This window comes from Ensifer sp. EB106-03-01-XG145 (genome assembly GCF_058792075.1).
The window spans coordinates 1512419-1568415 of record NZ_JBYTEC010000001.1 but is presented as its reverse complement, the minus strand read 5'-3'; the positions used below and the strand labels follow the sequence as shown (position 1 = coordinate 1568415).

General features: G+C 61.9%; 54 protein-coding genes (2 of these 54 running past the window's edge). 12 read left to right on the top strand and 42 right to left on the bottom strand.

All coding sequences use genetic code 11. The features are described 5' to 3' along the window. The 3 genes in view from AC3WWH_RS07685 to AC3WWH_RS07675 are tightly spaced (at most 46 nt apart) and all read right to left on the bottom strand, a layout consistent with a single transcriptional unit that may run on beyond the window. Window positions 1–179: the 5' end (the start) of an OmpA family protein gene (locus tag AC3WWH_RS07685; protein ID WP_082616294.1), read on the bottom strand. 724 nt of this gene lie to the left of the window's left edge; 179 of the gene's 903 nt are visible here — the first part of the coding sequence; it begins with the start codon at window positions 177–179; its stop codon lies beyond the left edge, outside the window. A 10-nt stretch (window positions 180–189) separates the two neighbouring features. Next, complete coding sequence (locus AC3WWH_RS07680; RefSeq protein ID WP_058320593.1) at window positions 190–3420, bottom strand: c-type cytochrome; 3231 nt, start codon at window positions 3418–3420, stop codon at window positions 190–192. A 46-nt stretch (window positions 3421–3466) separates the two neighbouring features. Next, a complete protein-coding gene (locus AC3WWH_RS07675) occupies window positions 3467–4726 on the bottom strand; it encodes a ferredoxin reductase family protein (protein ID WP_058320592.1) in 1260 nt (419 codons plus the stop codon). A 272-nt stretch (window positions 4727–4998) separates the two neighbouring features. Here AC3WWH_RS07675 and AC3WWH_RS07670 point away from each other — a divergent pair, with 272 nt between their 5' ends. Further along, on the top strand, window positions 4999–5616 hold the full coding sequence (locus tag AC3WWH_RS07670; RefSeq protein ID WP_058320637.1) for a GntR family transcriptional regulator: 618 nt from the start codon (window positions 4999–5001) through the stop codon (window positions 5614–5616). A 77-nt stretch (window positions 5617–5693) separates the two neighbouring features. Here AC3WWH_RS07670 and scpC read toward each other — a convergent pair whose 3' ends face one another. The 6 genes from scpC to cysG form a co-directional block, all read right to left on the bottom strand. Beyond that, window positions 5694–7214, bottom strand: a complete 1521-nt coding sequence (scpC, locus tag AC3WWH_RS07665) for a succinyl-CoA:acetate CoA-transferase ScpC (protein WP_058320591.1) — start codon at window positions 7212–7214, stop codon at window positions 5694–5696. Window positions 7215–7471: 257 nt separating this feature from the next. Beyond that, window positions 7472–8284 carry a ferredoxin--NADP reductase gene (locus AC3WWH_RS07660; RefSeq protein WP_057255702.1) on the bottom strand — a complete coding sequence of 271 codons (813 nt, stop codon included), beginning with the start codon at window positions 8282–8284 and terminating at the stop codon, window positions 7472–7474. A 144-nt stretch (window positions 8285–8428) separates the two neighbouring features. Further along, a complete protein-coding gene (locus AC3WWH_RS07655) occupies window positions 8429–8929 on the bottom strand; it encodes a DUF934 domain-containing protein (protein ID WP_058320590.1) in 501 nt (166 codons plus the stop codon). Between the two features lie 16 nt (window positions 8930–8945). Further along, window positions 8946–10616 (bottom strand): nitrite/sulfite reductase, encoded by a 1671-nt coding sequence (locus AC3WWH_RS07650; protein WP_058320589.1) that lies wholly within the window; start codon window positions 10614–10616, stop codon window positions 8946–8948. 14 nt (window positions 10617–10630) lie between these two features. Then, entirely contained in the window at window positions 10631–10945 is a 315-nt protein-coding gene (locus tag AC3WWH_RS07645) for a DUF2849 domain-containing protein (RefSeq protein WP_057255696.1), read from the bottom strand. A gap of 10 nt (window positions 10946–10955) precedes the next feature. Further along, the gene (cysG, locus tag AC3WWH_RS07640) at window positions 10956–12416 is read right to left on the bottom strand and encodes a siroheme synthase CysG (RefSeq protein WP_058320588.1); all 1461 of its coding nucleotides are present in this window, start codon (window positions 12414–12416) and stop codon (window positions 10956–10958) included. A gap of 231 nt (window positions 12417–12647) precedes the next feature. On the opposite strand from cysG, the gene AC3WWH_RS07635 reads away from it, so the two are divergent. After that, window positions 12648–13235 carry a deaminase gene (locus AC3WWH_RS07635; protein WP_058320587.1) on the top strand — a complete coding sequence of 196 codons (588 nt, stop codon included), beginning with the start codon at window positions 12648–12650 and terminating at the stop codon, window positions 13233–13235. Between the two features lie 5 nt (window positions 13236–13240). Next, on the top strand, window positions 13241–14074 hold the full coding sequence (mazG, locus tag AC3WWH_RS07630; RefSeq protein WP_057255690.1) for a nucleoside triphosphate pyrophosphohydrolase: 834 nt from the start codon (window positions 13241–13243) through the stop codon (window positions 14072–14074). An 80-nt stretch (window positions 14075–14154) separates the two neighbouring features. On the opposite strand, the gene hflX is transcribed toward mazG, so the two are convergent. The 9 genes from hflX to dusB all read right to left on the bottom strand — a co-directional run bounded on the left by hflX (window position 14155) and on the right by dusB (window position 25698). Beyond that, window positions 14155–15480 (bottom strand): GTPase HflX, encoded by a 1326-nt coding sequence (hflX, locus tag AC3WWH_RS07625; RefSeq protein WP_057255688.1) that lies wholly within the window; start codon window positions 15478–15480, stop codon window positions 14155–14157. Between the two features lie 78 nt (window positions 15481–15558). Beyond that, window positions 15559–15801, bottom strand: coding sequence for an RNA chaperone Hfq (gene hfq, locus AC3WWH_RS07620; protein ID WP_003535434.1), 243 nt, complete (start codon window positions 15799–15801; stop codon window positions 15559–15561). Between the two features lie 109 nt (window positions 15802–15910). Continuing rightward, window positions 15911–16774: a D-amino-acid transaminase gene (locus AC3WWH_RS07615; protein ID WP_057255686.1), complete on the bottom strand. Its 864-nt coding sequence runs from the start codon at window positions 16772–16774 to the stop codon at window positions 15911–15913. A gap of 11 nt (window positions 16775–16785) precedes the next feature. Further along, window positions 16786–18162 carry a Trk system potassium transporter TrkA gene (gene trkA, locus AC3WWH_RS07610; RefSeq protein WP_057255685.1) on the bottom strand — a complete coding sequence of 459 codons (1377 nt, stop codon included), beginning with the start codon at window positions 18160–18162 and terminating at the stop codon, window positions 16786–16788. A 47-nt stretch (window positions 18163–18209) separates the two neighbouring features. Beyond that, complete coding sequence (gene ntrX / locus AC3WWH_RS07605) at window positions 18210–19574, bottom strand: two-component system response regulator NtrX (protein WP_057255682.1); 1365 nt, start codon at window positions 19572–19574, stop codon at window positions 18210–18212. Further along, window positions 19564–21834 (bottom strand): sensor histidine kinase NtrY-like, encoded by a 2271-nt coding sequence (locus tag AC3WWH_RS07600; protein WP_058320586.1) that lies wholly within the window; start codon window positions 21832–21834, stop codon window positions 19564–19566. Before AC3WWH_RS07600 ends, ntrX begins: the two co-directional genes overlap by 11 nt. 221 nt (window positions 21835–22055) lie before the next feature. Further along, a complete protein-coding gene (gene ntrC, locus AC3WWH_RS07595; protein ID WP_057255678.1) occupies window positions 22056–23510 on the bottom strand; it encodes a nitrogen regulation protein NR(I) in 1455 nt (484 codons plus the stop codon). Continuing rightward, entirely contained in the window at window positions 23507–24658 is a 1152-nt protein-coding gene (locus AC3WWH_RS07590; RefSeq protein ID WP_058320585.1) for a two-component system sensor histidine kinase NtrB, read from the bottom strand. Before AC3WWH_RS07590 ends, ntrC begins: the two co-directional genes overlap by 4 nt. Next, a complete protein-coding gene (gene dusB, locus AC3WWH_RS07585; RefSeq protein WP_058320584.1) occupies window positions 24655–25698 on the bottom strand; it encodes a tRNA dihydrouridine synthase DusB in 1044 nt (347 codons plus the stop codon). Before dusB ends, AC3WWH_RS07590 begins: the two co-directional genes overlap by 4 nt. A 201-nt stretch (window positions 25699–25899) precedes the next feature. Between dusB and AC3WWH_RS07580 the strand changes: the two genes are divergently transcribed. Together AC3WWH_RS07580 and AC3WWH_RS07575 are read left to right on the top strand one after the other, a co-directional pair. Then, window positions 25900–27105 carry a bifunctional 2-C-methyl-D-erythritol 4-phosphate cytidylyltransferase/2-C-methyl-D-erythritol 2,4-cyclodiphosphate synthase gene (locus tag AC3WWH_RS07580; protein WP_373419811.1) on the top strand — a complete coding sequence of 402 codons (1206 nt, stop codon included), beginning with the start codon at window positions 25900–25902 and terminating at the stop codon, window positions 27103–27105. After that, window positions 27105–27602, top strand: coding sequence for a CinA family protein (locus AC3WWH_RS07575; protein ID WP_058320582.1), 498 nt, complete (start codon window positions 27105–27107; stop codon window positions 27600–27602). Before AC3WWH_RS07580 ends, AC3WWH_RS07575 begins: the two co-directional genes overlap by 1 nt. Here AC3WWH_RS07575 and AC3WWH_RS07570 read toward each other — a convergent pair. The 16 genes from AC3WWH_RS07570 to AC3WWH_RS07495 form a co-directional block, all read right to left on the bottom strand. Next, a complete protein-coding gene (locus AC3WWH_RS07570; protein ID WP_058320581.1) occupies window positions 27590–28039 on the bottom strand; it encodes a type II toxin-antitoxin system RatA family toxin in 450 nt (149 codons plus the stop codon). The two genes, AC3WWH_RS07575 and AC3WWH_RS07570, sit on opposite strands and share 13 nt — an antisense overlap. Before the next feature lie 9 nt (window positions 28040–28048). Further along, the gene (locus AC3WWH_RS07565) at window positions 28049–28615 is read right to left on the bottom strand and encodes a P-loop NTPase family protein (RefSeq protein WP_058320580.1); all 567 of its coding nucleotides are present in this window, start codon (window positions 28613–28615) and stop codon (window positions 28049–28051) included. 153 nt (window positions 28616–28768) lie between these two features. Beyond that, a complete protein-coding gene (gene lipA / locus AC3WWH_RS07560) occupies window positions 28769–29737 on the bottom strand; it encodes a lipoyl synthase (RefSeq protein WP_057256065.1) in 969 nt (322 codons plus the stop codon). 122 nt (window positions 29738–29859) lie between these two features. Then, window positions 29860–30111 carry a GlsB/YeaQ/YmgE family stress response membrane protein gene (locus tag AC3WWH_RS07555; RefSeq protein ID WP_058320579.1) on the bottom strand — a complete coding sequence of 84 codons (252 nt, stop codon included), beginning with the start codon at window positions 30109–30111 and terminating at the stop codon, window positions 29860–29862. Window positions 30112–30285: 174 nt separating this feature from the next. After that, window positions 30286–31731: a dihydrolipoyl dehydrogenase gene (gene lpdA, locus AC3WWH_RS07550; protein ID WP_058320578.1), complete on the bottom strand. Its 1446-nt coding sequence runs from the start codon at window positions 31729–31731 to the stop codon at window positions 30286–30288. An 18-nt stretch (window positions 31732–31749) separates the two neighbouring features. Next, window positions 31750–32331 (bottom strand): GNAT family N-acetyltransferase, encoded by a 582-nt coding sequence (locus AC3WWH_RS07545; protein ID WP_057255662.1) that lies wholly within the window; start codon window positions 32329–32331, stop codon window positions 31750–31752. 2 nt (window positions 32332–32333) lie between these two features. Then, entirely contained in the window at window positions 32334–32975 is a 642-nt protein-coding gene (locus AC3WWH_RS07540; RefSeq protein ID WP_058320577.1) for an SGNH/GDSL hydrolase family protein, read from the bottom strand. A gap of 66 nt (window positions 32976–33041) precedes the next feature. Next, window positions 33042–34382 (bottom strand): pyruvate dehydrogenase complex dihydrolipoamide acetyltransferase, encoded by a 1341-nt coding sequence (locus AC3WWH_RS07535; protein ID WP_058320576.1) that lies wholly within the window; start codon window positions 34380–34382, stop codon window positions 33042–33044. 15 nt (window positions 34383–34397) lie between these two features. Next, complete coding sequence (locus AC3WWH_RS07530) at window positions 34398–35768, bottom strand: pyruvate dehydrogenase complex E1 component subunit beta (protein WP_058320575.1); 1371 nt, start codon at window positions 35766–35768, stop codon at window positions 34398–34400. Between the two features lie 17 nt (window positions 35769–35785). Next, the gene (pdhA, locus tag AC3WWH_RS07525; protein WP_057255657.1) at window positions 35786–36832 is read right to left on the bottom strand and encodes a pyruvate dehydrogenase (acetyl-transferring) E1 component subunit alpha; all 1047 of its coding nucleotides are present in this window, start codon (window positions 36830–36832) and stop codon (window positions 35786–35788) included. 136 nt (window positions 36833–36968) lie between these two features. Then, window positions 36969–37289 carry an FtsB family cell division protein gene (locus AC3WWH_RS07520; protein ID WP_057255656.1) on the bottom strand — a complete coding sequence of 107 codons (321 nt, stop codon included), beginning with the start codon at window positions 37287–37289 and terminating at the stop codon, window positions 36969–36971. A 173-nt stretch (window positions 37290–37462) separates the two neighbouring features. Beyond that, on the bottom strand, window positions 37463–38737 hold the full coding sequence (eno, locus tag AC3WWH_RS07515) for a phosphopyruvate hydratase (RefSeq protein ID WP_057255655.1): 1275 nt from the start codon (window positions 38735–38737) through the stop codon (window positions 37463–37465). A 139-nt stretch (window positions 38738–38876) separates the two neighbouring features. After that, window positions 38877–39719, bottom strand: a complete 843-nt coding sequence (kdsA, locus tag AC3WWH_RS07510) for a 3-deoxy-8-phosphooctulonate synthase (protein ID WP_197417232.1) — start codon at window positions 39717–39719, stop codon at window positions 38877–38879. Beyond that, window positions 39719–40609, bottom strand: coding sequence for a VOC family protein (locus AC3WWH_RS07505; RefSeq protein ID WP_058320573.1), 891 nt, complete (start codon window positions 40607–40609; stop codon window positions 39719–39721). Before AC3WWH_RS07505 ends, kdsA begins: the two co-directional genes overlap by 1 nt. A gap of 547 nt (window positions 40610–41156) precedes the next feature. Further along, entirely contained in the window at window positions 41157–41357 is a 201-nt protein-coding gene (locus AC3WWH_RS07500; protein WP_197417231.1) for a hypothetical protein, read from the bottom strand. Beyond that, window positions 41351–41962 carry a class I SAM-dependent methyltransferase gene (locus tag AC3WWH_RS07495; protein ID WP_197417230.1) on the bottom strand — a complete coding sequence of 204 codons (612 nt, stop codon included), beginning with the start codon at window positions 41960–41962 and terminating at the stop codon, window positions 41351–41353. The genes AC3WWH_RS07500 and AC3WWH_RS07495 overlap by 7 nt, the downstream gene beginning before the upstream one ends. 540 nt (window positions 41963–42502) lie before the next feature. Here AC3WWH_RS07495 and AC3WWH_RS07490 point away from each other — a divergent pair. The 5 genes from AC3WWH_RS07490 (at window position 42503) to AC3WWH_RS07470 (ending at window position 46556) form a co-directional block, all read left to right on the top strand. Continuing rightward, window positions 42503–43150: a lysophospholipid acyltransferase family protein gene (locus AC3WWH_RS07490; RefSeq protein ID WP_373419809.1), complete on the top strand. Its 648-nt coding sequence runs from the start codon at window positions 42503–42505 to the stop codon at window positions 43148–43150. Continuing rightward, window positions 43147–44097, top strand: coding sequence for a phosphatidate cytidylyltransferase (locus AC3WWH_RS07485; RefSeq protein WP_058320572.1), 951 nt, complete (start codon window positions 43147–43149; stop codon window positions 44095–44097). Before AC3WWH_RS07490 ends, AC3WWH_RS07485 begins: the two co-directional genes overlap by 4 nt. Next, window positions 44094–44492 carry a hypothetical protein gene (locus tag AC3WWH_RS07480; RefSeq protein WP_057255650.1) on the top strand — a complete coding sequence of 133 codons (399 nt, stop codon included), beginning with the start codon at window positions 44094–44096 and terminating at the stop codon, window positions 44490–44492. The genes AC3WWH_RS07485 and AC3WWH_RS07480 overlap by 4 nt, the downstream gene beginning before the upstream one ends. Then, on the top strand, window positions 44482–45132 hold the full coding sequence (locus AC3WWH_RS07475; RefSeq protein ID WP_058320571.1) for a CDP-alcohol phosphatidyltransferase family protein: 651 nt from the start codon (window positions 44482–44484) through the stop codon (window positions 45130–45132). Before AC3WWH_RS07480 ends, AC3WWH_RS07475 begins: the two co-directional genes overlap by 11 nt. A gap of 236 nt (window positions 45133–45368) precedes the next feature. Beyond that, the gene (locus tag AC3WWH_RS07470; RefSeq protein ID WP_058320570.1) at window positions 45369–46556 is read left to right on the top strand and encodes a DUF418 domain-containing protein; all 1188 of its coding nucleotides are present in this window, start codon (window positions 45369–45371) and stop codon (window positions 46554–46556) included. Window positions 46557–46654: 98 nt separating this feature from the next. Here AC3WWH_RS07470 and pyrG read toward each other — a convergent pair whose 3' ends face one another. From pyrG to AC3WWH_RS07440, 6 genes are all read right to left on the bottom strand, one after another. Further along, window positions 46655–48292, bottom strand: a complete 1638-nt coding sequence (pyrG, locus tag AC3WWH_RS07465; protein WP_082616291.1) for a CTP synthase — start codon at window positions 48290–48292, stop codon at window positions 46655–46657. 138 nt (window positions 48293–48430) lie between these two features. Next, window positions 48431–48925, bottom strand: coding sequence for a preprotein translocase subunit SecG (gene secG, locus AC3WWH_RS07460; protein WP_057255646.1), 495 nt, complete (start codon window positions 48923–48925; stop codon window positions 48431–48433). Between the two features lie 130 nt (window positions 48926–49055). Continuing rightward, the gene (gene tpiA / locus AC3WWH_RS07455; protein ID WP_057255645.1) at window positions 49056–49826 is read right to left on the bottom strand and encodes a triose-phosphate isomerase; all 771 of its coding nucleotides are present in this window, start codon (window positions 49824–49826) and stop codon (window positions 49056–49058) included. Window positions 49827–49947: 121 nt separating this feature from the next. After that, window positions 49948–51282 carry a bifunctional class I SAM-dependent methyltransferase/GNAT family N-acetyltransferase gene (locus AC3WWH_RS07450; protein WP_063891420.1) on the bottom strand — a complete coding sequence of 445 codons (1335 nt, stop codon included), beginning with the start codon at window positions 51280–51282 and terminating at the stop codon, window positions 49948–49950. Window positions 51283–51341: 59 nt separating this feature from the next. Beyond that, complete coding sequence (locus tag AC3WWH_RS07445; RefSeq protein WP_058320569.1) at window positions 51342–51827, bottom strand: GNAT family N-acetyltransferase; 486 nt, start codon at window positions 51825–51827, stop codon at window positions 51342–51344. A gap of 192 nt (window positions 51828–52019) precedes the next feature. After that, window positions 52020–52475, bottom strand: coding sequence for a hypothetical protein (locus AC3WWH_RS07440; RefSeq protein ID WP_058320568.1), 456 nt, complete (start codon window positions 52473–52475; stop codon window positions 52020–52022). Between the two features lie 234 nt (window positions 52476–52709). Between AC3WWH_RS07440 and AC3WWH_RS07435 the strand changes: the two genes are divergently transcribed. Next, a complete protein-coding gene (locus AC3WWH_RS07435) occupies window positions 52710–53330 on the top strand; it encodes a cytochrome b (protein ID WP_058320567.1) in 621 nt (206 codons plus the stop codon). Continuing rightward, window positions 53327–53926 carry a YceI family protein gene (locus tag AC3WWH_RS07430; protein WP_058320566.1) on the top strand — a complete coding sequence of 200 codons (600 nt, stop codon included), beginning with the start codon at window positions 53327–53329 and terminating at the stop codon, window positions 53924–53926. The genes AC3WWH_RS07435 and AC3WWH_RS07430 overlap by 4 nt, the downstream gene beginning before the upstream one ends. A gap of 35 nt (window positions 53927–53961) precedes the next feature. Here the strand turns inward: AC3WWH_RS07430 and AC3WWH_RS07425 are convergent, their stop codons facing one another. Together AC3WWH_RS07425 and AC3WWH_RS07420 are read right to left on the bottom strand one after the other, a co-directional pair. Next, complete coding sequence (locus AC3WWH_RS07425) at window positions 53962–55413, bottom strand: aspartate aminotransferase family protein (RefSeq protein WP_058320565.1); 1452 nt, start codon at window positions 55411–55413, stop codon at window positions 53962–53964. Window positions 55414–55424: 11 nt separating this feature from the next. Beyond that, window positions 55425–55997: the 3' portion of an NAD-dependent epimerase/dehydratase family protein gene (locus tag AC3WWH_RS07420; RefSeq protein ID WP_058320564.1), read on the bottom strand. It continues 438 nt past the right edge of the window; 573 of the gene's 1011 nt are visible here — the last part of the coding sequence; the start codon falls outside the window, past its right edge; the stop codon is at window positions 55425–55427.

Sequence of the window (55997 nt, the reverse complement as noted above, 5' to 3'; positions counted from 1 at the left end):
ATCTCCGTTGACGAACATCCCGCCACACTCTCCGGAGCAGCGGCAGCACGCGCGGCCGCCTCGTCGCCGCGGTTCAGCGCTTCGGACGCCTGGCGAAGACCATCGCAGGCCATCGCGGGCAAGGCGACTGGCAGCACCATTGCCGACGCGAGAATAAGAGACCGGATCACCTTTGCCATTGTTCGCTCGTCAGTTCTTGATCTCGAAGGTCACCATCTGAACGCTGCTGGCCCCAGCATCGCCCTGGGCCTGTTTGGCCAGGTTGATTGCCAGCCCCCTTGTCGGTGGCAACCTCGACTTCGCCACGTAGTCGCGCGCCTTCTCCACGGTGAGCCTCTGATCGCCAAGTCCGCCGACACGGCAGAAAGCCAACATCGACTCGGATGGTGCTGGCGTATCGAAGGTAAGCGTGCCCGTCCCCGGCTGCGGGATAAGGCGCCGTTCGCCCGGCTGCAGGGTGATGTTGCCGATCATCACATCCGGGATGACCTCGACATTGCCATTCTCCTCGACATAGAGGATCTGCAGCTCGCAGGCTTGGTTGGCGCTAAGCTCGAAAGAAAGCTGATCGCCGACTTTCGCCGTCGTCGACTTCACGTTGAGCGCGAGCGCGAGCTTGTTGCCAGCCGCCGCATCCTCCTTGCGATAGGCAGGCACGGCCGCCACGATCGACTGCGGCTTGGCGTCCACCGCTTGCTCGGAACCGGCAACGACGATCGCTGCCGTATCCAGGGGGCGACGCTGCAGCAACGGCTCCAGTAGCAAGGCATATTGCTGTTCGACCTCATTGCGCGGGATCGTTCCGCCGGCTTCAAGCGTCGTCACCCAATCGAGCCCCAGGCGCAGAACATCCGTATTCGTCACGCGCTTGATCGCATCGGAGAATTGCTTCGGCGTCATGTCGAACTCGGCCGCCAAACCGTCAAAGTCGAGCTCGTCTTCGTATTTGTCCGCGAAATAGGTGATGATCTCTGCATCGCCCGGCGCGTGCTTGCTCTGGAGACCGCCATCCGGCGTCGGCTCGGTAACACCCAGCGCCTTCAGCGCATTGACGAAACGCTCGCGGTCCTTGCGATACGCCTCGTCCAATTCCTCCTGCTTCACATACATGGCGAGCAGCACGTCCTGCTGGCCCTTGCTGAACAGCGTCGATGTCTCGATATGTTCACGCAACTGATCGCGCTTCGACAGAATGCCGTCGGCGTGGCAATCGACGCAGGATCGCGCATTGATGATCTCGACGCCCTTGCCGATGGGCCGCTTGCGGAACGATACGATCGTCGTCGGTCCGACATCGAGTTGCTTGCCCGCCGCATTCGAAAGGTAATAGCCCTGCAGTCCGTTCGGGAGCGAGAAGATCATCTCGCCGCCATCATGCTCGAACGGCACCAAACCTGCGTCGAGCGGAGCGAGTTCCTTCGGCCCGTGCGGGAAACGCTTCAATACCTGCTTGCCCAGGTCGCCGCCGAAGTCATAGGACTTCCAGTAGTAGCCGCCGAACGGCATGTCGTGCCGTTCCAGCATGCGATTGTGGTCCGACACTCCGGATGAGCCGTCGGCGAAACCGGCGCGCAGGACGTTGCGCCGGCGAATGTTGTCGGCCACATCGATCTTGAAGCGCTTTTCGAGTTCGCTGATCTCGGTCGGTAGCCGCATCAGCCGATTGTAGATCTCCGGCCGGGCGCCATTGCTCATGAACCAGTCGATCCTCATGATCGGCAATTGCGTCGCCGTCTCCTTGGAAAGTGCGGCCAGCGAAGCATCGCTCTCAGGGTCGACACCGTAGAAATAGCGCTTGATCAGGAAGTCGTAGTCCGCGGTTTCCCATTGCAGCTCGCGCAGATCGACACGCACCAGCAATCCGTTGGTGCCATCGACTTCGGTCGGCAGAACCAATTTCGGCCCATAGGAGAGCGAATTCAGCAGCTTCTTGAAGCCGCCGGCGAGCACATCCATGCGCTTCATGAAGGTTTGGTCGTCCTCGCAACCCATCATGCCATTATACTGGTCGCGGTAGGAGAAGTAGCGCATGAAGGGACGGTCGAGTTCGTTGACCTTGTCGATGTCCTTCAGCGCCGCCTCGACGAACTGGTCATAGGATAGTATCGGACGTGAACGGTCGGGCTTGGCCGCAGCCGTTTGCGGCAAGCTCTTCTCACTCAGAGAATTGAGCCAGTCCTCCAGCACATTGATCTCTTCGGCCGAGGGCCGCTTGCCGAGCGGCATGCGGCCGCTAACGACGGTCGTATAGAGGCGTGACTTCGATGCGTCGCCCGGCGCCACGAAATTGGCATCCGCGCCGATCGAAGCGAGGTCGCCGGCGGGGTAGCTCCCCTGCGAGCTTTCGCCCGGTCCGTGGCAGTTGCGGCAGTATTTGCCGATGAAGGCGTCCGCCTGCTGTGCCAGTGCCGCATTGTCGCCACCGAGCGCTTCCGCCGCCGTGTTTTCTTTGCAGACGGCAGTTACAGATTGCGCCACCGGCGCCGGCGCCTTCACCTCGCGGTCGGAGAGGAAGGCGTAAATCGCCCGGCGGTCTTCCTCCGTCAGAACGCTCAGGCCCTTGGCGATGCGCCGCATCACGGGATCGCTGACCGGCGCGCCCGAGAGTTTCTTGCCTTCGTCGATCAGGCCTCTGGTGAACACATCGGGCGAAGCAAGCCCCGCCATCTTCGCCTTGCTGATGTCCGGGGCGACCGCACCCGTCAGATCCTTTTCACCCTGGTAGGCGCGCTCCAGATCGAGCCCGTAGGTGGTGGTGCGCGGGGTGTGACAATCACCGCAGCCGCCGACGTTCTCGACAAGATAGCGGCCGCGCTCGGCTTGCGTCTCCTCCCGCGGCTGATAGTCCGGCACCGTGAAGTGACTGCGCTTCCACAGCGTGATCGTCGTCTGACGACTGAAGGGGAAAGCGATCTCGTGTTCCTTCGAGGCGGCGTCAGACTGCGGCAGTGTCTCGATATAGGCCTTGATATCGAGCGCATCCTCCGGCTTCATCCCGCCATAGGATGTATAGGGCATGACCGGATAGAGATTGTTGCCCTCCCGGTCGAGACCGACCAGCACAGCGTTCAAGAACTGGGCGTTGGTCCAGCCGCCGATGCCGTTGGCGTGGGGCGAAATGTTCGGCGCGTAGAATGTGCCGATCGCCGTGTTCATCTCCATGCCGCCGGAAAGCAATTCGGTATTGTCGCCGGATCCGTGGCAGGCGCCGCATCCCGCGGCATTGAACACGTATTTGCCATTGTCGACATTGGCCTTGTAGGTCGAAAACGCGTCGTCGGCGAAGGCGTCGCGCGCTTCGGCAAGGGCGGGACAGAGCAAGACGGCGGCGGCCAAAGCCGCCAACGAGAATGCCAGTGGTCCCCGGCCGCGGCCGGCTCTTGGCGAAGCACTCTCTCCTTTTGCCTGCAGACCGCGCATGAAAACCTCTCCCTAAAACAATAGAATCGCTACTGAAATCTGCTGTCTATCGAAACTGAAATTGCTCGAATTCGACCCGTCGCGGCCTCTTGCCAAGATCTTTCAAGCCTTTGACGATTGCCTCCCTCAGCGGCGCCGGGCCGCAGAACCAGAGATCGGCCTCCGCCGGATCGATCGCGCTTCCGGTCGCCAGCTTGGCAGCGTCCAAGCGCCCGTCCACGGAAGAATCGTGCAGGACAAAACTGAAGTTTCCGAGCTTCTGCGCCTGCCCCTCGAAGGTCTCCAGGCCAATCGCTTCGCGCCTGTCGCGCACGCAGTAGACCATGTGAATCTCCTGGCCTTCATCGCCCTTCAAGTGCCGGGCCATTGCCAGAAACGGCGTGACGCCGATGCCGCCGGCGAGCCAGATCTGCTTCTTGCCGCCGCGGCGATGGTTGAAGCGACCATAGCCGCCTTCGAGCTTCAGCCGATCACCGACCGCGACACCATCGCGCAGCGCCTGCGTGTAGTCGCCGAGCGGCTTGATCGCGAAGCGGACGATACCGTCAGCCTCGATGCCCGCGATCGTAAACGGATGCGGCTCGCGCAGGCCCGGCTTCATGACACGCAGGAATCCGAACTGGCCCGGCTTCGCTCGCATGGGCCGTCCGACCGGTCGCGCCGTGATCATCGTCGCTCCGTCATGCTTCGCCACCTCGAAAACTTCGTAGCCGCGGGTTCTGAGCCACGGCAGAAGCTGGGTGTAGGCATAGCTCAGGATGCCGAGCGCGGCGAAGGCATTGAGATAAACCGCCAGAAGTGCCGTGCCGTCATAGGGACGTTTGATGAACATCTGATGGAAGGCGACGAGAACGAAGAGCAGGCCGATCAGACGGTGCGTGTAGCGCCAGAGATGGTAGGGAATCTCGATCTTCGTCCTCGGGATGATTTTGACAATGCTAAGAACAAGTAGGATGACGAAACCATAGAACGCGTATTTTCCGGCAGAAGCAGCCAGCTGGTTCAAACCGCTCGTCAGTGCCAGGCCCTTGAAGTCCGGTTTCAGGAAATAATGGATGAGGATAAGGCACAGCACCGAGATGCCGATCCTCCGGTGGAAGTGGTAGACGCGATCGAGCCCACCGAACAAGGCTTCGACGATAGGCGGGCGGGTCGCCATGAACTGGGCGATCGCCATGCCGACGAAGGCAGCGGACGACGCCATCAGCGAGAATGTCGTCAATGCATTGGTGTGGCTGACCGCCGGTACGGCCAGCAGCCCTGCGAGCACCATCAGCGACCAGACCAGAAACGCGCCCACTTGCATCTTGCGCCCCTCAACGCCGATGTCAGACGGTTGTTGCCAAGGGGAAGACTGACAAGCCCCTTACCATTCGTCAACATCAATCCCCTTGGAAACGGCCTATGAGCTTCCTTTATTCATGCCTTTGAAATTTGTGATTTTTGAGCGCTCTCTAAATTATATTTCTCAAGGCTCGCATCAGCTTGAGAGGCGATACAGAGATGCGACGATCGCCTTGCTTGCCTCCTTCTGAAAAATTGTGCAAGCTCCTGATATATCAGAAGCAAAGGAACGGCATGCCACTGCAATCCCATGCTCACCTCGCCTACCTCGCGCTCGAACGCCTCATCGTTACACTGAAGCTCGAGCCCGGCGCGCTGGTCACCGAGAGGCAACTGATCGAGCTCGCGGGGCTTGGCCGAACGCCGGTTCGCGAGGCGATCCAGAAGCTTGCCTGGCAGGGCCTGATGGATGTGCGACCACGCGTCGGCCTGCAGATCACCACGATCCGCCCCGACGACCAGGTCCATGTCATGCAGGCCAGGCAGAAGCTGGAGCCGCTTGCGGCCGCTCTGGTAGCGACCCACGCGAGCGCCGATGACAGAAGTGCGATGAAAGCCTGCGGCGCGGAAATGGCCTCCCGCCTCGATGCAGGCGACATGGAGGGGTTCCTCGTGGCCGACAAGGTCTTTGACGAACTGATGGAGGAGGCCTGTCCCAACCGCTTCCTGACCGCGGCGCTGGCGCCTTTGCAGACGCATGCGCGCCGGATCTGGTTTGCGTCATCCTCTCCCGAGAAGATGGTGGGATCCGTCCGCCGCCATGTCACCGTGATCGATGCGGTCGAGAGGGCTGACGCTCCAGGTGCGTCTGCAGCCATGACGGAGTTGATGAACTATCTCTCAGACGCCTGAAGATGCTGGAATGAACTCGAAGAAATCATCGCAAACACTTGCTTTCACAATGATTTCTTCGCATCAAATCCGTCAAATCACGCAGTTGGCATCATGCTTCCGGTCTTCAGGCGTCGTACATGCCAATCGAATGCCTCTTCAAGGATATGAGGCGTCTGGCCACCCCTGGTCGCGACCGCACGTTCGAAGTAGTCGGAGAGCAATTCGCGGTAGGCCGGGTGGCAACAGTTGCTGATGACCGCGGGCGCGCGCTCCCGTGGCGCCAGCCCGCGCAGATCGGCAAGTCCATGCTCGGTCACAAGAATATCGACGTCGTGCTCCGTGTGGTCGACATGGGACACCATCGGCACGACGGACGAGATGGCGCCGCCCTTCGCAACCGACTTGGCGACGAAGATGGACAAGAAGGCGTTGCGGGCGAAATCGCCAGAGCCGCCAATGCCGTTCATCATGTCGGTGCCGCCGACATGGGTGGAATTGACGTTGCCATAGATATCGAATTCGAGCGCCGTGTTGATGCCGATAACACCCAGGCGGCGAATGATCTCCGGATGGTTGCTCACCTCCTGCGGCCTGAGGACCAGTTTGTCCTTGTAGGCGCCGATGTTGCGGAACACCCGATCGGCCCAGGCGCTGCTCAGCGTCATCGACGATGCCGAAGCGAAGCTCAGCTTGCCTGCCTCGAAGAGCTCGAAAGTGCTGTCCTGAAGCACCTCGCTGTACATGCGCAGATCATGGAACGGACTGTCGACGAGACCGCTCAGCACTGAATTGGCAATGACGCCGATGCCGGCCTGCAGCGGATTGAGCGTCATGTCGAGGCGGCCTCTGCGCACCTCTTCCTGCAGGAAGCCGATCAGGTGGCCGGCAATCGCCGTGGTCTCGGCATCCGGCGGCGAGATGCGCGCAGCGCTGTCCTCTTTCTCGGTGACAACGATGGCGACGATCTTTTCGGGATCGACCGGGATATAGGGCGAACCTGCGCGGCTGTCGCAGGCAACGACAGGGATCGGCGTGCGGCTCGGGCGCTTCGCTGGAATGTAGATATCGTGCAGGCCTTCGAGCTCGGGGCTATGGCTGAGATTGAGCTCGACGATTACCTTCTTCGCCAGGATCGCGAAGCTTGCGGAGTTGCCGACCGATGTCGACGGCACGATGCCGCCATCCTCGGTAATCGCCACCGCCTCAACCACCGCATAGTCGATCGGGCTGATCTGTCCGGAGCGCAACTGCTCGACGGTTTCCGAGAGATGCTGGTCGATGAACATCACCTCGCCACGGTTGATCGCGGCCCTGAGAACGGGATCGGACTGAAACGGCAGGCGCCGGGCAAGGACACCGGCTTCCGTCAGCGTCCTGTCGATGTCGTGACCGAGCGAAGCGCCGGTCATAAGCGTGATGCGAAACTCCTCGCGCGCCGCACGTTCGGCCATCGCGAGCGGAACCGCCTTGGCATCGCCCGCCTTGGTGAAGCCGCTCATGCCGATCGTCATGCCATCCTTGATGAGTGCGGCCGCCGCTTCCGGCGTGACGATGCGATCGCGCAGTGGCTTGCAGCGAATCCTGGTCTCAAGGCTTGTTCGAATATCGCCGCTCATCGGGCACTCCCTGCAGAGCCCGCGGGGCTCACATCAGGACGGCGCGGGCTTGGTTTTTGGTGCGCTAAATCTGCATGGCTGCACGCACACGTTATGAAGTTTTACGGAGGCACGATAGCCCTTGGCGAAGCTGCGCGATACGCAGAATGGACAGGGCCGAGCTGCCGCAAATGCATAGCTCCACCACGCATCGCCACAAACGACGAAGGGCGCACCCAAGGCGCGCCCTTCAAACGATAAGACTGCACAAAAAAGGATCAGCCGACGAAGGCCCGCTCGATCACGAATTCGGCCGGCTTGTTGTTGGCGCCTTCGGTCAAGCCCGCAGCTTCGAGGATTTCCTTGGTGTCCTTCAGCATCGCCGTCGAGCCGCAAATCATGCCGCGATCGATCGCCGGATCAAGCGGCGGCAGGCCGAGATCGGAGAAGAACTTGCCGTTGACCATCAGGTCGGTGACGCGACCCTTGAACGGATAGTCCTCGCGCGTGACTGTCGCATAGTGGCGCAGCTTGTCGCCGACGATCTCGTTCAGGAACTCGTGATTGCGGATCTCCTCCACGAGGTCGAAGCCGTATTTCAGCTCGGCTACGTCGCGGCAGGTATGGGTGAGGATCACTTCCTCGAATTTCTCATAGGTTTCCGGATCACGGATCAGGCTTGCGAAAGGCGCAATGCCGGTGCCGGTCGAGAACATGTAGAGCCTTCGGCCGGGAACCAGCGCATCGAGCACCAGCGTGCCGGTCGGCTTCTTGCGCATCAGCACCTTATCGCCGGGCTTGATCCCCTGCAGATGCGAGGTCAGCGGGCCATCCGGCACCTTGATCGAGAAGAACTCCAGCTCTTCGTCCCAGGCAGGGCTGGCGATCGAATAGGCGCGATAGACCGGCTTGTCGCCGACCATCAGGCCGATCATCGCGAATTCGCCCGAGCGGAAGCGGAATTCGGCAGGGCGGGTCATGCGGAAGCGGAAGAGCCGATCCGTATAGTGCTCAACGCTCGTCACCGTCTCGACGTAAACGCCTGCCGGTGCCTGGATCGCGAAATCTTCCGTTTTTGCCGGAGCATTCATCTGGCTAAAGTCCTGTAATGATGACCCTGTTTATCAACAATGATCGGATATTCCAAGCCACGCGCAATGGGAAGGAAATCCCTTCCAAATATAGACGCTTTCGGGGATTTCCGCGTGCTTCACACTGTCGCGGCTGATCGAGACTTAAGAAACCCGCCGCCAGCTATAGGATTTCGCGTCGGCGGAAGGCTTTGCCGTCGGCTGGTAGTGCACGGCGATGCCCGGCAGGCGTCCCTCTGCTAGGCGCTTAAGAGCCGTCGCATTGCTGACCGCAAAGCTGTCGACACCACAGCGCAGCATCAGCGGAATCTGGTCGATCAACACGTCGCCAACCGCTCTCACCTCACCGCCGAAGCCGAGCCGCGAACGCAGCAGCGACGCATGGCTGAAGGCGCGGCCGTCGTTGAAGGCCGGGAACGCCACCGCCACCAGCGCAACGCGATCGAGATGGGGCGCCAGCTTCGTCACGTCGTCCGCCGGCGCGATCACCACGCCGAGGCCGGTTTCGTCGCTCGTCTCCACCCTGGCGAGGAACGCGTCGAGGCCGATAATCGCCTTCTCGTTCGAGCCTGCCTTGGTTTCCTCCGTCTCGATGACCCAGGGATCATCGCCCACGAAGCCGGTTTCCTTCCAGATTTTCGTCATGTTCGTTCCTTGCGCCTCAGGCAGCTTCCTGCGCACTGCCGTAGAGCGCGTCCTTGAAGGGTTGCGGGCCGACGCGGCGATAGGCTTCGAGGAAGGTCTCTTGCCTGTCGCGGCGCAGTCCCAGATAGGTGTCGACGATCGTCTCCACCGCGTCGGTCACCTTCTCCGGCTCAAAGCCGCGGCCGATGATCTCGCCGATGGACGTGTTCTCGTCGCCGGAGCCGCCGAGCGTGATCTGATAAAGTTCCGCACCCTTCTTCTCGACGCCGAGCAGGCCGATATGGCCGACATGGTGATGACCGCAGGCGTTGATGCAGCCGGAGATCTTGATCTTCAGCTCGCCGATCTCGGCCTGGCGCTCGGGCGAACCGAAGCGGGTCGAAATCTCCTGGGCCACCGGAATGGAGCGCGCATTGGCGAGCGCGCAATAGTCCAGCCCGGGACAGGCGATGATGTCCGTGATCAGGCCGGCATTGGCGGTGGCGAGACCGGCGGCAACGAGCGCACGGTAGACCGGTTCAAGATCGGCCAGTGCCACATGCGGCAGGATGAGGTTCTGCTCATGGCTGACGCGGATTTCGTCGAAGGCATATTCCTCGGCGATATCGGCAACGGCATCCATCTGCGCGTCGCTGGCGTCACCCGGAATGCCGCCGATCGGCTTCAGCGAGATCGTCACCATGCCGTAGTCCGGGTGCTTGTGCGGCTGCACGTTCTGCTGCACCCAGCGGGCAAAGTCCGTATCGGTTTTCTTCCAGCGTGCAAGGCTTTCCCAGCCCTCGGCGCGGTTTTCGAGGGCGGGCGGCGCGAAGTAGGTGGAGATTGCCTGAATGTCGGTTTCCGGCAGCTTCAGCTCGGTGTCCTTCAACGCCGCGAACTCGACTTCGACCTGACGCGACAGCTCCTCGGCACCGGTTTCGTGCACGAGGATCTTGATGCGCGCCTTGTACTTGTTGTCGCGACGGCCATGCAGGTTGTACACGCGCATGATCGCCGTGGTGTAGGACAACAAATCCTCTTCCGGCAGGAAGTCGCGGATCTTCTTGGCGATCATCGGCGTGCGGCCCTGACCACCGCCGACATAGACGGCAAAGCCGATGCGGCCGTTCTCGTCCTTCTTCAGGTGCAGCCCGATGTCGTGGACCTGGATCGCGGCGCGGTCGCGCTCAGCGCCGGTCACGGCGATCTTGAACTTGCGCGGCAGGAACGAAAACTCCGGATGCACGCTCGACCATTGTCTGAGGATCTCGGCATAAGGCCTTGGATCCGCTACTTCATCGGCAGCCGCACCGGCGAAGTGATCGGCTGTGACGTTGCGAATGCAATTGCCTGACGTCTGCAGCGCATGCATCTCGACGCTTGCCAGTTCCTGCAGGATATCCGGCGTGTCCGACAGGCGCGGCCAATTGTACTGGATGTTCTGGCGCGTGGTGAAGTGGCCGTAGCCGCGGTCATACTTGCGCGCGATATGGGCAAGCATGCGCATCTGGCGGCTCGACAAGGTGCCATAGGGAATGGCGACGCGCAGCATATAGGCATGAAGCTGCAGGTAAACGCCGTTCATCAGGCGCAGCGGCTTGAAGGCGTCCTCGGCGAGCTCGCCGCTCAGGCGGCGCTCGACCTGATCGCGGAACTGTTCGACGCGGGAGGAAACGAAAGCGTGGTCGAATTCATCGTAACGGTACATCGGGTATCGGTTCCTCAGGCAGCGTGTTTCGGGCCGGCCAGCCCGTTGTAGCCGGCAGCATAGGGGATCGACGGGCCTTCGGCACGAATGCGCTCGCGCATGCGCAGCGGGCGAAGCGTGCCGTTGACCTCTTCGACGTCGACCACATTGGCATCGACGACTTTGTTGTCGTCGAAAGCCTGTTTGCCGGTGGCTTCGAGCGCCGTCACGGCCTCAGCATGGCGGGCGATGAAGGCATCCTGAAGCGATTCGACCCAGTTGCCCGCAGCATCCAGCCAGACGGAAATGCCGTCCGAAAGCCTGTTTGCCGTCAAAACCTTGCTCACCATGACCTCTTCCTCAGTTCAAAATCTGTTCGTTACGCCCCAGGGCGACTTCAACGATTCTCTTGGCATCGCGTGCCTTGCCGACGACCAGCGGCTCGGACCGCTCGAAGTTGGCGCCTGCGACGGCGTCGCCGATGATGACCATGACGGGACCCGAAAGCTCAGTCCGGTTTTCCAGGTCCGGAAGGTCCTTGAGCGTGCCATGCAGCAGGCGACGATCCGCGCGGCTGGCATTCTCGATCACCGCGACCGTGGTTTCCGCAGGCAGACCCGCCTGCATCAGACGCTCGGCGACGGAGGCCGCGACCGTGCGACCCATATAGACAGCGATCGTCGCGCCAGAAACGGCAAGCCGCGCCCAATCGGGTAGGACCTCGCCAGTCAGATCGTGACCTGTCGTGAAGACCAGCGACGATGCGACACCCCGAAGCGTCAGCGGCAGTTCGAAATCAGCGGCAGCGGCGAAGGCGGAGGTGATGCCCGGGACGATCTCGTAGCTGATACCGGCTTCGCGGAGGGCAGCCATTTCCTCACCAGCGCGGCCATAGACCAGGGGATCCCCGGATTTCAGCCGAACCACGCGCTTGCCTTCGGCCGCGAGCGTCACGAGCAACTGGTTGATCTCACCTTGAGACTTCGTGTGGCAGCCCTTGCGCTTGCCAACAGAGAGACGCTCGGCGTCACGGCGGCCCATGTCGACGATCACCTGCGGCACCAACGCATCATAGACGATCGCGTCGGCTTCCATCATCACGCGCTGGGCGCGCAGTGTCAGCAGGTCTTCGGCGCCCGGACCGGCGCCAACGAGCCAGACGTGGCCCGGAGCCTTCTCGGGCGTATCGAGCAGACGTGAAACCTCACGGCGGGCAGCGGCCAGATCGCCGCCGGCGACCTTATCGGCAACCGAGCCCTGAAAGAACCGGCGCCAGAAGAGCCGACGCGCCACGCCGCGCGGCACCAGGCGATCAACCGCCTCGCGGTAGCTTGCCGCGAGCGAGGCGACGACTCCGAGCGACGGGGAAAGAAGCTGATCGATCTGGGCGCGGATCATCTGCGCGAGCACCGGGCCTGCACCTTCCGTACCGATGGCAACGGCGACCGGCGCGCGGTTGATGAGCGCGGGGGTGAAGAAATCGCAATAGTCGGGCTGGTCGACGGCGTTTGCCGGGATTTTCTGCGCACGCGCCGCAGTGACGATGCGGCGATCCTCCGCGGAGTCGCCGGTTGCGGCGAAAACGAGGATGGCGCCGTCAAGCTGCTCGGCTGCGAAGGCAGCCCGAACATGTTCAACGCCGCGGTCGCGCAGATACTGTGCAAAATCCGCTTCAGGCTCATCGGCAAAGACGACGAGCGACGCTTCCGTGTTCAAGAGCAGCCGCACCTTCGCAAAGGCCCCGTCGCCATTGCCGAACACCGCCACGCGCTTCTGCGCGACGCGAAAGAATGCTGGGAAAACGGCGAGCTGCTGCGTCATGGTCTGGCAAACGGTTCCTTCTACAGGCTGCGCCGAATATCCCGCATGGGGCACGACATTTGAAGGAACAGAAATTTCATTGCCTTTCCGGGCACGTATTGTTTTGCTCGGCGGTGCATTATTTTGAGCAAATATCTCCGAGGTCGACAAAACGCCTGCCCTTCCGCAGCCATTGCGCCGCGGGGGCAACCTCCGTTAAATGCGGTCACTGACCCGCCGGAGATGCAAGACATGACCCAATCGGACCTCGCCGAACGGCTTTTGACCGTAATCGAGCAGGATATCCTGCCGCTCACCGAAAAGGGTGTCGCCGCCGGAAACAAGGTGTTCGGCGCCGCGATCCTGCGCAAATCCGACCTGTCGCTGGTGCTGGCCGAAACCAACAATGAGACGGAAAATCCGCTCTGGCATGGCGAGGTCCACACGCTGAAGCGTTTCTACGAGATGGCGGAAAAGCCCGATACCCGCGACCTCATCTTTCTTTCGACGCACGAGCCCTGCTCCATGTGCCTTTCAGCTATCACCTGGGCCGGGTTCGACAATTTCTATTATTTCTTCAGCCATGAGGATTCCCGCGACAGCTTCGCGATCCCGCATGACCTCAAGATCCTGAAGGAAGTCTTCCGGCTGGAGCCGGGCGGCTATGCACAGGACAACGCCTTCTGGCATTCGGCCTCGATCGCCGCACTCGTCAGGGATGCCGACCCTGTGACCAAGGCGCGGCTCGCCGAACAAGATTCGCGCATTCGCGCCCGCTACCAGAGCCTTTCCGACAACTACCAGTCGGGCAAGGATGACAACGCCATTCCGCTGAACTGAGATCCATGGAACCTTCACGCGATATAAAACGCCTGCTCGATATCATGGCCGCGCTCCGGCAGCCGGAAACCGGTTGCCCCTGGGACATCGTCCAGACCTTCGAGACGATCAAACCCTACACGATCGAGGAAGCCTATGAGGTTGCCGATGCCATCGAGCGCGGCGACATGCACGACCTCTGCGACGAACTCGGCGATCTGCTGCTGCAGGTGGTGTTCCATGCCCGGATGGCGGAGGAAGCCGGCGACTTTGCCTTTGGCGACGTCGTCGAAGCGGTGACGCGCAAGATGATCCGCCGCCATCCGCATGTCTTTGCCCGCTCCGAGGCCGATACGCCTGAAGCGGTCAAGTTGCAGTGGGACGAGATCAAGCAGGCCGAAAAGGCTGAGCGGCAGGAAAAGCGCGCTAAGCGCGGCCTTCTTCCGGACTCCGCCGCAAGCCATCTCGGCTCGGTCCAGCGCTCGTTTCCGGCACTGGTCGAGGCCCTAAAGCTGCAGGAACGGGCTGCCAAGGTCGGTTTCGATTGGTCGGAGCCCGAGCCTATTCTCGATAAGATCGAGGAAGAGATCGGCGAATTGCGCCAGGCGCTGCGCGAAAAGGACCGCGCCAAGGTCAGCGATGAACTGGGCGACCTGATTTTTGCGGTGGTTAATATCGGCCGTCATGTCGGGACCGATCCGGAAATGGCCCTTCGCGGAACCAACACCAAGTTCCGCCGCCGCTTCGCCCATATCGAGCGCGAACTCGGCGACGCCGGCGAGACGCTGGATGGCGCGACGCTCGAGCGGATGGAAGAGCTTTGGCAGGCGGCGAAGGCGATCGAGCGGCAACTCGGCTAAGGCAATCGGGAACGCATATATCCTATGCGTTCCCTCGCGCGAAAGCTGAGGTCAACAGTGAGCGAATCGGAAGCGCAGGCTTACCAGTCTTCCTCAACCGGCTTTGGCCCGTTTCCGAGGCGGCGTTCCAGATCGGCGGCCTCGTTTTCGGTCAGCCTGAGTTCAAGGCTCACACGCCCGTCCTCCAGGTCCTCACGGCCATCGACGATGGCGTGCTGATAGACCCAGGGCAGAAGCTGCAGCTGATCGATGCCGAGCACGACGGTGCATTCGGTCAGCACGCCTGACAGGCGGCGACCAATTTCGCCTAGCAGCTCATCGACGCCCTCGCCGGTGATGGCGGAAACGGCGACCGTATTGCCCGAGGTTGCCGCCTTGCTCTGCAGCGCCTCACGCGATTCGGTATCGAGCCGGTCGATCTTGTTCCAGACCTCGATGAGCCGTTCGGAGGCTTCCTTCTCGTCGATGCCGAGATCGGCGAGAATGCGAAGTACATCACTTGCCTGCGCCTGGTTGTCCGGGTCGGAGAGATCGCGCACATGCAGGATCAGGTCCGCTTCCAGCACCTCTTCAAGCGTCGCACGGAAGGCGGCGACCAAGTGCGTCGGCAGATCGGAAATGAACCCGACCGTGTCGGAGAGGATGACCATGCGGCCATGCGGCAGCTTCAAGCGCCGAAGTGTCGGATCGAGCGTCGCAAACAGCATGTCCTCGGCCAGAACGCCCGCCCCGGTCATGCGATTGAAAAGCGTGGACTTGCCGGCGTTGGTATAGCCGACGAGAGCGACGATCGGATGCGGCACCTTCTTGCGCTTGGAACGGTGCAACTGCCGGGTGCGGCGGACCTGCTCCAGCTCGCGCTCGAGCTTGACGATGCGGTCCTGCAGCAAGCGCCGGTCCGCCTCGATCTGGGTTTCACCCGGACCGCCCATGAAGCCGCCACCACCGCGCTGACGCTCAAGGTGGGTCCAGCTTCGAACCAGGCGGCCTTTCTGGTAATTGAGATGGGCGAGATCGACCTGCAGCGTGCCTTCCTTGGTGGAGGCGCGGCGACCGAAAATCTCCAGAATGAGGCCGGTCCGGTCGATGACCTTGGCGTTCCATTCCTTTTCGAGGTTGCGTTGCTGCACCGGCGTCAAGGGATGGTCGACGATCACCAGGCCAGCATCGAGCTCGACGAGGATGTGACCGATTTCCTCGATCTTGCCGCTGCCGAGCAGCGTGCCTGGCTTGGGCTGCGACACCGGAACGATGGCGCCATGCACGACTTCCAGATCGATCGCCATCGCCAGACCGGTCGCCTCTTCAAGGCGACTTTCGTCGGTACGCGTCGTTGTAGTCGAGAGGATGTCTGCGGACTGCCTTCCGGTCTTCTTCAAGACCGGAACGATGACAACCGCGCGCATGTCGTCGCGGAGCTTCTCGAGCTCCGGAATGATCGACGACGACTTTGAATCCCGCTTGGTAATGTGCCTAACGTCCCGTCAGGATGCAGCTTCTTCGTTCTCGAACATCTGCAGCGGCTGGCCGGGCATGATGGTCGAGATTGCGTGCTTGTAGACCAGTTGCGAGTGGCCATCGCGACGCAACAGGACGCAGAAATTATCAAAAGACGTCACGACGCCGGTGAGCTTGACACCGTTGATAAGAAAAATTGTCAATGAAATCTTTTGCTTGCGGACCGTGTTGAGAAAGAGATCCTGCAAGTTTTGAGAACGTTCCGCCATCGCGCCGCTTCTTTCTTATTTGCCGGCGTTTCGCGCCGGTGCATTTTTGTCGATATCTGCAATCAGAGGCGCCACAAGTACCTTCCCCGACACCTCTTTAAGTTTGGTATCAAATCAATGTCTTTTCCGCAACGCCGAAAAAGGCTTCACGAATATTCTGTGCTATGCTTCCCGGATGCCCATTGCCGATCGGCCTGCCGTCCACCGAAATCACCGGAAAGCAGATGCTGGTGGCAGCGGTAATGAAGACCTCGCGCGCCGCGAGCATTTCCTCGACCGAGAAAGCTCTCTCCTCGACCTTGAGCCCAAGTGGCCCCGCCACATCCATCAGGGTGGTGCGGGTGATACCCTTCAGGATTCCGTGCTCGGCCGGACGCGTGCGCAGGGTTCCGTCGCCATCGACGATCCAGACATTGGTCGCGGCGCCCTCCTTCACCGTGCCATCGGCATCGACGAAAATTGCCTCCTGGGCACCCTCCTCCTTCGCCTTCTGGCGGGCGAGCACGTTGGGAAGGAGCCCGACGGACTTGATGTCCACCCGGTCCCAGCGGTTTTCCGGTACGGTGATCGCGGCGATCCCATGCGTCGCTTTTTTGGCGATGGCCTCGGCATCGATGCGCTTCGCCGTCACCACGATCGTCGGCATCGTCTCCTTGGCCGGAAACACATGGTCACGGCGCGCCACGCCGCGCGTGACCTGGATATAGAACAGACCATTCCGGACCCGGTTGCGCCGAACCACCTCTCGAATCACATGCACGAGCGCCGCCCGGCTCATCGGCCGGTCGATGCGCAGTTCACGAAGCGAACGGTCGAGGCGATCGAGATGCCGGTTGAGATCGACGATGTAACCATGGCGTATCTCGCAGACTTCGTAGACGCCGTCCGCAAATTGATAACCGCGGTCTTCGATATGGATGCCGGCGTCGGCATGCGGCACGTAGGCACCGTTGACATAGGCAATTCTCGGCATGGATCTCGGCCCTAGAAGTACTGGATGCTGACGCGGAAAAGCTGTTCGACGTGCCGTACGGCATCGGCGGTGGCAAAGAGCACGACACGGTCCTTCGCCTTGATCTTTGTATTGCCGTCCGGACGAATAAACGTCTTGTCGCGATAGAGTGCACCGATGCGGATGCCTTCGGGAAGATCGAGGTCACGCAGGGCCCTGCCAACCAACGGCGAGGTTTCCAACGCTTCGGCCTCGATCACCTCGGCCATGCCCTTCTGCACCGCATAGACCGCGCGAATGCGCCCCTTGCGGACATGCTGCAGCACGCGCGAGATGGTAACGGCACGTGGGTTCACATAGGCGTCGACGCCAGCCGTGCCGGCAAAATCCTGATAGGACGGTTCGTTGATCAGCACCAGCGTCGACTTGGCGCCCAGCCGCTTCGCCATCATGCTGCCGAGAATGTTGATCTGGTCGTTGTTGGTCAGCGCCACCACGAGATCGGCATCCTGAACGTCAGCCTGGGCCAGAATCCGTTGATCCATCGCCGAACCGTTGAGCACAACCGTGTTGCTCAGCTTATCCGCCATCACCACCGCCCGGTCGCGATCGCTTTCGATCAGTTTCACCCGGGTCCGCGGCTGATGCTCCTCGATGGCCTTGGCAACGAAGTAGCCGACATTGCCGCCACCGAAGATGATGATGCGCCGCGCTTCCTGCTCCTCATGGCCAAAGAGCGCCAAGGTCCGGCGGGCGTGGTCCCGGTCGCAAACGACATAGGCGATATCGCCGGCCTGCAGCTGGTCATCCGAATGCGGCGCCATGACCTTGCCGTTGCGGAAGATGCCGGTAACTGTTGCAAGCAGATCGGGGAACAGTTCGCTCAGCTGCTGGAGCGGCGTGCCGACGACCGGGCAATCTTCCAGGCACTCGAAGGCGACCATGGCGATACGATCTTCGGCGAAACGCACGACGTCGATCGCGCCGGGAAAGGAAATACGGCGCAGCACCAGCCGCCCAACCTCGACTTCGGGCGAGATGGTGACGTCGATCGGCACGTTCTCACGTGAAAACAGGTTCGAATACTCGGGCGCGAGATAGCTTTGCGCCCGGATGCGCGCGACCTTCGTCGGCACGTTGAAGATCGCATGGGCCACTTCACAGGCGACGATATTGACCTCGTCGGAGAGCGTGACGGCAATCAGCATGTCGGCCTGGTCGGCGCCGGCCCTGGCCAGCACATCCGGATGCGCACCGTGGCCGACATAGCCGCGCACGTCGAGGCTCTCGGTGATGTTGGCAATCAGCGTCGCCGAGGTATCGATCACCGATACGTCGTTATCTTCCTGCGCGAGCCGCTCGGCAATGCCGTACCCCACCTGGCCCGCACCACAAATGACTACCTTCATGTCGTACTTTCAGCTGGGAGCACTGCCGCGATGGCCGGAAAAATGCCTCAGACGCCCAGCGATTTGAGCTTGCGATGCAGCGCCGACCGCTCCATTCCGACAAATTCCGCCGTGCGCGAAATATTACCCCCGAATCGGTTGATCTGCGCGATCAGATAATCACGCTCGAACATTTCGCGAGCCTCGCGCAACGGCAACGTCATGATGTGCTGGTCACCCTGCGCGGAGATCTTCGGCAGCGTATCGCCCACCTCCGTCGGCAGCATGTCTGCGGAAATCGGCGTGTCCGGACCGTCGCTGCGGGCAAGAATCATCAGGCGCTCGATGTTGTTGCGAAGCTGGCGGATGTTGCCGGGCCAGTCGTGGGCCTGGAGCACGGCCAGGGCATCGTCGCCGATCTTGCGCGGACGAATGCCGGCCTGTTCGCTGACCTGGCGCATGAACATGTCGACGAGGAACGGAATATCCTCGCGCCGCTCGGCGAGCGCCGGCACGCGCACCGGAATGACGGCAAGCCGGTGGAACAGGTCTTCGCGGAACAGGCCCTCGGAGATCATGTTTTCGAGATTGTAGGCGGTCGAGGAGATGATCCGGACATCGACCTTGACGCGCTTGGTACCGCCGACACGCTCGAACTGCTGGTCGACGAGCACCCGCAGAATCTTGTTCTGCGTCTCGCGCGGCATCTCGCCGATTTCGTCGAGATAGAGGATGCCGCCATGGGCTTCCTCGAGCGCACCAGTGCGGCGTGGCTGTCCCGGCGTTCCCTCGGTTCCGAACAGCGCAATTTCCATGCGGTCCGGCGTGATCGCCGCCGCGTTCAGCGCCACGAAGGGACCGGTCGACCGCGTCGACTTGCGGTGGATCATCCGCGCGACCAGTTCCTTGCCCGATCCGGACGGCCCCTGGATCATGATGCGGCTGTTGGTCGGCGCGACCTTCTCGATCGTCTGACGAAGCTGCGACACGGCAACCGACGTCCCGATCAGTTCGACCGGATCGCCGGACTTCTTCTTCAGCTCCGAGACTTCACGCTTGAGCTTCGAGTTTTCCAGCGCCCGCTCGGCAATCAGGATCAGCCGGTCGGCCTTGAAGGGCTTCTCGATGAAATCGTAGGCGCCACGCTTGATGGCGTTGACGGCGGTCTCGATATTGCCGTGACCGGAAATCATGACGACGGGGAGGTCCGGATAGCGCCCCTTGATCTCATCGAGCAGCGCCAGGCCGTCGAGCCGGCTTCCCTGCATCCAGATATCGAGGAAGACCAGGCGCGGCACGCGATCGCTGATCGCCGCCAGCGCACTGTCGCTGTCGAAGGCGGTGCGGGTTTCGTGCCCTTCGTCAGAGAGGATACCCGACACGATCTCGCGGATATCTTCCTCATCGTCCACAACCAGAATATCAGCGGCCATCGCTCGCACCCTTATCCTTCAAACTGTCTTCGCCCCCGGTTTCTCCGGCAGGCGGCAGGACCACGCGGATCATCGCCCCGACACCGCCGTCAAAATCGGCTGGCGCGTCGTGCAACTCTAATTGTCCGCCATGGTCCTCAATGATCTTCTTGACGATGGCGAGTCCCAGGCCCGTGCCCTTCTCGCGCATCGTCATGTATGGCTCCAGAATCCTGTGCCGGTTCTCCGTCGGCAGCCCCTTGCCGTTGTCGATGATATCGACAACGAAGCGGCCCGTTGCCACGTCGGTTCGTGCTCGCGCGACGATCCTCGGATGGCCGCGCGCCGCATCGGCCGGCACCGCCTCGATCGATTCGACCGCGTTCTTGACGATGTTGCCGAAGGCCTGACCGAGCATGCGCCCGTCGAACAGGCCCTCGAGCGGCTCTTCGCCGAGGTCCCGCACAAAATCGATGTGATTGTTGCCCATCTCGCGCAGGAACATCGCATCCTTCAGGATCGTGCGGAGATCCGCCTTTTCCTTGGTCGGCTTCGGCATGCGCGCGAAAGCCGAGAACTCGTCGACCATGCGACCGATGTCTTCTACCTGGCGCACGATCGTATCGGTGCACTGGTCGAAGATAGCCTTGTCTTCCTGGTTGATCTGCTTGCCATAACGGCGCTTCAGACGTTCGGCGGAGAGCTGGATCGGCGTCAGCGGGTTCTTGATCTCGTGCGCGATGCGGCGCGCGACATCGGCCCAGGCGGTCGAGCGCTGAGCGATGACGAGGTCGGTGATGTCATCGATGGTGATGACGTAGGATTCGTTCGCTTCGCCACCCTCTTCGCGCGTCACCTGAACGTTCAGCGTCCGCTCGGTTCCGCTGCGCATGATATTGATCTGCTTGCGGTAGTCGTTGCGATGGCGGCTTTCGGCCTCCACCAGAACCTCTTCGACCTCCGGCGCTACCGTGCGCAGGTCCGCGCCGAGGAGTTCAGGCGCCGCCTTCTTCAGGAACTCTTCGGAAAACGAGTTGACGATGGTGATCTGTCGATCGCGCCCGACACCGATCACCGCCGCAGTCACGCCTGAAAGAACAGCCTCGATGAAACGACGGCGATGATCGACTTCGTCCTTGGCCTCCAGGATCTGTTCCTGCTGGCTGCGGATTTCCGAGACCATCTTGTTGAAGGTGCGCGACAGGTTACCAACGTCGCCGTCGACGGCACGGACCGGCACGACAACATCGAGATTGCCGGAGGCGACACTGTCGGCAGCGCCGATCAACTGGCGAATGGGCCGGACGATCCGGTCGGCAACCGCGATCGCGGTCCAGATCGCAGCCAGGAGAACGATGAGCGCAAACCCGATATAGAGAACACCGAAGGCGATCTGCGTGAAGGTTCGACCGGCCTCAAGCATCTTGTACTCGGCCGTGTTCTCTTCCATCAGCCGCAGCGAGCGCATCACTTCCGGATCGACATTGCGAACCGTGTAGAGATAGGTGCCCGGAATGTCGTCGAGCGGAATAACGGCCCCGACAAGGTTGGTGACCCCTGGCGGAATCAGTGTCGGTTGACCGGATACCGAGCTTTTCAGTGCGTCCGGCGGAATGGAGGGCAGCGGACGGTCCGTGGAGATGTTGGCCTGAATTATAGCGCTGCCATCAGCACGAACCAGGAATGCCCCAAGCATGCCGCGGCCGCGCGCCTGGCGGGTCATGAGTTCCGTGAAACCGGTGCGGTCGAGGCTGTAGAGCTGCCGGTTGCGTTCGAGGTCGTTGGCCATCGACACCGTCTGACCCTGCAGATAGCTGGCATTCTCGAGCACATAGGCCTGGGCGACGTTGATCGACGAGCGGACGATCGCCTGCGTCCGCAGCGAAAACCAGCGATCGAGGCCGACGTCGAGCGTGATGCTGGCAAAAATCGCGACAAGAACCGCAGGCGTGATCGCCACGATCGAAAACAGCGCAACGATGCGCACGTGAAGGCGCGCGGCGGCGCGGCCTTTGCGTCGGGCGCGTAGCAGCCGCAGGATTTCGCGGGCGATCAGATAGATCAGGCCAACGACGAACAGGCTGTTGATGGCAGCGCAGGCGATGACGACATTTCGCTCGAGCCGTATCGGCGTCAATCCGAGAAGAACGAGCAGCGAGACAGTGGCGCAGATCAAGGCGCCGGTCGCCAGCATCAGCCCCGGCAGGGCAAAGGACGCGCGCCGGTCCTGCGCCGCGAGTCCCTCATCTGTGCCCAGCGGCAAGGCCATTGCGTCCACCATGAAAAGCGTTCCCCCAACCGGCGCCAGCCGGCGACGGCATCACTTGCTAGCATTCTCTGGTCAAAGGTTGACCTCGCCGCCCAAAGGGCTGCCGCGTTGCACCCCCAGTCAATCAATTGGGTCAAATCGATTGAACAAGACGGCAACGACACGCGATTCGGCGATCGTCACACGTTCAAGCAACGCATTGTGGCGAAAATGCAACGGTGGCCGTGTCCAAGTCAAGCGCTGCGTGAGCTGCGATAGACCGAAACACCGAGTTCGCGGATTTTCTTGCGCAGCGTGTTACGGTTGAGGCCGAGCAAATCGGCCGCCTTGATCTGGTTACCACGGGTTGCGGTGAGCGCCGCAAGGATCAGCGGATACTCCATTTCGGCAAGCACGCGATCGTAAAGGCCGGCCGGAGGCAAAGCTTCGCCGAAGCTTGCGAAATACTGGCGCATGTTTTCTTCGACGGCCTGCGAAATGGTGAGCGATCCGGGCCGCGCCGCGGTCTTTTCGATCGGGCTGTCCGGTATCTCGGAACGCAACTCGTTTTCGATGATCTCGCGGGTGATCACGTCCTGTGGATAAAGTGCCGTCAGGCGCCGCACCAGGTTTTCCAACTCGCGCACGTTGCCCGGCCAGGCATGCGCCTTCATCAGTTCCAGCGCTTCATGATCGAAGCGCTTGACGTCGAGCCCTTCCTTTTCGGCCTGCTGGACGAAGTGACGAACGAGATCCGGAATATCCTCCGCCCGGTCACGTAGCGGCGGCAGACGCAGCGGCACGACGTTGAGGCGGTAATAGAGGTCTTCGCGGAACAGGCCCTGATTGATCGATTGCTTCAGGTCCTTATTGGTCGCCGCCACGATGCGCACGTCCGAACGGATCGGCGTGCGGCCGCCAACGGTCGTGTATTCGCCCTGCTGCAGGACGCGCAGCAGGCGGGTCTGTGCGTCCATCGGCATGTCGCCGATTTCATCGAGGAAGAGCGTGCCGCCCTCGGCCTGTTCGAAACGACCGGTCGAGCGCACCTGGGCACCGGTGAAGGCGCCCTTCTCGTGGCCGAAAAGCTCCGATTCGATCAGATCGCGCGGGATCGCCGCCATGTTGATCGCCACGAACGGACCGTTGCGGCGTTTGCCATAATCGTGCAGCGCGCGGGCGACGAGCTCCTTGCCGGTGCCGGACTCGCCGGTGATCATCAGCGTCAGGTCCGTCTGCATCAGGCGCGCCAGCACCCGGTAGATTTCCTGCATCGCCGCCGAACGGCCAACCAGCGGCATGCCGTCCTGGGTGTCGTCGTCGAGCTTGGCCGGCCGGCGCTTGGGCTCCGACAGCGCCCGGCCGATGATGCCGATCAATTCGGTCAGGTCGAAGGGCTTCGGCAGATAGTCGTAGGCACCCTTCTCCGAAGCCTTGATCGCCGTCATGAAGGTGTTCTGGGCACTCATGACCAGCACCGGCAGATCGGGGCGCGCCTTCTTGATGCGCGGCAGGAGATCGAAGGCATTCTCGTCGGGCATGACAACGTCGGTCACGACGAGATCGCCGTCGCCGGCTGCGATCCAGCGCCAGAGCGTCGCCGCATTGGAGGTGATGCGGACATCGTAGCCGGCGCGGCTCAGCGCCTGGTTCAGCACGGTGCGAATGGCGGCATCGTCATCCGCAACGAGGATCGTGGCACCCGTCATGCAAGGTTTCCTTTTGTCATCGGCATGTCGTCTTCATCCGCTGCCTGGCCTTTGGAGGCCGGCATCAGGACACGGAAAGTGGTGCGGTTCTGCTGGCTGTCGCATTCGACGATGCCGCCATGGGCACCGATGATCTTGGCGACCAGCGCCAGCCCCAGGCCGGAACCGTTGGTCTTGGTGGTGATGAAGGGATCGAAGAGCAGCGGCAGCAGGTCGGATGGCACGCCCGGTCCATTGTCGTGCACGCAGAATTCCAGTGGCAGCGAGATCTTCTCGCGCGTCCCGGCTACCGACAGGCGTATACCCGGCCTGTAGGCCGTCGTCAGCACGATCTCGCCATCGCTGCGGTCGCCGATCGCTTCGGCCGCATTCTTGATCAGGTTCAGGAACACCTGAACCAGTTGGTCGCGGTTGGCATAAACGGGCGGCAGAGACGGATCGTAGTTCTCCGCAAACTTGATGTGTCGGGCAAAACCGGCCTTGGCGATCGCCTTCACATGGTCGAGCACCGAATGGATGTTCAGCGGCACGCGATCCACCGGGCGCTCGTCGGAAAACACCTCCATGCGATCGACCAGCGAGACGATGCGGTCGGTCTCATCGCAGATCAGACGTGTCAGCGCCCTGTCTTCGTCATTGGCGGAGGTTTCCAGCAGTTGGGCGGCACCGCGGATGCCCGAAAGCGGGTTCTTGATTTCGTGCGCCAGCATCGAGGCAAGCCCCGTCACCGAACGGGCAGCACCACGATGGGTAAGCTGCCGGTCGATCTTGTCGGCCATCGAGCGCTCCTGGAAGACGACGACGACCGAGCCTGGCTCGGAAAGGACCGGGGCGACATAGAGATCGACGAGCTTGTCGGCGCCGAGACGCGGCGAACTCAGGTCGACGCGGTACTCGTTGACCGGCGCCTTGCGTTCGCGCACCTGTTCGATCAGGGTCAAGAGCGGGCTGCCGAAGGGGATGAAGGCGCTGATGTTGTGGCGCGCCAGATGGTTGGCGCTCGCGCCGAAAAACGATTCAGCTTCCCAGTTGGCAAACGCGACCAAACCATTGGCATCAACCAGAATCACCGGGTTCTGAATGGCGTTCAGAACCGCCATCGACAGACCGTTGGCGGCCGCATCGGGAATGCTCGGTTTCTCGGTCATGCGGCCATTCCTTCTGCGACCGCCTCGCCTTCCAGCTTGGCCGGAGCCGCGTCGAGTATCACGGCGCGTGCCCTGTCGCAGACGAAACGGGCATCGGTCGATGTCAGGATCGCTGCCTTTTCCGTGCCTGCGATATCAGGGGCAAAGCGGTCAAGGTACCAGGCGACATGTTTGCGCGCGTGCCGCACGGCGACGTCGACACCATAGAAATCGAGCATCATTTCGTAGTGCTCCGCAAAGATATCGGCGATCTCCGCCTGCGACGGGTGCTCAACGGCACCGGCAAGAAAGCCGACGTGCCACGGGCGCCCCTGCGACGAACGCCCGGCCATGACGGCATCAGCGCCCGACCGGCGGAGAATCTCTTCCGCGTCGGCGATCGTCTCCACGTCGCCATTGGCGACCAGGGGGACGGTAATGACCTCGCGAACCGGGCGAATGGCATCCCAATCCGCCTTGCCGTTGTAGAACTGCATGCGTGTGCGGCCGTGCACGGTAATCGCCTTCACCCCGGCGTCTTCGGCGCGCTTGGCAATCAGCGGCGCGTTGATCGAGTTTTCGTCCCAGCCGAGCCGCATCTTCAACGTCACCGGCACTTCGACGGCATCGACTGTCGCCTCAACCAGCGACAGCGCGTGATCGGGATCGCGCATGAGTGCCGAGCCGGAGTAGCCACCCGTCACCTTCTTGGCCGGGCATCCCATGTTGATGTCGATGATATCGGCACCATTGTCTGCAGCTATCTTGGCGGCTTCCGCCATCCAATGGGCCTCACGGCCGGCAAGCTGAACGATATGCGGCTTGATGCCGGAGTTCTTGAGCCGCGCCCACGATTCAGACGCATTGCCGACCAGTTCGCGGCTTGCAACCATCTCGGTCACGACGAAGCCGGCACCATAACGCCATGCAAGCCGCCGGAACGGCAGATCGGTAACGCCGGACATGGGGGCGAGCGCAACGCGATTGCGCAGTTCGATAGTCCCTATCCGGAGCGGAGACGAAAGAGCCGGAATTGGCAAATGCATATCTTTCAGGCACATGTTGTTCCTGCACTATTTTTAGACATTGTTCTCGGGCTTGCCAAGCGATTTCGGCGCCTTGCGCAAATTTCCCGGTTTACAGCGCCGCGCGTCTTTCAAGACGCGCCAAGGTGGCCGTAAGAAACGAGAACTGCTGGCAAAGCGCGACCCTTCGCGGTACATCACCGCGAAGATCGGCGAATGCGGGACCTCATACAGAAGATGCAGCCTCAAGAACAGCTTAAGTGCGGCGTGGTGATCGTTGCGGCCGGACGCGGCGAGCGTGCCGGGCAATCCGCCGAAGGCCCAAAGCAGTATCGAACCATCGGCGGCCGCCCCGTTATCGCCCATACGCTTGACACTTTCGCGACATGGCCGGGCGCTGGCCCGATCGTCGTCGTCATCCATCCGGACGACGGGGCCTTGTTCGACGCCGCACGCAAACGCTCGGTGGCCGGCGATGTGATCATCGTCCATGGCGGCGCGACCCGGCAGATCTCCGTGCTCGCCGGCCTCGAAGCCCTGGCTGAAACTGGCGTCGGTCATGTGATGATCCACGATGCGGTCCGTCCCTTTGCCGATCACCCGTTGCTTTCGCGCTGCGCAGCGGCGCTCGGTGGCAAGGTCAAAGCCGTCTTGCCGGCGATTGCCGTTGCCGACACGCTAAAGCGCGGGGGCAAGGATGGCGTCGTACTGGAGACGGTGCCGCGCGACGGTCTCTATGGCGCGCAAACACCGCAGACCTTTGATCTTCCGGCCATTCTTGCTGCCCACCGGGATGCAGCCAAGAGCGGCCGCACCGATTTTACCGACGATGCCTCGATCGCCGAATGGGCCGGCCTCAAGGTCGTCCTCGTCGAGGGCACGGTCGACAACGTCAAGCTTACGCTGAGAAGGGATATCGCCATGGCCGACGAGAAACTCACGCGCATCGCCCTGCCTGATGTGCGCACGGGAAACGGTTACGACGTACACCAGCTCATCGAAGGAGACGGTGTCACGCTCTGTGGCGTCTTCATTCCGCACACGAAAAAACTCTCCGGCCATTCCGATGCCGATGTGGCGCTGCATGCGCTCACCGACGCGCTGCTTGCCACCTGTGGCGCCGGCGACATCGGCGACCATTTCCCGCCGTCCGACCCGCAATGGAAGGGCGCGCCGTCGCGCATCTTCCTTGAACATGCCGCACGGATCGTGCGCGAGCGCGGCGGCATCATCACCAACGCGGACATCTCGCTGATCGCCGAAGCGCCGAAGGTCGGCCCGCATCGCCTGACGATGCGCGAAAAGCTTGCGGAGATACTGGGCATCTCGCTCGACCGCTGCTCGGTCAAGGCAACGACGAACGAGCGTCTCGGCTTCGTGGGCCGCGATGAAGGCATTGCCGCCATCGCCACGGCCACCGTCGTCTATGGGAGCCTTTCGTAATGTGGCCCGCCGATATCGAAGTCAAAGCCGGTGAGATCATCGCCAAGTTCACGGCGCGGGACCTCAAAGTCGCCACCGCCGAATCCTGCACCGGCGGCCTGATCGCCGGGGCGCTGACCGAAATTTCCGGTTCGTCCGCGGTCGTCGATCGCGGTTTCGTCACCTACTCCAACGAAGCGAAGGTAGCGATGCTCGACGTCGAGACCGCCACCCTTGCGGCCCATGGCGCCGTTTCGCGGGAGACTGCAATCGAGATGGCGCGTGGCGCCATCTCACATTCGGCAGCGGATTTCGCCGTTGCCGTCACCGGCATTGCGGGTCCCAGCGGCGGTTCGGCTGAAAAGCCGGTCGGGCTCGTGCACCTTGCGGCATCCGGGCGAAACGGCGCGATGCTGCATCGGGAGATGCGCTATGGTGATATTGGCCGCAGCGGCATCCGGCTTGCGACCGTCCGCACCGCGCTCGACATGCTCATGGAAATCGCTCAGGCCGTATAGATGCTGTCGGCGCGCTTTTCGAAGGCGTCGGAGAACATGCGGAAGGCGCGGTCGAACATCGATCCCATCAAGGCGCCGAGAATGCGGCTCTTGAACTCGTAGTCGATGTAGAAATGCACGATCGACTGCCCCTCGCCCGCGGGCTCGAAGCGCCAGCGGTTGTCGAGATATTTGAACGGCCCGTCGATGTATTTGACCTCGATCGCGCGCTCGGCCCTGTTCAACAGCACCTGCGTCGTGAAAGTCTCACGGATCGCCTTGTAGCCGACGGTCATGTCGGCCAGCAGCAACACCTTGCCGTCGCGCTCCTTGCGCGTGCGCACCGTCAGTGCCTCGCAGAGCGGCAGGAATGCGGGATAGTGCTCGACATCGGCAACCAGATCGAACATCTGGTCGGCGGTATGCTTGACGACGTGGTTGGTTTCGAAATGCGGCATGATCGAGAGCTAGTCGCCCCGCCTTATCTTCGCAAGTAGTAACGCCGTTTCCGCGTGCGATTTCAACACGAGAACCGGCAGGTTGGCATGACCGGCAAGCTGTGCCTCGATCTCAACCGCATCCCTGCGCTCGAAGTTCCAGATGTAGCGAAGGAAATCGAGATCGATCTTCTCCGGACAATCGTCGGCCATATCCGGGCGGGTCTTTTTCCAACGGGCGAACCAGCGCCAGAGCACACCGCGCAACGAAACCCAGCGCGGCGGCCGCATCCAGATCACCACGTGTGTGCGTGGCAAGCGGAGCGGCAGCGTCTTCGGACTGGTACCATCCATGATCCAGCGTTCGCCAGCAGCAGCCTTCGAGATCAGGGCAAGCATTTCCTGCCTCGGCCGCAGCCTCCACCCCGGCAACCAGAAGAATTCCCGATCCATCGCCAGATGCGGCAAACCGAACTGCTCGGACAGTTGCCGGGAAAGCGTGCTCTTGCCGCTGCCGGAACAGCCGATCACCAGAATACGCTGCGCATTCTTGAGATGCGTCGCCGCCTCGTCCCAGTTGCTCATGCATCGCGGCATCGGCTCGCCTCCTCCAGTGACAGCCGTTAGGTGATTGGATCGGAGGATGCAAGCCTGGCGCGAGCGGCCAGTTGTCGCTCCGACGCCCTCCCCAAAACAAAAACTCCGGCGCAAGCGCCGGAGCCGATCGTTTTTTGAGAACCTGTTTCCGTCTTACTCGGCAGCCTGCAGCTTCTTCTCACGCGCTGCCCTGAGGCGGGCGAAGTCGTCGCCGGCATGGTGCGACGAGCGCGTCAGCGGGCTTGAGGAGACCATGAGGAAGCCCTTGGTGTAGGCGACGGTCTCGTAGGACTTGAACTCCTCGGGGGTCACGAACTTCTCGACCTTGTGGTGCTTGCGCGTCGGCTGCAGGTACTGGCCGATCGTCAGGAAGTCGACATCCGCGGTGCGCAGGTCGTCCATCAGCTGCAGCACTTCGTTGCGCTCTTCGCCGAGGCCGACCATGATGCCGGACTTGGTGAACATCGTCGGATCCAGCTCCTTCACGCGCTGCAACAGGCGGACGGAGTGGAAGTAGCGCGCACCCGGACGGACCGTCAGATAGTTGCCCGGTACGGTTTCCATATTGTGGTTGAAGACGTCAGGCTTGGCAGCGACGACGCGCTCCAGTGCACCCGGCTTCTTCAGGAAGTCCGGCGTCAGGATTTCGATGGTCGTCGCCGGTGACGCTTCGCGGATCGCCCAGATCACCTTCTCGAAGTGCTCGGCGCCGCCATCTTCCAGGTCGTCTCGGTCGACGGAGGTGATGACGACGTGGCTGAGGCCCATCTGCTTGACGGCCTTGGCAATGTTCGCCGGCTCTTCGAGATCGAGCGCATTTGGTTTGCCGGTCGCGACATTGCAGAAGGCGCATGCGCGGGTACAGATCTCGCCCATGATCATGAAGGTGGCGTGCTTCTTGTCCCAGCATTCGCCGATGTTCGGGCAGCCCGCTTCTTCGCAAACAGTGACGAGCTTGTTGCTCTTCACGATCGAACGCGTCTCCTGATATCCCTTGGACATCGGCGCCTTGACGCGGATCCACTCCGGCTTGCGCATCACTTCGGTGTCGGGCTTGTGGGCCTTTTCCGGGTGGCGGACGCGTTGCGCCCGGTCAGAGACGGCATCGAATACCGTTACCATACTGTCTTCCTCGTCGCGGCGGGCCGGCATCAGGCCGGATGACCCATTTTCGCTCTATATAGACGGCCCGACGGGAAATGTCAGGCCGTCTTGCCCGACGGAAGCGCAAATGGCCCGGCAGGCTATCGTTTGACGGCGCGACCAACGGCAATCAGCAGGCAGGCGCCGATAAAGCCGATGACCAGATAGGCGACCCATCCGGCAAAAGCCATGCCGAAGGCCGCCAGGATGAAATTCAGCACCACCGCGCCTATGATGCCGAGCAGTATGTTCATGAACAGCCCCATCTCGCTGTTCATGAACCTCTCCGCGAGCCACCCGGCCAAACCGCCGATGATGATCGCAGCCAGAATGCCGACGCCGTTCACGCTCATTTTGATCTCCGTGCATTGAAAACGAGGCCATTCTCAATGCCGAAGCCTATCAAAAGTTCCGGCGAGGATACAGCGCCGCGCGTCTCGAAAGACGCGCAAAGGTCGCTGTAACCCTTTGAATGTCGTATAATTTTGCCCTTAAATCGATGTCGATTTAAGGAATTATACGGGGCTTTAGGCGTTGAGCGCGCGGCCGTAGGCGTCGAGCACGCTTTCCTTGATCGTCTCCGAAATCGTCGGATGCGGGAAGATCGTGTGCATCAGGTCTTCTTCTGTCGTCTCGAGGTTCATCGCGACGACGAAGCCCTGGATGAGCTCGGTGACTTCGGCCCCGACCATATGGGCGCCGAGCAGCTCACCGGTCTTCTTGTCGAAGATGGTCTTGACGAGACCCTGGTCCTCGCCGAGCGCGATTGCCTTGCCATTGGCAACGAAGGGGAAGCGGCCGACGCGGATGTCGCGGCCGAGTTCCTTGGCCTTGGCTTCGGTGAGGCCGACGGAGGCGACCTGCGGATGGCAATAGGTGCAGCCCGGGATCTTCAGCTTGTCCATCGGGTGCACATTCGACAGGCCGGCGATCTTTTCGACGCAGATCACGGCCTCGTGCTCGGCCTTGTGGGCGAGCATCGGCGGGCCGGCGACGTCACCGATGGCGTAGATGCCCGGCACGTTGGTCTTGCCGTAACCATCGATGGCGATGAAGCCGCGATCGGTCTTCACGCCGAGGGCCTCAAGACCGATATTTTCGACATTGGCCTGCACGCCGACGGCGGAGATCATCCGGTCCGCGGTGATCTTTTCGACCTTGCCGTCCTTCATCTCCACATGGGCTGTGATCGAGTTCGCGCCCTTCTCGACCTTCGTCACCTTGGCTTCGAGATGGATCTTCATGCCCTGCTTTTCGAACTGCTTCTTGGCAACGCCGGATATTTCGGCGTCCTCGACCGGCATCACGGTCGACATAACTTCGACAACCGTTACGTCAACGCCCATGGTGCGGTAGAACGAGGCGAACTCGATGCCGATCGCGCCCGAGCCCATGACCAGCAGCGACTTCGGCATTTCCTCAGGCTTCATGGCCTCGAAATAGGTCCAGATCAGCTTGCCATCGGGCTCGATGCCCGGAAGCGCGCGCGGCCGGGCGCCGGTCGCGATGATGATGTGCTTGGCGGTGTAGGTGCCCTCGCCCTTGGTGTTCTTCGGCAGCGGCGCCTGCGGCTGGACGACCGGCTTCGTCGATTTACCGACGACGATCTCGCCGGGCTTTGTCAGCTTTGCTTCGCCCCAGATCACATCGACCTTGTTTTTCTTCATCAGGAAGCCGACGCCGCCGTTCATGCGTTCGGCAATGCCGCGCGAGCGTGCGACGATCGCCTTCAGGTCCGGCGTCACCGTGCCTTCGATCTTGACGCCATAGGCGCTCGGATGCTGGGCGTAGTGCAGAACTTCGGCGGAGCGCAGCAGCGCCTTGGTCGGAATGCAGCCCCAGTTGGAGCAGATGCCGGCCAGATGCTCGCGCTCGACGATCGCGGTCTTGAGACCCAACTGCGCCGCACGAATGGCGGCGATATAGCCCCCTGGACCCGAACCGATGACGATGACGTCGTAATTCTCAGCCATATGTTTCCTGCCTTTGTCTCAAGCGACCTTGCGGGTGAACAGCACCCAGTCGTGTTTCTTGCTTTCCTCAAAGAGCGGAACCGCCCCGGCGCGCGCTGCCTCGCCGAAACCGTTTGCTCTGTATAATGCCTGGGCCCTGTCGTTGTGGCTTTCGGTGATCAGGCTCACCGGCGCCGATCCGGCGCGTTCGAATTCCTTTGCCAGGAGCGCGCTGCCGATTCCGCGGCGGCGCTGATGGCGATAGACGCCGAGGCTCTCGATGAACCAGTGACCGACGATCTGCCTCTGCAGTGCCAGCAAGGGTTCCAGAACCGGATGCTTGGGAACGATCTCCAGCACTTCCGGACCGATCGAATAACCGACCGTCAGGCCGGCAACCTCATCATCAACGTCAGCAACGAGAGCGTCGCGCCAGTTTCCAGGCCCGGGCTCTTCGCGCAGCTTGTTGCGGCCACGCTCGAAGGCCGTATCCGTCACCCCATGAAGAACGGCGCCGTACCAGAGCCAGGAGGCAAAGCCATGCGCGGCGATATCGACGAGGATGGCGAGCTCGGCCGCCTCGCGCTTTTCCGCCGGACGAATGGTGACGCCCCCCACCATCCCTAGACCCCAAGCATCATCCGCACGACCGGTTCGAGACCCCGGCCGATCGCACGCGTATTCTCGGCATCGAGATGCACACCATCGAGCGGCGTGGTCTGAGCGACCGATCCGGCATCGAAGAAGCCGCAATCGAGTTCGTCGGCGAGATCGCGATAGAGCGGTGCCAGCATCGCCGACTGCTCGACACCGCCGGCGTACATCGCGCCGAAGGCGGCATTGGCCGTTTCGCAGAGCATCGGCGGCGAGACGATCAGGATTTCTGGCCCACCCTCGTCTTCGACCGGCCAGTCATGCCGGCGCACGAGCGTGATGAGACGCTGGATGCCCTTCACGGCGCCGAAAGCGGTTCCGTGGATCACCGGCTTCATATCGTTGGCGCCGAGAAGAAGAATGATCAGATCGAGCGGCGCATGACTGTGCAGCACCGTCGGCAGCACTTTTGCGCCGTTGCGGTCGCAATCGGCGAGATGGTCGTCATAGGCGGTCGTGCGACCGTTCAGTCCCTCGGCGATGACCTGAACGCCCGAGCCCAGCGCCTTCTGCAACACGCTCGGCCAGCGATCGGCAAACGCGTGACGGCCGCCATCCGCGGCATCGTAGCCCCAGGTCAGACTGTCGCCATAGCAGAGAACTGTTTTCATCGTCCGGGCCCGCCTTCGACTGCGCGAAAAGGAACGGACCGGCCCGAAGGCCGGTCCCTATCCAACTCAGACCAGCATGCCCATCGGGTTTTCGATGTAGCGCTTGAAGGCTCCGAGCAGTTCGGCGCCGAGCGCTCCGTCGACGCAGCGATGGTCGGTCGAGAGCGTAACGGTCATGACATTGGCGATGACCATCTGCTTGTTCTTGACGACGACGCGCTCCTCGCCCGCACCGACCGCGAGGATCGTGGCATGCGGCGGATTGACGACGGCGGCGAAGTTCTTGACGCCCATCATGCCCATGTTGGAGACCGCCGTGGTGCCGCCCTGGTACTCCTCGGGCTTCAGCTTGCGGTCCTTGGCGCGCTGGCCGAGGTCCTTCATCTCGTTGGAGATGGCAGACAGGCTCTTCAGCTCCGCCTGGCGCACGATCGGGGTGATCAGGCCGCCCGGGATCGACACGGCAACGCCGACGTCAGCGTGCTTGTGCTTGACCATGTTGCTCTCGGTCCAGGAGACGTTCGCATTCGGAACGTCGCGCAGCGCAAGCGCCAGGGCCTTGATGACCATGTCGTTTACGGAGAGCTTGTAGACCGGCTTGCCGCCCTGCTCCGGAGCAGCGGCATTGAGCTGGGCGCGCAGTGCAAGAAGCGCGTCGAGCTCGCAGTCGAGCGACACGTAGAAGTGCGGGATCGTCTGCTTGGATTCGACCAGGCGCTTGGCGATCGTCTTGCGCATGCCGTCATGCGGTATGAGCTCGTAAGAGCCCGGCTCGAAGAGCTTGAGAACGGCATCGTCCGACGGGCCCTTGGCAAGCGGTGCGGCCGCGGGAGCGGCAGTGCCGGCAACCGGTGCGGTTGCAGGCTTCGCGGTGCCACCGGCAACGGCAGTCTCAACGTCCTTCTTGACGACGCGACCATGCGGGCCTGTGCCGGCGATTGCCGACAGGTCGATGCCGGCGTCCTTGGCCAGACGACGGGCGAGCGGCGAGGAGAAGACGCGAGCGCCTTCGGACTTCGCCGGCTGGGCTGCAACCGGAGCCGGAGCAGCGGCAGGAGCCGCAGCCGGAGCGCTCGGCGCTACCGGTGCCGGCGCTTCCGCCTTGGCCGCGGGAGCCGGTGCGGCTGCGCCGTTGCCACCCTTTGCAGCGGCAGCAACATCCTCGCCATCTGCGGCGAGAACGGCGATCAGAGCGTTGACCTTGACGCCATCGGTGCCGGCGGGAACGACGATCTTGGCGACGGTGCCTTCGTCGACGGCTTCGACTTCCATCGTCGCCTTGTCGGTCTCGATCTCGGCAATCACGTCACCGGACTTGACCTTGTCGCCTTCCTTGACCAGCCACTTGGCCAGATTGCCTTCTTCCATCGTCGGAGAGAGGGCCGGCATTGTGATGTTGATAGGCATCGAAGAACCCTCCCCTTATTTGTAGCAAACGGCTTTCACCGCATCGACGACTTCAGCAACGTTCGGAAGCGCGAGCTTCTCGAGGTTCGCGGCGTAAGGCATCGGCACATCCTTGCCGGCGATCGTCAGGATCGGGGCGTCAAGGTAATCGAATGCCTGCTGCATGACGCGGGTCGCGATCTCGGTACCGACGGACGACTGCGGGTAGCCTTCTTCGACGGTGACGAGGCGACCGGTCTTCTTGACCGATTCGATGACCGTCGGCAGGTCCATCGGACGGATGGTACGCAGGTCGATAAGCTCGACGTCGATGCCCTGGACTTCGAGTTCAGCAACCGCCTTGACCGCATAGGTCATACCGATGCCGAAGGAGACGATAGTTGCGTCCTTGCCGACCTTGTGGATGCGGGCTTTGCCGATCGGCAGCACGAAATCGTCAAGCTTCGGCACTTCAAAGGAGTGACCGTAGAGGATTTCGTTTTCGAGGAAGATGACCGGGTTCGGGTCGCGGATCGCGGCCTTCAGCAGCCCCTTGGCGTCGGCTGCCGTATAGGGCATGACGACCTTGAGGCCGGGGATATGGCTGTACCAGGCGGCATAGCACTGCGAGTGCTGGGCAGCCACGCGGGCAGCGGCACCGCTCGGGCCGCGGAAGACGATCGGCGCGCCCATCTGGCCGCCGGACATGTAGAGCGTCTTGGCAGCGGAGTTGATGATCTGGTCGATCGCCTGCATGGCGAAGTTGAAGGTCATGAACTCGACGATCGGGCGAAGGCCGGTCATGGCAGCGCCGACGCCGACACCGGCAAAGCCGTGCTCGGTGATCGGGGTGTCGATGACGCGACGCGAACCGAATTCCTGCAACAGGCCTTGGGTGATCTTGTAGGCGCCCTGGTACTCGGCGACTTCTTCGCCCATGACGAAAACGTCGTCGCTCAAGCGCATTTCTTCGGCCATGGCGTCGCGAAGCGCTTCGCGAACGGTCATCGTCACCATTTCGGTGCCGGCCGGGATTGCCGGATCGGCGGCAACTTCAACCTTCGGCTGGGCTGCAACCGGAGCCGGCGCGGACGCAGCCGGAGCCTCAGTGGCTGCCGCCTTCGGCGCTTCGGCCTTCGGAGCGGCGATATCGCCTGCCGCTTCGCCGTCCTGCAGCAACACGGCGATCGGCGTGTTGACCTTGACGCCCTCGGTGCCGGCGGCAATCAACAGCTTGCCGATCGTGCCTTCGTCGACGGCTTCGACTTCCATCGTCGCCTTGTCCGTCTCGATTTCGGCGATGACGTCGCCGGAGGACACCTTGTCCCCCTCGTTCTTCAGCCATTTCGAGAGCGTGCCTTCCTCCATCGTCGGGGAAAGGGCGGGCATAAGAATTTCTACTGGCATGTTTGTCCCTCCCCGGATCAAAGCAGGATGTCGGTGTAGAGCTCGGATGCATCCGGCTCCGGATCGGCCTGGGCGAAATCGGCGCTGTCAGCAACGATATCGCGGACATCCTTGTCGATCTGCTTCAGCTCGTCTTCGCTCGCCCAGCCCTTTTCGGTCAGACGGGCTTTCACCTGCTCAATCGGGTCGTGTTCCGACCGCATCTTCTGCACTTCGTCCTTCGAGCGGTATTTCGCCGGGTCGGACATGGAGTGACCACGATAACGGTAGGTCTGCATTTCGAGGATGATCGGGCCCTTGCCGGAACGGCAATACTCGACTGCCTCGTCGGCGGCCGCCTTGACGGCGCGAACGTCCATGCCGTCGACCTGGAAGCCCGGAATGTTGAAGGAAACGCCGCGCTGCGAAAAGTCGGTCTGGGCCGAGGCGCGCGATACTGCCGTACCCATGGCGTAGCGGTTGTTCTCGATCACGTAGATCACCGGCAGCTTCCACAGCTGCGCCATGTTGAAGCTTTCGTAGACCTGACCCTGGTTGGCAGCGCCGTCACCGAAATAGGCGACGCTGACATTGTCGTTGCCGCGATAGCGGTTTGCGAATGCAAGGCCGGTACCAAGCGAAACCTGGGCGCCGACGATGCCGTGACCGCCGTAGAAGTGCTTTTCCTTGGAGAACATGTGCATCGAGCCGCCCTTCCCCTTGGAAAGACCGCTGCGACGACCGGTAAGTTCGGCCATGACGCCACGAGCGCTCATGCCGCAGGCCAGCATGTGGCCATGGTCACGATAGGCGGTGATAACCTGATCACCGTCTTTCAGTGCCATCTGCATGCCGACGACAACAGCCTCCTGGCCGATGTAGAGGTGACAGAAGCCGCCGATGAAACCCATGCCATAGAGCTGGCCGGCCTTTTCCTCGAAACGCCGGATGAGCAGCATTTCGCGGTAAGCCTTCAGGTCATCTTCTTTGGTGAAATCGGCGATGGTGCCGCCGTTGAAGTCCTTCTTGGCCGGCTTTGCGGCGGCCTTACGGCTGGAGACGGACGCGGTTTTTCGCGGAGCCATTCATTCCTCCCAATGGTTAGCCTTTGGCGGTTACCATAGGGAAAGAAAAGCGCCACAGCAATGCCATATTTGCATGGCTCGCATTCCACGCAAACAATTGAATTTGCTTCACAAATTTCAATTAACTGAATTCAAGTTAATTTTCGGGGCGGTGAAAAATAACGATCTCGTCACTTCGCGACATGTTCAGCGCGAGGCGAGCTTTTTCATCCAGCATGTCCCGTTCCAGCGACCCATCACTCATCAGTTGGACCTCTTTTTCAAGGATCATCCGCTGCTTCGTGAGCTTATCCAGCCGCGCCTGCCGCTCGACGATCTGGCGATCGAATTGCTCCGTCGCCTTCAAGCCATAGCCGCCGTGGATGGAATGATAGCCGAAGTAAGAGAGAAAGGCGACCGCGATCAACGGCATAACCAGCCGGCCCAGTTTCCGTTTCTTATGATGCCGTGTCCACATCCATTCACGCCCTGATACGCATTACGGAAATGAGACTAGCGTCGATTGATTAACCGACCGTTGACCATGAATGGCAGGAAAACAGAAACCCGCCCACGTGGGAACGTGGGCGGGATTCGTTTGTCAGCTACAGCGACCTTTGCGCGTCTGAAAAGACGCGCGGCGCTACAGGATCAGCCGCGCAGGATCGAACGGCCGGCGTACGTGGCCTGCAGGCCGAGCTGCTCTTCGATGCGGATCAGCTGGTTGTACTTGGCGAGCCGGTCCGAACGGGCGAGCGAACCGGTCTTGATCTGGCCGCAGTTGGTGGCAACCGCGAGATCGGCGATCGTGGCGTCTTCGGTTTCGCCCGAGCGGTGCGACATGACGGCGGTGTAGCGCGCCTTGTGCGCGGTCTCGACGGCGTCGAGTGTCTCCGAAAGCGAGCCGATCTGGTTGACCTTGACGAGGATCGAGTTGGCGACTCCCATCTTGATGCCGTCGCGCAGGCGCGCCGAGTTGGTGACAAACAGGTCGTCGCCGACGAGCTGGCACTTGTTGCCGATGAGGTCGGTCACGGCCTTCCAGCCGTCCCAGTCGTCTTCCGCCATGCCGTCTTCGATCGAGAAGATCGGGTACTTGGCAGCGAGTTCCGCCAGGTATTCAGCCATTGCGCCCGGCTCCAGTGTGCGGCCTTCGCCTTCGAGCACGTACTTGCCGTCCTTGAAGAATTCGGTCGCAGCGCAATCAAGCGCGACGAACATGTCTTCGCCCGGCTTGTAGCCGGCCTTCTCGATCGACTTCATGATGAAGTCGAGCGCTGCCGGAGCGGAAGCGAGGCCCGGAGCGAAGCCGCCTTCGTCACCGACATTGGTGTTGTGGCCGTCGGCTGCAAGCTGCTTCTTCAGCGTGTGGAATACTTCCGAGCCCATGCGGACCGCATCGCGCATCGTATCTGCGCCAACAGGAACGATCATGAATTCCTGGAAGTCGATCGGATTGTCGGCATGGGCGCCGCCGTTGATGATGTTCATCATCGGAACCGGAAGCACGTGGGCGTTCGGGCCGCCGACGTAACGGTAGAGCGGCAGGCCGGCCGCTTCGGCGGCAGCCTTGGCGACGGCCAGCGACACGCCGAGGATGGCGTTGGCGCCGAGGCGCGACTTGTTCGACGTGCCGTCGAGTTCGATCATGGTCTTGTCGATCTGGATCTGGTTCTCGGCATCGAGACCGCCGATCGCCTCGAAGATCTCGCCATTGACGGCTTCGACGGCGCGCTCGACGCCCTTGCCGAGGTAACGCGTACCACCATCGCGCAGCTCGACAGCCTCATGCGCACCGGTCGAGGCGCCCGACGGGACCGCCGCACGGCCGAAGCTTCCGTCTTCCAGGTACACGTCGACCTCGACGGTCGGGTTGCCGCGGCTGTCCAGAATTTCTCGGCCGATGATGTCGATGATTGCAGTCATGATCTCTTCCCTGCTTGAGGACGGTGGAATGGTCGGGGCCTGTCATACGCCAAGGCCTCGAAATTTCAATGGCGCGCAAGATGCAAAACCGTTCGCGCCATTGCGGTTCATGAAAATTTCACGAAGCGCCGCTGATGGCTCAGCTCTTGGCGATCGCGTCGAAGGCGAGCAGCTTTTCGAGCAGCCGCGGCATGTCTTTCAGGTGCACCATGTTCGGGCCGTCCGACGGCGCGTTGTCCGGATCTTCGTGCGTCTCGACGAACACACCGGCGACACCGACCGCGACGGCGGCGCGCGCCAAGGTCTCGACGAATTCACGCTGGCCGCCCGAAGAGCCGCCCTGCCCGCCCGGCTGCTGCACGGAATGGGTCGCATCGAAAACGACGGGTGCGCCGAGCGAAGCCATGATCGGCAGCGAGCGCATGTCGGACACGAGCGTGTTGTAGCCGAAGGAGGCGCCGCGCTCGCAGAGCATGACATTCGGGTTGCCGCTCTCGGTGAATTTCGCCAGTACGTTCTTCATGTCCCAAGGGGCGAGGAACTGGCCCTTCTTGACGTTGATTGCCCGGCCAGTCTTGGCGGCCGCGACCAAGAGGTCCGTCTGGCGCGACAGGAATGCGGGGATCTGCAGGATGTCGACCGTCTCGGCGACGAGAGCGCACTGCTCTTCGGTGTGCACGTCGGTCAGGACCGGAAAGCCGAACTCCTTCTTGAGGTCGGCAAAGATTTCCATCGCCTTATCCAGGCCGATGCCGCGCTTGCCGGAGAGCGATGTGCGGTTCGCCTTGTCGAAGGAGGACTTGTAGACGAGGCCGAGATCGAGCTTCTTGCAGAGTTCCGAGAGCGCGCCCGCCATCATGAAGGCGTGCTCGCGGCTCTCCATCTGGCAGGGGCCGGCGATCAGCGACAGCTTCTCGGTTTGCGCGAAGGCGACCTCATGGCCGCCGTTGCCGACTACTACTCTGGCATTGGTTTTCATCATCAAGCTCCAAAAGCAAAGATCACCCCTTGCCCCGGCATTTCGGGAACAATGAGGCGCCCGCCCATTTCTGCAAATTCGATATCGTTCTCAGCAAACAGTGCACGCGTCGCCTCGAGGTCGGCGACGCGGAAGACGATGGCGCGACCACGCAGGCCGCGCTCGGCACCCCGTACCGAACGGCCGAAGAAGGCTTCCATGCCGGCGGCGTTCAGCACCGAAATCTTGGCGTTGGTGGCCGACACATCCATGCCGAAGGAATGGGCTGCGACCTCGCGTTCATCGACCGCTTCCTGAAGTAGATACTGGAAATCGGTCGCGTTGGTCTCCGACAGAACCACCTCGGCAATCCCGATCACGCCGTTTTCATGCTGCTCCAGCGCGGCCCGATCGGTGGGCAGCGCCCGGACACGCTGACAGTTGAAGAGAAAGAGATCCGGCGAGCGCAGGTCTGCCGCGAAGGCAAGGCGGAAGGAACCCAATCCCTCACGGCCATCCGGCAGTTTCATCGGCCGCGAGAACTCCAGCATGTCGCCACCGGAAATGCCGCGCGCCCGAAAGCGGATGTGATCGCTCGCCGCATCCTCGGTGCCGAAGACCAGGGCCGAGAGACCTTCGGGGCCCTGGCGGAAGCGGAAGGCCTGGTCGCGGGCGACAAAGGCGTTGCCATCGAGCGCGGCGGCTTCGCATTCCTCGCGGGAAGCAACGGCGAGCGGCTCGAGATAAGTGCCATCGGAAAAGAACACGCAGGCGTTTTCGGTACCGAAGGGGTGGCGGGCATCCTCAGCGACCGTGAAGCCGAGATTAGACAGGCGGCGCCGTGCCTGCGTAAGCGTATCCACCGGCAGCACGAGGTGATCGAGCGGGCGGGTGGTTCGCTTGGAGAGGCTCATGGCGTTTTCCCTGATGGTTCGCCGCTGTTTGCAACTTTTGGCCAGCGAATGCAAGCCGGCTTGCGGCCACAGAGCCGATTGGCCGCTTGAGCCCAAACAAAGGCCGCAAACAGGAACGCTCCGCGCCGGGCCGCGCCCGCCGCAGTGTCATGCTTGCCAGATGGTGCCGGGCTGCCAGGGTCTCAGTAGTAGCCCGGAGCCGCCGTGGCGTTGGCCGTATTTCCCGCCCCGAGACCGGGGGCGAAGATTTGGGGCTGCGCGTAGGTCGTATTGGTCGAGGACGTGGTGGCACAGCCCGCAAGCCCCAGCACGACCGCCAACGGTACGAACAACGAAGCGATGAAGCGCATATCTATTGACCCTTTCCAGTTTCGCTGACGAACAGAAAAGAATGAAACCGGTGATTTGGCGAGTACGTAACAGTAACGCGACGTAACAAGGCGGCAAAGGGGGCCGGTATCCGCAACCGCAGCGTCGTGTCGACCACCGCGGTTGTTCTCGTTCCGCCTATGCTTTTGGCCTGAACAGCACGTTCGGGCCAATCCCATCAAAGATGCAGATCGCTCTTAATGGCGCAGGTGGCAACAAAGGTCGGCACGAACCTGTCGATCAGGAAGCGTGGTACAGGTTGCCAGTCTTCGTGGAAGCCCGCCAGCACGAATCCGGCCCGTAATTGACCATCGATCTGTTCGGCCAGGCTATGCCCGAACACCAGCGCCTCGCCGCGTTCGATCTTGGATTTTACCACACCGCAGCGAGATGCTCAGCCTCGGCAAAGGGCAGCGCGTAGGCCGGGCGAATGAGGCCGTCTTCCGCATAGCTCGGATTCCGGTCGCCAACGAAAACCACCGGATTGAAGAAGCTGGCGAGCAGTCGTCCGCCGGCCTTGAGCACGCGATGGCATTCCTGCCAAACCGGCTGGATATCCGGAACGTAGAGATTCGATATCGGGTGAAAAACGATATCGAAGGTGTCATTCCGAAAAGCCGAGAGATCGCGCATGTCTCCCTGCACGGCCGTCAGCGACAGACCCTCGCGTGCGGCAACGAGCCGGTCCAGCGCGAGTTGCCCCTCGGAGATATCGAAGACGGTGACCTCGGCACCGGCGGCCGCCAGAATGGGCGCCTGCTGGCCGCCGGCCGAAGCCAGGCACAGGATCTTCTTGCCGCGAACGTCCGGCAGCCACCCCTTCGGCAGATCGCCGGGTGTCAGCCGCGCCTGCCAATGCCCCTCACGGGCCGCGGCGATCATTTCCGGCGTTACCGACCGCGACCACTCGCAGTGCTGACTTGCCTGCCTGTCCCAGGCCTGGCGGTTGTGATCGATGATATCGAGACTGGATTTATCTTGCATGTTCGGTCCCTGGAAACTTGTCCAAATGTGACCGCTCACGATGGAGAAGAGATCGCAGGCGAGGAATGCCTCGGCGTCTGTCCGTCAAGCGGGTCGAGCAATGCCATCGTCCATCCCCTTCGCAAGCGAAGTTGAGGCGAATTCGGTTTTCACCGGGCATTACTGGCGCATTGGACGACGCTGCTCCTGTTGCACCCGCAAGCTAGCGGCTGGGTTGCAGGCGGTCAATGTCGGCGACGACGACTTCGCAGTCGATGGCCGTGGCGTGGCGTCGCATCGGTTTGCGTTCGGTCGCCTCTCAGCGGGAGCGAATATCCAGGGCTCCTGGTCCGTTATCACGTTGCGTGTGATTTCAACCGCTTGAGAAGCGGGCGCAATCGCGTAAGGTTGGTCGATTGCAGCCTGGGGTTACGCCGGGCGCAGGCTGAGGGGGCAGCGCTTGATCTTATTGTTGCAAGGCATGGAACACATCTGGGCCCGACCGGCACGCTCTGCAAAGCGCGCTGGTACGACGGCCTGTTTATCTGGACATGAGCCCACATGATCCGCGATCTGACGGCCAAGCTGGCTTCCATCGCCATCATGATGTTTGCGCGCGCGCTGACTGCGGCGCGCGCCATCTGGCATGAGACCGGCCTCCCACCAAAGCAGAGTATCTATTTCGCCAATCACTCCAGCCATGGCGACTTCGTGCTGGTCTGGGCGGTGTTGCCACCCTGGCTTCGGGAACATGCGCGGCCGGTTGCCGGAGCGGAATACTGGCTGAAATCGAAGCTCTCGGCCTTCATCGGTCGCGACGTGTTCGACGCCGTATTGATCGAGCGCGACGCGACGGCCCGCACCCAGGATCCGGTCGAGCAGATGACAGCCATCCTCAATGACGGCTCGTCGCTGATTCTCTTTCCCGAGGGAACACGCAACCAGACCGAGGCGCGGCTCCTGCCTTTCAAGAGCGGGCTCTACCACCTCGCCTGCAAGCGGCCGGACGTGGCGCTCGTGCCCGTCTGGATCAACAATCTCAACCGCGTGATGCCGAAGGGGGAGTTCGTGCCGATCCCGCTGATTTGTACCGTAAGTTTCGGCGAACCGATGCGCCTCAAAGCGCAGGAGACCAAGGACGAGTTCATCGCCCGTGCCGAGGCCGCCCTGCTCTCGCTCGCCCCCTCTTCGACGGAAGACAATGCATGAGCGCGGCGAGCCTGGATATGCTCAAACTGCTTCTCGGCGTCGGCGGCATTCTCGTCCTGGCGTCGAGCATCGGCTACGTGCTCAAGCAGAAGCTTTCACCGGACGGATCGAACGGCGCGATCGAGAACCTCAACGCCCGCATCAAGGCGTGGTGGGCGATGGTGGTGTTGATTGCCATCGCCTTCGTTGCTGGTCGGGTCGGCGTGCTGCTGCTCTTTGCCTTTTGTTCTTTCGCGGCGCTGCGTGAATTCATCACGCTCATCAACACCCGCCGCGGTGACCACTGGGCGATCGCCGCGGCCTTCTTCGTCGTGCTGCCGATCAATTATTTCCTGCTTTGGGCCGAGCAGTACGGCATCTATTCGATCTTCGTGCCGGTCTATGCCTTTCTGCTGATGCCGATCATCGCGGTTCTGCACGGCGACACGCGCGACTTCCTGCTCAGGATCTCGGAGGTGCAATGGGCGCTGATGATCTGTGTCTTCTGCGCCTCGCATGTGCCGGCGCTGCTGACCCTGCAGATCCCGGGCTATGAGGGACGCAACGTTCTCTTGATCGCCTTCCTGGTCATCGTCGTCCAATCGAGCGACGTGCTGCAATATGTCTGGGGCAAGCTATTCGGCAGGACCAAGATCGCCCCAACGCTTTCGCCCTCGAAGACGGTCGAGGGTTTTGTCGGCGGGGTCGCAAGCGCCACCCTGATCGGCGCCTCGCTCTGGTGGATCACACCGTTCACGCCCGCCCAGGCGGCGTTGATGTCCTTAATCATCACCCTGATGGGCTTCTTCGGAGGGCTCGTCATGTCGGCGATCAAGCGGGACCGCGGCGTCAAGGACTGGGGCCATCTGATCGAGGGCCATGGCGGGTTGATCGACCGGCTGGATTCCGTCGTCTTCTCGGCGCCGATCTTCTTCCATCTGACGCGCTATTGGTGGTCGCTGACATGACCGCGAAGCTGAAGGGACTGGCGGGCAGCGGCGTCGTGCACGTGGCATTCGCTTTTTTCGCCATGGGCGGCTGGGCGCTTTTCGCCAACCGCCATCACCCGATGCCCAAGCCGCTTCTTGCCGCCGTCATCCAGGGTACGCTCTCGGCGCTTCTGACCCTTTACCTCAAGACAGCGGTCGACGCGCTTTCCCGGCGGTTCCGTGGAACCAAGCGATTGTTCCTGCCGCCGCTCCTCGCCTGTCTCGGCTCGTCGGCGGCGCTCGTGGCAATCCACACGATGAGCGGCACGCCGGAGGTCCTGAGGACGATCGCGTTGCCGCTCGCGGTGTCGACCACCTACGCCGCCATCTACAACTATTCCATCAACCGAGGAGAGCCCGGGCATGACCGGTGACCGCAGGCCGCTCGCAAGCCGCAACACCCGCTGGGCCCAGGCGATCGCCCGCCGCCTGGCATCGATGAATGTCACACCCAACCGAATCTCGCAGGCAAGCATGCTGGCCGCCGCCTTTGCCGGGCTGGCCTTCTGGCTGACGGGCGAAACCCAGGATGGCGTGAGGGTTACGCTGTTCATCGCTGCCGCCCTCTTCTGCCAGTTGCGCCTGCTCTGCAATCTCTTCGACGGCATGGTCGCCGTCGAGGGCGGCAAGGGCGAAGCCGACGGTCCGTTCTGGAATGAGTTTCCGGATCGGGTCGCGGATGTCTTCATCTTCGTCGGCGCCGGATACGGGATTGGCGCCCCCGCCCTCGGTTTTGCCGCAGCCGCCTTCGCCGTGCTGACCGCCTATGTACGCGAACTCGGCCGCGCCAATGGCGCCCCGAGCGACTTCTCCGGCCCCATGGCCAAACAGCACCGCATGGCGACAATCACGCTGGCTGCGGTCCTCTCGGCCTTTGAAGGTCTTTGGCTCGGCGACGGTGAAATCCTCTGGGCGGCGCTGCTGTTGATCTCGATCGGCGCGGCCTTAACCGCCCTCGTGCGTGCCCGCCGCCAGATCGCCTGGCTCCGGCACAACGCCACCCCGAAAGGCTGATCGTTCCTTACCGCTACAACTGAACGACGCCCGCGCGATAACCCGCAGGCGCCCCTTGACGTTTCGTTGCATTAATTATTAGATTGATTAGTCGATTTATTAAACTTGAACACTCGACGGGGCGGAGCGGCGTTGCCTGCACCCACTGGCGATCGAGAGGTTCATTTGTCGCAAAAGACTTCTGTTTCAATCGGCTACGGCGCGATCCTCCACGCCTTCCGCTACGGAGAACACGAATGACCAACCCCGACCGCATCGACGATGTCGACGCACTTCGCGGCTTTGCACTGCTCGGAATCCTTCTCGTCAACACCATGGCCTTCGCCTCCGCCTTCTACGGACTGGAACTCGCGGACCCCGCCTTCACCGGCATTGCCGATCGCACCGTGCATCTTGTGATCGCGCTGTTCTTCGAGATGAAGTTCTACCTGCTGTTCTCATTTCTATTCGGCTACAGCTTCACCCTGCAGATGCGCTCGGCGGAAAAATCCGGCGAGGCCTTCGTGCCGCGGCTCTTGCGTCGGCAGGCCGGCCTCTGGCTGATCGGTGTCGCCCATGCGGTTCTGCTCTTCCATGGCGATATTCTCACCACCTATGCCGTGCTCGGCATTGTCCTCCTGATGCTGCGAAACCGCAGCGACGGTGCCCTCTTCCGCCTGGCGAAATGGCTGGTGATTCTCGTCGCCGTCGCATGGGGCGCACTCGGGATTGTTGCCACCCTGGAACCAACGCCGCTTGATCGGCCTGGCATCCTTGCCGCCGCCAAGGCAACCGAACTTGCCTTCCGAGGCGACTGGCAGGCAATCATCAGCCAACACTTGACGGAGCTTTCGTCCGTCTGGGTGATCCTGGGTTTGCTGCAGGCGCCCTCGGCACTCGCGATGTTCGTACTCGGGCTCATCGCCGGCCGTCACAAGACGCTGGCGCGGCCGGAAGAAAACAAGGCGTTGTTCCAACGCCTGCTGCGCGCCGGCCTGTGGATCGGCCTGCCCGGCGCCATCGTCTATGCCTATGCCAGCGTCGAGATGATCGATTCGCCTGTCGCCATCATCGGGCTCTCGATCGGGCTGATTACCGGGCCGTTCCTGACGGGTGCCTATGTCGGCGGCGTGATGCTGTTCCTCGGAACGAAGGCCGGGCAGCGGTTGCGCAACTTACTGGCGCCTGCCGGCCGCATGGCGCTCTCCAACTACCTCGCGCAATCATTGATCGCCGCTCTGATCTTCCATGGCTACGGCCTTGGCCTCATCGGCCAGGCCACACCACTGACAACCGTGCTGATCGCCCTTGGTATCTACACGGCGCAGCTTTTCATCAGCCGCTGGTGGATGGCCCGTTTCGCCTACGGCCCGCTCGAATGGGTCTTGCGCTTCATCACCATCTGGCGGGCGCCGCAATGGCGCAAACCGGTCGGGGCGCGCTGACAACACCTCCGACTGACCGCGGGAGCAGTTCCGCACACCAGCGCGCATGAAAAAGGCCGGTCGCGAGACCGGCCTTTCCTGATCGATGCAAGCCCGGCTTAGACGAGACGAGACTGCTCCAGCGCCGCTTCGACGAAGCTCGCAAACAGCGGATGCGGATCAAGCGGGCGCGACTTCAGTTCCGGATGGTACTGAACGCCGATGAACCACGGATGATCCGGATATTCGACCGTTTCCGGCAGCACGCCGTCCGGCGACATCCCGGAGAAGACAAGGCCGCAAGCCTCAAGGCGATCCTTGTAGTCGACATTGACTTCGTAGCGGTGGCGGTGGCGCTCGGAAATATCGGTCGAACCATAGATCTCGGCGATCTTGGTGCTGCCCTTGAGCGACGCGCGGTAGGCGCCGAGGCGCATGGTGCCGCCGAGATTGCCGGAGGCCGAACGCTTCTCGAGCTCGTTGCCCTTCACCCACTCGGTCATCAGGCCGACGACCGGCTCCTTCGTCGGACCGAATTCGGTCGAGGAGGCCTTCTCGATGCCTGCGAGATTGCGTGCCGCTTCCACGACCGCCATCTGCATGCCGAAGCAGATGCCGAAATAGGGCACCTTGCGCTCGCGGGCAAAACGCGCCGCATTGATCTTGCCCTCGGAGCCGCGTTCACCGAAGCCGCCGGGAACGAGGATGCCGTGTACCTTCTCGAGATAGGGTGCCGGGTCTTCCTTCTCGAAGACTTCCGATTCGATCCACTCAAGCTTGACCTTCACCCGGTTGGCGATACCACCGTGATACAGCGCTTCGATCAGCGACTTGTAGGCGTCCTTGAGGCCGGTGTACTTGCCGACGATCGCGATCGTGACTTCGCCTTCCGGCGTGCGGATACGATCGGCAACGCGCTCCCAGGCTTCCATGCGCGGCTTCGGCGCCGGCTCGATGCCGAAGGCGGCCAGCACTTCGTTGTCGAGGCCTTCCTTGTGGTAGGCGATCGGAACGTCGTAGATCGAGGCAACGTCGAGCGCCTGGATAACGGCCGACTGGCGGACGTTGCAGAACAGCGAGAGCTTGCGACGCTCGGCTTCCGGAATTTCACGGTCGGCACGAACGAGCAGGATATCGGGATGAATGCCGAGCGCCTGCAGTTCCTTGACCGAATGCTGCGTCGGCTTGGTCTTCAGCTCGCCGGCCGCCGGAATATACGGCATCAGCGTCAGATGGACGTAGACGGCGGTGCCACGCGGCAGATCGTTGCCGAGCTGGCGGATCGCCTCCATGAACGGCATCGCTTCGATGTCGCCGACCGTGCCGCCGATTTCGCAGAGCACGAAATCATAGTCGTCGTTGCCTTCGGTAACGAAGTTCTTGATCTCGTTGGTAACGTGCGGGATCACCTGAACGGTTGCGCCGAGATAGTCGCCGCGCCGTTCCTTGTCGATGATGTTCTTGTAGATCCGGCCGGTGGTGATGTTGTCGGTCTTCGTCGCCGAACGCCCTGTGAAGCGTTCATAGTGGCCGAGATCGAGATCGGTCTCCGCGCCATCATCGGTTACGAAAACCTCACCGTGCTGGGTCGGGCTCATGGTGCCCGGATCAACGTTGAGGTAGGGGTCGAGCTTGCGCAGTCTCACCCGGTAGCCACGCGCCTGCAGCAGTGCTCCGAGAGCCGCTGCAGCGATGCCTTTTCCGAGGGAGGAAACCACGCCGCCTGTGATGAATACATATCGCGCCATGGGAGTCACCGGATACCTTTTAACAAATGATTCCGCCACCGAAAAATTCATGTTCCAGAACTTTTCGTCTTGGGATGGAGGCAGACTTCACACAAAACAAAACCGGCGGATGAAACATCCGCCGGCGGGTTCTTCTGAATTGCGGCCTTATTGGCCGCTGGGAACTTGCGATCCCGAATTGTTGTTGGCGGGCGTCTCAGTCGTTGTGCCGCCTGCCGGAGCTTCGCCCGATGTTGCCGGCGCCGTCGAAGGGACACCGTTGCCAGTCGCAGCGCCGTTACCGGTTGCCGGGGCCGTTCCCGGCTGCTGCTGCGTGGCGCCACCGGCCGGAGCCTGGGTGTTGCCGCCACCGAGCGAATCGAGAACGCCGCCGCCGTTCGAGCTGGTGCCCGGGATACGGTCGAGGATGTCGGTCGCCTGCGGCTGATAGCGAGCGAGGATGCCCATCGCGAGCGCCAGAACGAAGAAGAGCGCGGCGAGGATCGCCGTCGTGCGGGTCAGCGCGTTGGCCGTGCCGCGGGCGGACATGAAGCCCGAGCCGCCGCCGATGCCGAGACCACCGCCTTCGGAACGCTGAATGAGAACGACGCCGATCAGGGCGACGACCACCATGAGATAGATGACGAGTAGTACGGTCTGCATCAGCTTCCAGTCCTGCCCTTGGGGCACACGAATCAAACCCTGCGCAAACTCGGCCTGGCCGGGCGCAATTTTTCGCCTCTTTATACCAAGCCGTACGCCATTCCAAGCCCCAGCCCGGCAACCCGGGCGATCAGGCCGTCAATTCTTCATAAGCCCGGTAGATGGCGAGGAAGTCTTCGGCTTTCAAGCTCGCGCCGCCGATCAGTGCGCCGTCGACATTGGCGACGCCCATCAACTCCTTCGCATTGGAAGGCTTGACCGAGCCACCATAGAGGATACGCATCTTGGCTCCCGCGTCGGCAAAGCGCGAAACGAGTTCCTTGCGCATGAAGGCGTGCGCTTCCTCGACATCGGCTGCGGTCGGGGTCAGGCCCGTGCCGATCGCCCAGACGGGTTCGTAGGCGATGACGGTGTCTTCGGCGGTCGCCGCATCCGGCAAGCTCTCGGCGAGCTGGCGCCTCAGGACATCAAGGGTCTTGCCGGACTTGCGCTCGTCACCGGTTTCGCCGATGCAGACGATCGCCACGAGTTCGGCGGCGTGTGCGGCTTCCGTCTTCGCACGCACCAGCGCATCGCTTTCGGCATGATCGGTGCGGCGCTCGGAATGACCGACAATGACGTGGGTGCCGAAACAATCAGCGATCATTTCGGCGGAAACGTCGCCGGTGTGGGCGCCCGACTGCTTCTGATGGCAATCCTGCGCGCCGATCAGCAACGGGCTATCGTCGCAAAGCGCCGTCGCCACGTAGAGCAGGGTCGCAGGCGGGCAGATCAGCGTTTCGACCTTGGCGGAGAGTTCGCCCTTGACCCCTTCGGCCATCGCCTTGATCTGATCGAGCGAGGCGCGGGTTCCGTTCATCTTCCAGTTGCCGGCGACGAGCGGGCGGATATCGGGCGTCATGCAGTTTCCTCCGGATGCTTTTCTCCCGAAGCGGCCTAGCAAATGCGGCCGGCAAATAAAAGCGCTGACGGCGATTATTCCCGACGGCGGGGCTGGTTGCCTGCCCCGCCGCAAAGACACCTCATGCGGCGCGCGTCATCTCGACCACGGCAAACGGCAGCCCTTCGTCGTCGGTCGCCTTGCGTGCGGTTTCGACGAAACCGAGGCGGAGATAGAACGCGACCGCCGCCTGGTTGTCGGCATACACGCTTACATCCAGTCGCCCGAGCCGGGCGGTAGCATCCTCGACAAGCGCGCGACCGATACCGGCACCGCGAATGTCCGGATCCACGAACAGCCCGCCGATGAAATTCCCGATCAGCCCGATGAAGCCCACGACCTTCCCTTCGATTTCGGCGACCCAGTTGTCGGCCATCGGCAGGTAGGTGTCGCGCACCACCTGCTGCTGCTCGACAAGGCGCGTCTCGCCGAGAAACGGATGACCGAAGCGCGACGCCGCGAGCCAGATTGCCAACAGCCGCTCGCCCTCCTCGGGGCGCCAGGGCCGGATGGTGATGGGCTTGGCGCCAGCGACCGCCCGGCCCCTGCCCCCCGCTCCCTGCTTCCCTTGCGGCTGCAATGCCGCAATCGCATACATAAGCGGCAGGCTTGGCATGGTTGCAGGCGGCGCCATACGCCGGCCACCAAGGTCGCGCATGCCTTCGAAACCGATCCAGCCGTTGGAATAGGGATATTCCGTCAGACGCTCGATCCGGAGCCCGGCATCGATGAGCGCCTGGATCACATCCGCGATGCCCCAGTTGAACTCGAAGGATGGGTGGGGATTGCTGAAGCCCACCACACCCTCCTGGTAGCCCCCGGCCGCAAGACCGGCACCGGAATCCGCAACATAGTCGCCGACGCCCGCTTCGGCGACCGGCTCCTTCGGCGCGTAGTCATAGTGCGGCCTCCAGCTTGGGTCGAAGACCATCGTGAAGGGATGGAATTCTATGAAGGCGAAACGGCCGCCCGGTCTCAGCACGTCAGCTATGCCGCGTGCCCAGATGCCGAGGTCCGACAGCCAGCAGATGGTGCCGTAGGACGCAAAGACGCGATCGAACCGCCGTTCGTCTGCGCGGGCACGCTCGAACCATTCGAACAGGTCGGACCGTTCGAATCTGGCCGCGATCCTGCATTCTTCGGAAAGCCGCGTGGCGAAGGCGATCGCCTCATCCGAGATGTCGACGCCGGTCACATTCGCGCCGAGGCGCGCAAGGCTCAGGCTGTCCTGGCCGGAGTTGCATTGGAGATGGAGGAGGTCCAGCCCGGCGATATCACCGAGCAGTTCGATTTCCTCCGGATAGAGCGTGGAGCCCCCGGCACGGAAAAAGGCCGCCTGGTCGCCCTTATGGCTGTTGTGCGCGACTGTCGCCGCATTCCAGGAGAGGCGATTGGCCTCGTGTAGATCGTTACTCATAGTCTACTCATGAAAATCGTGCGGCAGACACGGAGCCAGGGCCCCATGCTGCGCTGTTTTTAGAATTTCAGCACGGCCTCGAGCTCGTCGTCATAGTGCTCGCCCGTCGGCTCAAAGCCGAGCTCTCGATAAAATCCTTCGGGACTGCCGGGACCCTGTCCGTAACTCGTGTAGAGTTCGCGAAGACCGCGCGCCTTCAAATCACGAACGACAAGGGCGATCGCCTGCTTGCCAAAGCCCCTGCCCTGGAACGGGCGGGCAATCATGAAGCGCCAGAGATAGACGCCGGGGCAATCGATACCGTCGTCCCAGTCGGATCCTTCATGCAGCATGATGAAGCCGACCAGCGTCTCTTCGGCATAAACAGCGCGGAACCAGGCATTCTCGGAAAAATGCGCCTCGGCAATCGAGGTGCCGTTGTCCGCCACCATGTTGCGCTGTTCGTCGCTTAGCGTTTCGCTGAGCTCGCAGACGTCGCAGACGGTCAGGGCTGAAATGCGCCGCAGGGTAATTTCGGCATCAGACGGCAATACGGTCTCACCCATTGGAAACTCCTAAGAAAAATCAAAATGTTAAAAAAGAGCCGGAACCAGAACGGTCGACTTCGGATCACCCGCTAAAGGGGCAAACGGCACGTATGATGAAATCATGGCGAGAAAACGCTTGACCGTTCGCAATAGCGAACGGCGCTAGACTCCGGTTCGCAGATGGTCCTGGTCTAGCCTAGAAACCCAACGTCACTTTGGTCGGCCTGCTGACGGATGTGTACCGCCGTTCTCGAGGCCGGCAATCGCCGCGTGAACGTCCGCCTCCACGTCTTCGTCGAACTGCTCGAGGATCGCATCGCCGATCAAGCCGTGAACCTCGCGCAGGTAGGGGGCAGCCGCCTCGCCTTCGCCAAGAGCGAGGTAGGAGCGTGCGATCGAAAGCGACGAAAGCGGCTGGCGCCGCTCCAAGGTCCACTCGCGGGACAGCAGCGAGACGGCGATGCTCTCGCGGTACTGCCCGGCATCGCAAAGTGCCGCGCCGTAACCACTCTTGATCCAGTAATACATGTCCGTGAAAGCGAGGTAGGCATCGGCTATGTCGGATGCCAGACGCCAGGCATCGATCGCCTCGCCATATTTGCCTTCGGTTCCAAGGCGGATGCCCGTGCGAGCCAGTTCATAAGCCTCCCGCTCATGCGGACTCATTGGTGTCGTTTTTTTCTTCGGTGTCGTTTTTTTCTTCGTCATCTACGCCAGCCCAACTGCTTCCGGGAACAACCCCTCCGTGTCCCCTTCCACCGCAAGTGGACCACAGCTTGCCGACGTCAACAAGATCGCAGTGCAATTTTACGGTATTATCGGCGAATAAAAGCATGAGCTCATGGGTCTCACCGCCGTAACCGAGTTGTAGCGGCCGGGCTGGCGACCACGGAGACAAACATGTTGCGCAACGACAAGGCCGGGTTCGGCTGGGTCACCATCATCCTTCACTGGACGATTGCGGCGATCATCCTTGCCTTGCTCGCCCTCGGCTTCATCATGCGCCGGGTTCCGATCGACCCAGTGCTGCAGTTTTCGCTGTACCAGTGGCACAAGTCGCTGGGTTTCACCGCGCTTGGCCTGGCGGTGGTGCGCGCCCTCTGGCACGTGGTCGAGCTTCATCCGAAGCCGCCGGAAGGCCTCAGCCCCCTTGAGCAGCGCGCAGGCAGCGTCACTCATATCGTGCTCATGGGGCTTGCGCTCGCTGTCCCGCTTGCCGGTTGGGCCGTCGCATCCACCTCGACGCTGAACATCCCAAGCTTTTACTTCAACTGGGTCGTCATACCGCATCTGCCGATGGCGAAATCGGCACCGGCTGAGAACCTCTGGACGCTCTTCCATATGACGCTCGCCTATCTGCTCCTCGCCTTTGTGACGCTTCACGTATTGGCCGCCCTCTACCACCACTTTGCGCGGCGGGACGACGTCCTCGTCCGCATGCTGCCAACCGGATCGCGCCGCCATAAACGCTCCCAAACGGCGGGCGCGAATCCGGTCATCGCTGGAAGGAAGAAACCATGACACTGCGCTTGCAACCATCACCCAGGGCAATTGCACTCGCCTTGCTGGCTGCCATGTCCGTCAGCCCATCGCTCGCTGTCGGCGCCGCGCCAGACCTTGCCGATGCGGCCGGAAACTACGGCATCACGTCCGCTTCCCGTATCCATTTCACGGTAGCACAAGCAGGCGGCGGAGGAATCGTCGGCGACTTCGGCAAATTTTCCGGCAGCTTCCGCATCGACCGAAATGATGTCGACCACTCGACCGTCGAGTTCACGCTCTATCCGGAAAGTGTGAAAACGGGAGAGAAGCGGACCGAGGATTTCCTGAAGTCCAGCGCCGTTTTCGACACCGCGAACTACAGCACCGTCACCTTCCGTTCGACGAATGTGAAGCAGACCGGCCCCGCTACCGCGGCGGTCGAGGGAACGTTGACCGCCCGCGGCACCTCGCGAAAGGAACGCTTCTCGGTGACGCTGCTTGACTGGAACCGCGGCTCGATCGCCTTCAACATCCGCGGCAACATCCACCGTTCGCCCTATGGCATGGATGTCGGCACGCCGATCTATTCCAACGTCGTCGAGTTCGACATGAATATCAAAGGGCAGAGGCGGTGAACGCCCCTGCCCCTTTCTGAACGCAAGTCCTTGGCTCAGCCGATCTGGCTGCCGACGAAATCCTTGACGATGCGCACGATACCGCGGCCGAGCAGGTCGTCGAGCGCTGCGATGAACTGGTCGACATGAGCGCGCTCGCAGATCAGCGGCGGCTCGAGCCGGATGACGTTGCGATTGTATTCGGTGAAGGCCACCAGCACATCGTAGTCGCGTAGGAGCAGCGCGCCGATGAAGCCGGACAGCGAACCCTTGAGTTTGTCGTCAAGCATGGAGACGACGGGGCGCAGCACCATCGGCAGCGTCTGGCTGAAGTCCTGGAACTCCAGGCCGACCATCAGCCCCTGGCCACGAACGTCCTTGATGATCTTCGGGTATTTTTCCTTCAGCGCCTGCAGGCGATCGATGAGATAGTTGCCGCTGTCGGCGGCGCGGTCGATCAGGTGCTCGTCATAGAGCACATTGATGCCTTCGATTGCCGTCACGCAGGCCTCTCCCATGCCGCCAAAGGTCGCCATGGCATGGATCATTGCGGTCTTCGGCGTGCCGTAGGCCTTCATATAGACTTCGCGACGCGCGATCATCGCGCCGACGGCTGCCTTGCCGGCGCCGAGCGACTTGGCGAGCGCTGTCACGTCAGGCACGACACCATAATGCTCGAACGCATAGAAGCGGCCGGAGCGACCATAACCGCACTGCACCTCGTCGGCGACCCAGAGCACGCCGTACTTGTCGCAGAGCGCGCGAAGCTTCTGCCAATACTCGGCCGGCGCCTGGATGATGCCGCCGCCTCCCTGGATGGTTTCGAGCACGATGACACCGATTTCAGGATCGGACTTGAAGGCGTTTTCCACCGCGTCGATATCGGCGAATGGCACGCGGACCGTATTGTCGGTGAGCTTGAAGTCGGCGCGATAGAGCTGGCCGTCGGTGATGGCGAGCACACCCTTGGTCTTGCCGTGGAAGGAATTCTCGGCATAGACGACCTTAGGCCGCTTCGGACCGGCCGCACGCTCGGCAAGCTTGACGGCAGCCTCCATCGCTTCCGAGCCGGACGAGCCGAGGAAGACCATGTCGAGGTCACCCGGCGAGCAGGCGGCGATGTTCTTGGCCAGCGCCGCCGCATATTGCGACATGAAGGCGATGGCGATCTCGTGACGCTTCTCGTCCTGGAACTTCTGCCGCGCTTCAAGAATGCGCGGATGGTTATGGCCGAAGGCCAGCGAGCCGAAGCCACCGAAGAAATCGAGGATCTTGCGGCCGTTCTGGTCGGTGTAGAACATGCCCTCGGCGCTTTCGATCTTCACCTTGTGGAAGCCGAGAAGCTTCATGAAGTGAAGCTGTCCGGGATTCAGATGCTCCTTGAAAGCCGTGGTGATGTCGCCGATCGACATGGCCTTTGCCTGTTCCACGGTGATCAGTTCGGGCTTTGTCACACCACCATCGAGCGAAGGGGCGGCAACGGCGATACGGTTCGGTATGTCCAGCATGGTGTCGCCCCTCATTCGGCCGGCACGGCGACGGCGGCGGTGGCCGCGGCACCCATTTTCTTTGCCCGATATTCGTCATAGGCGGCGACCAGCATGTCGCCATCATTGTATTCCGCACGCCATCCGAGCTCGCGCTTCAGCTTGCCGGTCTCACGCACGCACATCTCGTCTGCGATCAGATACTGCTCCGGATCCATGATCGGCTTGTTGATCAGATCGAAGAAGGCCAGCGTCTGCTTGACCGCGAAGGCGGGGGTCGGCAGCAGGAACGATTTGGAACCGGCGTGCTCGATGAGATTGCCGAGCAGGTCGCGCACCGAGGGCGGATTGTCGGAGCCGAGATTGTAAGCTTCATTCGGCACGCCACCCTTCCAGGCAAGGCGTGCAGCTTCGGCGCAATCGAAGACCGAGATGAACTGATAGGGCACCTTGCCCGAGCCGATCATCGGCACCGGCAGGTTCATGTCGATCAGCTTGAACAGCTTCTCGAGAATGCCGAGACGACCGGGGCCGATGATCAGGCGCGGGCGGAAGATCGAAATGTTCATGCCCTGCTTGCGCCATTGCACCGCAAGCTGCTCGGT

Excerpts from the sequence above, each read along its gene's own strand:
- AC3WWH_RS07680 (WP_058320593.1), bottom strand. The coding sequence starts at position 3,420 with ATGCGCGGTCTGCAGGCAAAAGGAGAGAGTGCTTCGCCAAGAGCCGGC.
- AC3WWH_RS07675 (WP_058320592.1), bottom strand. The coding sequence starts at position 4,726 with ATGCAAGTGGGCGCGTTTCTGGTCTGGTCGCTGATGGTGCTCGCAGGG.
- AC3WWH_RS07670 (WP_058320637.1), top strand. The coding sequence starts at position 4,999 with ATGCCACTGCAATCCCATGCTCACCTCGCCTACCTCGCGCTCGAACGC.
- scpC (WP_058320591.1), bottom strand. The coding sequence starts at position 7,214 with ATGAGCGGCGATATTCGAACAAGCCTTGAGACCAGGATTCGCTGCAAG.
- AC3WWH_RS07660 (WP_057255702.1), bottom strand. The coding sequence starts at position 8,284 with ATGAATGCTCCGGCAAAAACGGAAGATTTCGCGATCCAGGCACCGGCA.
- AC3WWH_RS07655 (WP_058320590.1), bottom strand. The coding sequence starts at position 8,929 with ATGACGAAAATCTGGAAGGAAACCGGCTTCGTGGGCGATGATCCCTGG.
- AC3WWH_RS07650 (WP_058320589.1), bottom strand. The coding sequence starts at position 10,616 with ATGTACCGTTACGATGAATTCGACCACGCTTTCGTTTCCTCCCGCGTC.
- AC3WWH_RS07645 (WP_057255696.1), bottom strand. The coding sequence starts at position 10,945 with ATGGTGAGCAAGGTTTTGACGGCAAACAGGCTTTCGGACGGCATTTCC.
- cysG (WP_058320588.1), bottom strand. The coding sequence starts at position 12,416 with ATGACGCAGCAGCTCGCCGTTTTCCCAGCATTCTTTCGCGTCGCGCAG.
- AC3WWH_RS07635 (WP_058320587.1), top strand. The coding sequence starts at position 12,648 with ATGACCCAATCGGACCTCGCCGAACGGCTTTTGACCGTAATCGAGCAG.
- mazG (WP_057255690.1), top strand. The coding sequence starts at position 13,241 with ATGGAACCTTCACGCGATATAAAACGCCTGCTCGATATCATGGCCGCG.
- hflX (WP_057255688.1), bottom strand. The coding sequence starts at position 15,480 with ATGCGCGCGGTTGTCATCGTTCCGGTCTTGAAGAAGACCGGAAGGCAG.
- hfq (WP_003535434.1), bottom strand. The coding sequence starts at position 15,801 with ATGGCGGAACGTTCTCAAAACTTGCAGGATCTCTTTCTCAACACGGTC.
- AC3WWH_RS07615 (WP_057255686.1), bottom strand. The coding sequence starts at position 16,774 with ATGCCGAGAATTGCCTATGTCAACGGTGCCTACGTGCCGCATGCCGAC.
- trkA (WP_057255685.1), bottom strand. The coding sequence starts at position 18,162 with ATGAAGGTAGTCATTTGTGGTGCGGGCCAGGTGGGGTACGGCATTGCC.
- ntrX (WP_057255682.1), bottom strand. The coding sequence starts at position 19,574 with ATGGCCGCTGATATTCTGGTTGTGGACGATGAGGAAGATATCCGCGAG.
- AC3WWH_RS07600 (WP_058320586.1), bottom strand. The coding sequence starts at position 21,834 with ATGGTGGACGCAATGGCCTTGCCGCTGGGCACAGATGAGGGACTCGCG.
- ntrC (WP_057255678.1), bottom strand. The coding sequence starts at position 23,510 with ATGACGGGTGCCACGATCCTCGTTGCGGATGACGATGCCGCCATTCGC.
- AC3WWH_RS07590 (WP_058320585.1), bottom strand. The coding sequence starts at position 24,658 with ATGACCGAGAAACCGAGCATTCCCGATGCGGCCGCCAACGGTCTGTCG.
- dusB (WP_058320584.1), bottom strand. The coding sequence starts at position 25,698 with ATGTGCCTGAAAGATATGCATTTGCCAATTCCGGCTCTTTCGTCTCCG.
- AC3WWH_RS07580 (WP_373419811.1), top strand. The coding sequence starts at position 25,900 with ATGCAGCCTCAAGAACAGCTTAAGTGCGGCGTGGTGATCGTTGCGGCC.
- AC3WWH_RS07575 (WP_058320582.1), top strand. The coding sequence starts at position 27,105 with ATGTGGCCCGCCGATATCGAAGTCAAAGCCGGTGAGATCATCGCCAAG.
- AC3WWH_RS07570 (WP_058320581.1), bottom strand. The coding sequence starts at position 28,039 with ATGCCGCATTTCGAAACCAACCACGTCGTCAAGCATACCGCCGACCAG.
- AC3WWH_RS07565 (WP_058320580.1), bottom strand. The coding sequence starts at position 28,615 with ATGCCGCGATGCATGAGCAACTGGGACGAGGCGGCGACGCATCTCAAG.
- lipA (WP_057256065.1), bottom strand. The coding sequence starts at position 29,737 with ATGGTAACGGTATTCGATGCCGTCTCTGACCGGGCGCAACGCGTCCGC.
- AC3WWH_RS07555 (WP_058320579.1), bottom strand. The coding sequence starts at position 30,111 with ATGAGCGTGAACGGCGTCGGCATTCTGGCTGCGATCATCATCGGCGGT.
- lpdA (WP_058320578.1), bottom strand. The coding sequence starts at position 31,731 with ATGGCTGAGAATTACGACGTCATCGTCATCGGTTCGGGTCCAGGGGGC.
- AC3WWH_RS07545 (WP_057255662.1), bottom strand. The coding sequence starts at position 32,331 with ATGGTGGGGGGCGTCACCATTCGTCCGGCGGAAAAGCGCGAGGCGGCC.
- AC3WWH_RS07540 (WP_058320577.1), bottom strand. The coding sequence starts at position 32,975 with ATGAAAACAGTTCTCTGCTATGGCGACAGTCTGACCTGGGGCTACGAT.
- AC3WWH_RS07535 (WP_058320576.1), bottom strand. The coding sequence starts at position 34,382 with ATGCCTATCAACATCACAATGCCGGCCCTCTCTCCGACGATGGAAGAA.
- AC3WWH_RS07530 (WP_058320575.1), bottom strand. The coding sequence starts at position 35,768 with ATGCCAGTAGAAATTCTTATGCCCGCCCTTTCCCCGACGATGGAGGAA.
- pdhA (WP_057255657.1), bottom strand. The coding sequence starts at position 36,832 with ATGGCTCCGCGAAAAACCGCGTCCGTCTCCAGCCGTAAGGCCGCCGCA.
- AC3WWH_RS07520 (WP_057255656.1), bottom strand. The coding sequence starts at position 37,289 with ATGTGGACACGGCATCATAAGAAACGGAAACTGGGCCGGCTGGTTATG.
- eno (WP_057255655.1), bottom strand. The coding sequence starts at position 38,737 with ATGACTGCAATCATCGACATCATCGGCCGAGAAATTCTGGACAGCCGC.
- kdsA (WP_197417232.1), bottom strand. The coding sequence starts at position 39,719 with ATGATGAAAACCAATGCCAGAGTAGTAGTCGGCAACGGCGGCCATGAG.
- AC3WWH_RS07505 (WP_058320573.1), bottom strand. The coding sequence starts at position 40,609 with ATGAGCCTCTCCAAGCGAACCACCCGCCCGCTCGATCACCTCGTGCTG.
- AC3WWH_RS07495 (WP_197417230.1), bottom strand. The coding sequence starts at position 41,962 with ATGCAAGATAAATCCAGTCTCGATATCATCGATCACAACCGCCAGGCC.
- AC3WWH_RS07490 (WP_373419809.1), top strand. The coding sequence starts at position 42,503 with ATGATCCGCGATCTGACGGCCAAGCTGGCTTCCATCGCCATCATGATG.
- AC3WWH_RS07485 (WP_058320572.1), top strand. The coding sequence starts at position 43,147 with ATGAGCGCGGCGAGCCTGGATATGCTCAAACTGCTTCTCGGCGTCGGC.
- AC3WWH_RS07480 (WP_057255650.1), top strand. The coding sequence starts at position 44,094 with ATGACCGCGAAGCTGAAGGGACTGGCGGGCAGCGGCGTCGTGCACGTG.
- AC3WWH_RS07475 (WP_058320571.1), top strand. The coding sequence starts at position 44,482 with ATGACCGGTGACCGCAGGCCGCTCGCAAGCCGCAACACCCGCTGGGCC.
- AC3WWH_RS07470 (WP_058320570.1), top strand. The coding sequence starts at position 45,369 with ATGACCAACCCCGACCGCATCGACGATGTCGACGCACTTCGCGGCTTT.
- secG (WP_057255646.1), bottom strand. The coding sequence starts at position 48,925 with ATGCAGACCGTACTACTCGTCATCTATCTCATGGTGGTCGTCGCCCTG.
- tpiA (WP_057255645.1), bottom strand. The coding sequence starts at position 49,826 with ATGACGCCCGATATCCGCCCGCTCGTCGCCGGCAACTGGAAGATGAAC.
- AC3WWH_RS07450 (WP_063891420.1), bottom strand. The coding sequence starts at position 51,282 with ATGAGTAACGATCTACACGAGGCCAATCGCCTCTCCTGGAATGCGGCG.
- AC3WWH_RS07445 (WP_058320569.1), bottom strand. The coding sequence starts at position 51,827 with ATGGGTGAGACCGTATTGCCGTCTGATGCCGAAATTACCCTGCGGCGC.
- AC3WWH_RS07440 (WP_058320568.1), bottom strand. The coding sequence starts at position 52,475 with ATGAGTCCGCATGAGCGGGAGGCTTATGAACTGGCTCGCACGGGCATC.
- AC3WWH_RS07435 (WP_058320567.1), top strand. The coding sequence starts at position 52,710 with ATGTTGCGCAACGACAAGGCCGGGTTCGGCTGGGTCACCATCATCCTT.
- AC3WWH_RS07430 (WP_058320566.1), top strand. The coding sequence starts at position 53,327 with ATGACACTGCGCTTGCAACCATCACCCAGGGCAATTGCACTCGCCTTG.
- AC3WWH_RS07425 (WP_058320565.1), bottom strand. The coding sequence starts at position 55,413 with ATGCTGGACATACCGAACCGTATCGCCGTTGCCGCCCCTTCGCTCGAT.